Origin of the sequence: Pandoraea sp. PE-S2T-3, from assembly GCF_002179965.1 — a bacterium.
In the GTDB taxonomy this organism is placed as follows: domain Bacteria; phylum Pseudomonadota; class Gammaproteobacteria; order Burkholderiales; family Burkholderiaceae; genus Pandoraea.
The window spans coordinates 457,835-514,310 of sequence record NZ_NGUQ01000018.1 but is presented as its reverse complement, the minus strand read 5'-3'; the positions used below and the strand labels follow the sequence as shown (position 1 = coordinate 514,310).

Annotated in this window: 52 protein-coding genes (1 of these 52 only partly in view); 20 read left to right on the top strand and 32 right to left on the bottom strand. The window is 62.7% G+C overall.

The window, feature by feature from the left end; translation table 11 throughout:
* The 7 genes from CDV46_RS17740 to uvrA form a co-directional block, all read right to left on the bottom strand.
* On the bottom strand, positions 1-803 hold the 5' portion of the coding sequence (locus CDV46_RS17740) for a hypothetical protein (RefSeq protein ID WP_140413409.1). The gene continues 193 nt to the left of window position 1, outside the view; the window shows 803 of its 996 coding nt (coding positions 1-803); it begins with the start codon at positions 801-803; the stop codon falls past the left edge of the window.
* A 226-nt stretch (positions 804-1,029) separates the two neighbouring features.
* The gene (locus tag CDV46_RS17735; RefSeq protein WP_087689819.1) at positions 1,030-1,428 is read right to left on the bottom strand and encodes a RidA family protein; all 399 of its coding nucleotides are present in this window, start codon (positions 1,426-1,428) and stop codon (positions 1,030-1,032) included.
* On the bottom strand, positions 1,425-2,405 hold the full coding sequence (locus CDV46_RS17730) for a threo-3-hydroxy-L-aspartate ammonia-lyase (RefSeq protein ID WP_087689817.1): 981 nt from the start codon (positions 2,403-2,405) through the stop codon (positions 1,425-1,427). The genes CDV46_RS17735 and CDV46_RS17730 overlap by 4 nt, the downstream gene beginning before the upstream one ends.
* On the bottom strand, positions 2,402-3,076 hold the full coding sequence (locus CDV46_RS17725; RefSeq protein WP_087689815.1) for a helix-turn-helix transcriptional regulator: 675 nt from the start codon (positions 3,074-3,076) through the stop codon (positions 2,402-2,404). Before CDV46_RS17725 ends, CDV46_RS17730 begins: the two co-directional genes overlap by 4 nt.
* A 72-nt stretch (positions 3,077-3,148) precedes the next feature.
* Positions 3,149-5,155, bottom strand: a complete 2,007-nt coding sequence (locus CDV46_RS17720; protein ID WP_087723985.1) for an ATP-binding protein — start codon at positions 5,153-5,155, stop codon at positions 3,149-3,151.
* A gap of 332 nt (positions 5,156-5,487) precedes the next feature.
* Positions 5,488-6,516 carry an AI-2E family transporter gene (locus CDV46_RS17715; RefSeq protein ID WP_087689812.1) on the bottom strand — a complete coding sequence of 343 codons (1,029 nt, stop codon included), beginning with the start codon at positions 6,514-6,516 and terminating at the stop codon, positions 5,488-5,490.
* 41 nt (positions 6,517-6,557) lie between these two features.
* Entirely contained in the window at positions 6,558-9,422 is a 2,865-nt protein-coding gene (gene uvrA / locus CDV46_RS17710; protein WP_087723983.1) for an excinuclease ABC subunit UvrA, read from the bottom strand.
* A 525-nt stretch (positions 9,423-9,947) separates the two neighbouring features.
* On the opposite strand from uvrA, the gene CDV46_RS17705 reads away from it, so the two are divergent.
* Both CDV46_RS17705 and CDV46_RS17700 read left to right on the top strand, forming a co-directional pair.
* Positions 9,948-11,111 carry an MFS transporter gene (locus CDV46_RS17705; RefSeq protein ID WP_058377185.1) on the top strand — a complete coding sequence of 388 codons (1,164 nt, stop codon included), beginning with the start codon at positions 9,948-9,950 and terminating at the stop codon, positions 11,109-11,111.
* Between the two features lie 30 nt (positions 11,112-11,141).
* Positions 11,142-11,672, top strand: a complete 531-nt coding sequence (locus CDV46_RS17700) for a single-stranded DNA-binding protein (RefSeq protein ID WP_087723981.1) — start codon at positions 11,142-11,144, stop codon at positions 11,670-11,672.
* A gap of 135 nt (positions 11,673-11,807) precedes the next feature.
* On the opposite strand, the gene CDV46_RS17695 is transcribed toward CDV46_RS17700, so the two are convergent.
* Positions 11,808-12,767 carry a LysR family transcriptional regulator gene (locus CDV46_RS17695; protein ID WP_087723979.1) on the bottom strand — a complete coding sequence of 320 codons (960 nt, stop codon included), beginning with the start codon at positions 12,765-12,767 and terminating at the stop codon, positions 11,808-11,810.
* 197 nt (positions 12,768-12,964) lie between these two features.
* On the opposite strand from CDV46_RS17695, the gene CDV46_RS17690 reads away from it, so the two are divergent.
* The 3 genes from CDV46_RS17690 (at position 12,965) to CDV46_RS17680 (ending at position 16,289) form a co-directional block, all read left to right on the top strand.
* Entirely contained in the window at positions 12,965-13,702 is a 738-nt protein-coding gene (locus CDV46_RS17690; protein WP_087723976.1) for an aspartate/glutamate racemase family protein, read from the top strand.
* Positions 13,703-13,722: 20 nt separating this feature from the next.
* The gene (locus CDV46_RS17685) at positions 13,723-14,754 is read left to right on the top strand and encodes a D-cysteine desulfhydrase (protein ID WP_087723974.1); all 1,032 of its coding nucleotides are present in this window, start codon (positions 13,723-13,725) and stop codon (positions 14,752-14,754) included.
* Positions 14,755-14,942: 188 nt separating this feature from the next.
* Complete coding sequence (locus CDV46_RS17680) at positions 14,943-16,289, top strand: dicarboxylate/amino acid:cation symporter (RefSeq protein ID WP_087723972.1); 1,347 nt, start codon at positions 14,943-14,945, stop codon at positions 16,287-16,289.
* 61 nt (positions 16,290-16,350) lie between these two features.
* On the opposite strand, the gene CDV46_RS17675 is transcribed toward CDV46_RS17680, so the two are convergent.
* The 4 genes from CDV46_RS17675 to CDV46_RS17660 all read right to left on the bottom strand — a co-directional run bounded on the left by CDV46_RS17675 (position 16,351) and on the right by CDV46_RS17660 (position 19,476).
* Positions 16,351-17,028: a semialdehyde dehydrogenase gene (locus tag CDV46_RS17675; RefSeq protein WP_087723970.1), complete on the bottom strand. Its 678-nt coding sequence runs from the start codon at positions 17,026-17,028 to the stop codon at positions 16,351-16,353.
* Positions 17,029-17,032: 4 nt separating this feature from the next.
* A complete protein-coding gene (locus CDV46_RS17670; RefSeq protein WP_087723968.1) occupies positions 17,033-17,899 on the bottom strand; it encodes an SDR family NAD(P)-dependent oxidoreductase in 867 nt (288 codons plus the stop codon).
* A gap of 20 nt (positions 17,900-17,919) precedes the next feature.
* Positions 17,920-18,765 carry an SDR family NAD(P)-dependent oxidoreductase gene (locus CDV46_RS17665; RefSeq protein ID WP_087723966.1) on the bottom strand — a complete coding sequence of 282 codons (846 nt, stop codon included), beginning with the start codon at positions 18,763-18,765 and terminating at the stop codon, positions 17,920-17,922.
* 141 nt (positions 18,766-18,906) lie between these two features.
* A complete protein-coding gene (locus CDV46_RS17660; protein ID WP_087723964.1) occupies positions 18,907-19,476 on the bottom strand; it encodes a TetR/AcrR family transcriptional regulator in 570 nt (189 codons plus the stop codon).
* 285 nt (positions 19,477-19,761) lie between these two features.
* Here CDV46_RS17660 and CDV46_RS17655 point away from each other — a divergent pair, with 285 nt between their 5' ends.
* The 5 genes from CDV46_RS17655 (at position 19,762) to chrA (ending at position 26,470) form a co-directional block, all read left to right on the top strand.
* Positions 19,762-20,640, top strand: coding sequence for an endo alpha-1,4 polygalactosaminidase (locus CDV46_RS17655; protein WP_087689801.1), 879 nt, complete (start codon positions 19,762-19,764; stop codon positions 20,638-20,640).
* A gap of 155 nt (positions 20,641-20,795) precedes the next feature.
* Positions 20,796-21,932: a glycosyltransferase gene (locus tag CDV46_RS17650; RefSeq protein ID WP_087723962.1), complete on the top strand. Its 1,137-nt coding sequence runs from the start codon at positions 20,796-20,798 to the stop codon at positions 21,930-21,932.
* A 27-nt stretch (positions 21,933-21,959) separates the two neighbouring features.
* Complete coding sequence (locus CDV46_RS17645; RefSeq protein ID WP_087723961.1) at positions 21,960-22,661, top strand: polysaccharide deacetylase family protein; 702 nt, start codon at positions 21,960-21,962, stop codon at positions 22,659-22,661.
* A gap of 117 nt (positions 22,662-22,778) precedes the next feature.
* Positions 22,779-25,091, top strand: coding sequence for a patatin-like phospholipase family protein (locus tag CDV46_RS17640; RefSeq protein WP_087723959.1), 2,313 nt, complete (start codon positions 22,779-22,781; stop codon positions 25,089-25,091).
* Positions 25,092-25,234: 143 nt separating this feature from the next.
* Positions 25,235-26,470: a chromate efflux transporter gene (gene chrA / locus CDV46_RS17635; RefSeq protein ID WP_087723957.1), complete on the top strand. Its 1,236-nt coding sequence runs from the start codon at positions 25,235-25,237 to the stop codon at positions 26,468-26,470.
* Between the two features lie 14 nt (positions 26,471-26,484).
* Here chrA and CDV46_RS17630 read toward each other — a convergent pair whose 3' ends face one another.
* The 4 genes from CDV46_RS17630 to CDV46_RS17615 form a co-directional block, all read right to left on the bottom strand.
* On the bottom strand, positions 26,485-27,045 hold the full coding sequence (locus tag CDV46_RS17630; protein ID WP_087689791.1) for a sugar O-acetyltransferase: 561 nt from the start codon (positions 27,043-27,045) through the stop codon (positions 26,485-26,487).
* Between the two features lie 43 nt (positions 27,046-27,088).
* Complete coding sequence (locus CDV46_RS17625; protein ID WP_087723955.1) at positions 27,089-27,511, bottom strand: VOC family protein; 423 nt, start codon at positions 27,509-27,511, stop codon at positions 27,089-27,091.
* Positions 27,508-28,068, bottom strand: a complete 561-nt coding sequence (locus CDV46_RS17620; RefSeq protein ID WP_087723953.1) for a helix-turn-helix domain-containing protein — start codon at positions 28,066-28,068, stop codon at positions 27,508-27,510. The genes CDV46_RS17625 and CDV46_RS17620 overlap by 4 nt, the downstream gene beginning before the upstream one ends.
* Positions 28,069-28,163: 95 nt before the next feature.
* Complete coding sequence (locus CDV46_RS17615; protein WP_087723952.1) at positions 28,164-29,135, bottom strand: AraC family transcriptional regulator; 972 nt, start codon at positions 29,133-29,135, stop codon at positions 28,164-28,166.
* Between the two features lie 94 nt (positions 29,136-29,229).
* Here CDV46_RS17615 and CDV46_RS17610 point away from each other — a divergent pair, with 94 nt between their 5' ends.
* Positions 29,230-30,060 carry an oxidoreductase gene (locus CDV46_RS17610; RefSeq protein ID WP_087723950.1) on the top strand — a complete coding sequence of 277 codons (831 nt, stop codon included), beginning with the start codon at positions 29,230-29,232 and terminating at the stop codon, positions 30,058-30,060.
* Positions 30,061-30,094: 34 nt separating this feature from the next.
* On the opposite strand, the gene CDV46_RS17605 is transcribed toward CDV46_RS17610, so the two are convergent.
* The 5 genes from CDV46_RS17605 to CDV46_RS17585 form a co-directional block, all read right to left on the bottom strand.
* The gene (locus CDV46_RS17605; RefSeq protein ID WP_087723948.1) at positions 30,095-31,108 is read right to left on the bottom strand and encodes a dienelactone hydrolase family protein; all 1,014 of its coding nucleotides are present in this window, start codon (positions 31,106-31,108) and stop codon (positions 30,095-30,097) included.
* The gene (locus tag CDV46_RS17600; protein ID WP_087723946.1) at positions 31,105-31,884 is read right to left on the bottom strand and encodes a hypothetical protein; all 780 of its coding nucleotides are present in this window, start codon (positions 31,882-31,884) and stop codon (positions 31,105-31,107) included. Before CDV46_RS17600 ends, CDV46_RS17605 begins: the two co-directional genes overlap by 4 nt.
* A gap of 57 nt (positions 31,885-31,941) precedes the next feature.
* Complete coding sequence (locus CDV46_RS17595; RefSeq protein ID WP_087723944.1) at positions 31,942-32,574, bottom strand: class I SAM-dependent methyltransferase; 633 nt, start codon at positions 32,572-32,574, stop codon at positions 31,942-31,944.
* 12 nt (positions 32,575-32,586) lie between these two features.
* Positions 32,587-33,873 carry a serine hydrolase domain-containing protein gene (locus CDV46_RS17590; protein WP_087723942.1) on the bottom strand — a complete coding sequence of 429 codons (1,287 nt, stop codon included), beginning with the start codon at positions 33,871-33,873 and terminating at the stop codon, positions 32,587-32,589.
* A 149-nt stretch (positions 33,874-34,022) separates the two neighbouring features.
* Positions 34,023-34,484, bottom strand: coding sequence for a MarR family winged helix-turn-helix transcriptional regulator (locus CDV46_RS17585; RefSeq protein ID WP_087689775.1), 462 nt, complete (start codon positions 34,482-34,484; stop codon positions 34,023-34,025).
* A 126-nt stretch (positions 34,485-34,610) separates the two neighbouring features.
* On the opposite strand from CDV46_RS17585, the gene CDV46_RS17580 reads away from it, so the two are divergent.
* A complete protein-coding gene (locus CDV46_RS17580) occupies positions 34,611-35,405 on the top strand; it encodes an SDR family NAD(P)-dependent oxidoreductase (protein WP_254916101.1) in 795 nt (264 codons plus the stop codon).
* Positions 35,406-35,432: 27 nt separating this feature from the next.
* On the opposite strand, the gene CDV46_RS17575 is transcribed toward CDV46_RS17580, so the two are convergent.
* Entirely contained in the window at positions 35,433-36,548 is a 1,116-nt protein-coding gene (locus CDV46_RS17575; RefSeq protein WP_087723938.1) for an ATP-binding protein, read from the bottom strand.
* Positions 36,549-36,686: 138 nt separating this feature from the next.
* A complete protein-coding gene (locus CDV46_RS17570) occupies positions 36,687-37,391 on the bottom strand; it encodes a response regulator transcription factor (protein ID WP_087689769.1) in 705 nt (234 codons plus the stop codon).
* 230 nt (positions 37,392-37,621) lie between these two features.
* Here CDV46_RS17570 and CDV46_RS17565 point away from each other — a divergent pair, with 230 nt between their 5' ends.
* Complete coding sequence (locus tag CDV46_RS17565) at positions 37,622-38,593, top strand: bifunctional helix-turn-helix transcriptional regulator/GNAT family N-acetyltransferase (protein ID WP_087723936.1); 972 nt, start codon at positions 37,622-37,624, stop codon at positions 38,591-38,593.
* Positions 38,594-38,614: 21 nt separating this feature from the next.
* Here the strand turns inward: CDV46_RS17565 and CDV46_RS17560 are convergent, their stop codons facing one another.
* Positions 38,615-39,556 (bottom strand): PLP-dependent cysteine synthase family protein, encoded by a 942-nt coding sequence (locus tag CDV46_RS17560; protein WP_087723935.1) that lies wholly within the window; start codon positions 39,554-39,556, stop codon positions 38,615-38,617.
* Positions 39,557-39,680: 124 nt separating this feature from the next.
* Between CDV46_RS17560 and CDV46_RS17555 the strand changes: the two genes are divergently transcribed.
* Positions 39,681-40,646: a GlxA family transcriptional regulator gene (locus CDV46_RS17555; protein ID WP_087723933.1), complete on the top strand. Its 966-nt coding sequence runs from the start codon at positions 39,681-39,683 to the stop codon at positions 40,644-40,646.
* 21 nt (positions 40,647-40,667) lie between these two features.
* Here the strand turns inward: CDV46_RS17555 and CDV46_RS17550 are convergent, their stop codons facing one another.
* On the bottom strand, positions 40,668-41,141 hold the full coding sequence (locus CDV46_RS17550) for an Lrp/AsnC family transcriptional regulator (protein WP_087690749.1): 474 nt from the start codon (positions 41,139-41,141) through the stop codon (positions 40,668-40,670).
* A gap of 171 nt (positions 41,142-41,312) precedes the next feature.
* Between CDV46_RS17550 and CDV46_RS17545 the strand changes: the two genes are divergently transcribed.
* From CDV46_RS17545 to CDV46_RS17535, 3 genes are all read left to right on the top strand, one after another.
* Positions 41,313-42,620: a Zn-dependent hydrolase gene (locus tag CDV46_RS17545; RefSeq protein WP_176399102.1), complete on the top strand. Its 1,308-nt coding sequence runs from the start codon at positions 41,313-41,315 to the stop codon at positions 42,618-42,620.
* 61 nt (positions 42,621-42,681) lie between these two features.
* Positions 42,682-43,917 carry a diaminopropionate ammonia-lyase gene (locus CDV46_RS17540; RefSeq protein ID WP_087723931.1) on the top strand — a complete coding sequence of 412 codons (1,236 nt, stop codon included), beginning with the start codon at positions 42,682-42,684 and terminating at the stop codon, positions 43,915-43,917.
* Positions 43,918-43,978: 61 nt separating this feature from the next.
* Positions 43,979-45,145, top strand: coding sequence for a M20 aminoacylase family protein (locus CDV46_RS17535; protein ID WP_087723929.1), 1,167 nt, complete (start codon positions 43,979-43,981; stop codon positions 45,143-45,145).
* On the opposite strand, the gene CDV46_RS17530 is transcribed toward CDV46_RS17535, so the two are convergent.
* Entirely contained in the window at positions 45,075-45,854 is a 780-nt protein-coding gene (locus tag CDV46_RS17530; RefSeq protein WP_087723927.1) for a GntR family transcriptional regulator, read from the bottom strand. The genes CDV46_RS17535 and CDV46_RS17530 overlap by 71 nt on opposite strands.
* Positions 45,855-46,058: 204 nt before the next feature.
* Here CDV46_RS17530 and CDV46_RS17525 point away from each other — a divergent pair, with 204 nt between their 5' ends.
* The gene (locus CDV46_RS17525; protein WP_087723925.1) at positions 46,059-47,513 is read left to right on the top strand and encodes a 2-hydroxymuconic semialdehyde dehydrogenase; all 1,455 of its coding nucleotides are present in this window, start codon (positions 46,059-46,061) and stop codon (positions 47,511-47,513) included.
* A 346-nt stretch (positions 47,514-47,859) separates the two neighbouring features.
* Here CDV46_RS17525 and CDV46_RS17520 read toward each other — a convergent pair whose 3' ends face one another.
* The 3 genes from CDV46_RS17520 to CDV46_RS17510 form a co-directional block, all read right to left on the bottom strand.
* The gene (locus tag CDV46_RS17520; protein WP_087723923.1) at positions 47,860-49,065 is read right to left on the bottom strand and encodes an aminotransferase-like domain-containing protein; all 1,206 of its coding nucleotides are present in this window, start codon (positions 49,063-49,065) and stop codon (positions 47,860-47,862) included.
* Positions 49,066-49,256: 191 nt separating this feature from the next.
* The gene (amaB, locus tag CDV46_RS17515) at positions 49,257-50,756 is read right to left on the bottom strand and encodes an L-piperidine-6-carboxylate dehydrogenase (RefSeq protein ID WP_087689752.1); all 1,500 of its coding nucleotides are present in this window, start codon (positions 50,754-50,756) and stop codon (positions 49,257-49,259) included.
* A 102-nt stretch (positions 50,757-50,858) separates the two neighbouring features.
* Positions 50,859-51,884: a DUF1338 domain-containing protein gene (locus tag CDV46_RS17510; protein ID WP_087689750.1), complete on the bottom strand. Its 1,026-nt coding sequence runs from the start codon at positions 51,882-51,884 to the stop codon at positions 50,859-50,861.
* Positions 51,885-52,065: 181 nt separating this feature from the next.
* Here CDV46_RS17510 and CDV46_RS17505 point away from each other — a divergent pair, with 181 nt between their 5' ends.
* Entirely contained in the window at positions 52,066-52,965 is a 900-nt protein-coding gene (locus CDV46_RS17505) for a LysR substrate-binding domain-containing protein (protein WP_087723921.1), read from the top strand.
* On the opposite strand, the gene CDV46_RS17500 is transcribed toward CDV46_RS17505, so the two are convergent.
* Positions 52,950-53,597 carry a YitT family protein gene (locus CDV46_RS17500; protein WP_087689746.1) on the bottom strand — a complete coding sequence of 216 codons (648 nt, stop codon included), beginning with the start codon at positions 53,595-53,597 and terminating at the stop codon, positions 52,950-52,952. The genes CDV46_RS17505 and CDV46_RS17500 overlap by 16 nt on opposite strands.
* 173 nt (positions 53,598-53,770) lie before the next feature.
* Positions 53,771-54,868 (bottom strand): branched-chain amino acid aminotransferase, encoded by a 1,098-nt coding sequence (locus CDV46_RS17495; RefSeq protein ID WP_058377224.1) that lies wholly within the window; start codon positions 54,866-54,868, stop codon positions 53,771-53,773.
* A gap of 442 nt (positions 54,869-55,310) precedes the next feature.
* Between CDV46_RS17495 and CDV46_RS17490 the strand changes: the two genes are divergently transcribed.
* On the top strand, positions 55,311-55,664 hold the full coding sequence (locus CDV46_RS17490) for a hypothetical protein (RefSeq protein WP_087689744.1): 354 nt from the start codon (positions 55,311-55,313) through the stop codon (positions 55,662-55,664).
* 27 nt (positions 55,665-55,691) lie between these two features.
* Here CDV46_RS17490 and yfcF read toward each other — a convergent pair whose 3' ends face one another.
* Positions 55,692-56,369, bottom strand: a complete 678-nt coding sequence (gene yfcF / locus CDV46_RS17485; RefSeq protein ID WP_254916100.1) for a glutathione transferase — start codon at positions 56,367-56,369, stop codon at positions 55,692-55,694.
* Between the last annotated feature and the right edge of the window lie 107 nt (positions 56,370-56,476).

Genomic DNA, 56,476 nt, shown 5'->3' with positions numbered 1-56,476 from the left:
ATGAGCGCGCGCCGGTCGATCACAAGCGACACCACCGTCAGCACCAGAAACACCGCAATCGCCGCGAACGGATGCGCCGGCATCAGCGTCCAGAAGATCGGGTGCGTGACCATGCACGCGGCGACCAGATGCAGCCAGAAGGCGACATCCGAGCGAATCGTCACGCGTTGCGGGTCTTGTGCATCCCAGCGCAGCGCCCACACGAAAATCGCGAGCCCCACGAGCACGCTGGCCACCAATATCCACTCAAGGAAGTTTTCCCGGAGCACAAGGATGTGGAACCACGCGGTGATGACGACGCCAGCGACACCGAACGCAATCGCGACCGGCACCCGAAAGCGCCACCAGTAGAGCGCGGCACCGGCAGCGGTGAAAATGGCCGTGCCGCCGAGCGTGAACCAGCTCATCGATTGCCGCACGCCGCTGACATCCTGCGTTACGAGCGACGCGTTGCCGAACCCGATCAATGCCACTGCGCTGATGAAACCGAAGCTGAAACACAGTGCGGGCAGCGCCATGCGGCGGCGTCGCACGAAAATCTCGGACAAGCCCCACGTGATGGCAGCGGAGATCAGCATCTGCAACGTCGTCGGGAGCGACATCGTCAGCCACCCGGTGCCGAACGACAGCAGCCACGCAGCGATCACCACGAACACATCGTTGAAGCTTGTGACCAGTCGCAACGGTTCGTCGTCGACGCGTTGCTGCGGCAGCGCCGGGTCTATCGCGTCGCGCGAGGGCGGCACGGATGCTGACGGGGAAGGGGATGAAGCGGAGGACGGCGGAAGGTCGGGGGTCGTCATGTGCGGCCAGATCGGTGAAAGTGACAAGCAGTGTAACTGCGCTACGCATTCACTGACCGACATTAGACGCAACACTCAGGCTTCACACAGCATCATTCAGCGATCATTTAGCGATCACTCGGCCATATTGCAATGACCTATCGCGAATGTGCCGCCCGGGGCGAGGCACATTGGCGATACAGGCGCGGCGATGCTCACACCTTCGCCGCGCACGGACACACGACGATTAGCCCGCCAGTGCCGTCGCTTCGATCTCGACGGCCACACCGTGACTGAGTGCCGGCACAGGCACGACGGCGCGTGCCGGTTTCGCGTCACCGGCCCAGGCCGTATAGACCTCGTTGAACGGTCCCCAGTCGTCGACATTCGTGATGTACACGCGCACTTGCACCAGCCGTTCGATACGGGTGCCGCAGGCGGTGAGAATGGCGGCGACGTTATCGAGTGCCTGTTTCGCCTGCACGGCAAACGGTGCACCGACGAGCCGCTCGCCTTCCGGCGTGATCGGCAGTTGCCCCGAGACGAACACAAAGCCGTTGGCGCACACGCCGTGTGAATAGTGACCACGCGGCGGTTGCAGCGTGGGGACATTCACTTCTTCGATACCGCGTTCCAGCGTACTCATACAGCCTCCCCGAGGGTAAGTTTGGCGAACCGCGCCATATCGACATTGCCGCCGGACAGAATGATGCCGACGCGCTTGCCCTTCACATCCAGCTTGCCTTGCAGCACAGCAGCGGCGGCGAGGCAGCCGGTCGGCTCGACCACGATCTTCATGCGGCTCGCGAAGAACTTCATCGTCTGCACGAGTTCGTCGTCGGTCACGGTCAGAATGTCGTCGACCAGCGAACGAATCACCGGGAACGTGTAGTTCCCCAGATGCTGCGTCTGTGCGCCATCGGCAATCGTGCGCGGCGTGTCGATGTGCACGATCTTGCCGCTGCGAAAGCTCTGCTGCCCGTCGTTGCCGGCCTCCGGCTCCACGCCGTAGATGGCAATGTTCGGGTTGAGCGCGCGTGCCGCGACGGCACAACCCGACAGCAGGCCGCCACCGCCCAGACACACCACAAGAATGTCGAGCGTGCCGACGTCTTCGATCAATTCCTTGGCGGCGGTGCCTTGGCCGGCCATCACGTGCGGATGATCGTACGGCGGAATCAGGGTCATGCCGCGCTCGGTCGCCAGACGCGTGGCGAGCGCTTCGCGGTCTTCCTTGTAACGGTCGAAGAGCACGACTTCTGCGCCATAACCGCGCGTGGCGTCGATCTTCATTTGCGGGGCGTCTTGCGGCATCAGAATGACCGCTGCCACGCCCAATTCACGCGCGGCGAGGGCAATCGCCTGCGCATGGTTGCCCGACGAGAAGGCCAGCACGCCACCGCGTTTCTGTTCGGCGGTGAACTGCGAGATGGCGTTGTAGGCACCACGGAACTTGAACGCGCCCATGCGCTGGAAGTTCTCGGCCTTGAAGAACAGTTGCGCGCCGGTCATGGCGTCAGCCGTGCGCGAGGTGAGTACCGGTGTGTGGTGTGCGGCTTCGCGAATCCGATCATGGGCGGCCGCGACATCGCCGTACGTGATCGCCAGTTGGGGAGCAGTCATGATGTGCCTTTCGGGTCGGAGAGGTAGGTGTAGACGGTCGAGCGGGCCACGCCCAATGCGCGCGCGATCTCCGCGTGGGCATGACGCAGGTCGAGCAGCCCGCGCGCTTCGATCATGCGGATGGCGTCGCGGCGCTGGGCCAGCGAGAGTCCTTGCGGCGTGGTGTTGCGCTGCGCGGCAAAGTCGGTGATGAGCGGGCCGATGTCGTCGAGCCGGCGTGTGGCGAGCGTCTCGCGCACGGGCGCCGGCGACGCAGTCTGGATGTTCACCAGTTGCTGCACGCTGGCGGCGGCGGCTGCGAGCATCGAGATATCCATGTTCAGGCAGATGGCGGCTACGTACTCGCCGCCGCTGTTCTTCAAGCCGATGGAGGTGCTTTTGGCCGGACGCCCGTCGGGGAAGCGGTTCGCGTAATTGGCGATGACTTCGGGGAATGCGGGGTCGGCAATGCGCGCGAGCCCCATCTCGGTCACGGCGTCGCCGGGCTGGCGGCCTGACAGATTGTTGGCGATGGCCACGATGGCGTGATCGGGATCGGTCAGGTCGTGCAGCACCACTTCGACAAGCGGCGCGAACGTCTGGCCGAGCGCCTCGACGATCTTGCGGCCTTCACGCAACAGCAGTGCGTTCTCGTCGCGCTTGCCCGTACCGGGGGATTTGGTGGATTTCATGATTTGACATTATGTCACTCGATGACGAAATGTCAAATTCGGCAAAAACAGGACTGCCTTGGTGGTTGGCGTTCAGGGCGAGGCTGTCGCTGTGTCCGATGCGGCGTTTTCCGCGTCTTCGGCATCGATGGCCTCCTCAAAGACGCCGTCAAGATAGCTGGCGTAACGTTCCTGCAAATATTTGAGCGACGAAGCTTTGTCCACTTGCACTTCGAGTTTGTCCTGAAAGAACTTCAGCCGGGCGCGATTCTCGTCGAGCACCTGCGCCCATGTCTTGGCGTAGATCGACAGGTTGTCCTTCGTATGAATCAGTCCGGCTTCGTCTTGAACACGATGTTCAGTGTAGGCGGCCAACTCGTCACTGATGATCCAGAACAGCCAAGTGGTGCCGACTTGTTTGAACCGAGGGTCGTTCATGACCGAAAAGGCATAACTCTCGATCTGCATGACCTCGGTTGCTGCGATGGCCACTTTAGGCGCTTTTAATTCAACGACAAGATGCGTCAGTTGATTCACGCGGTGTTGCTTTGTCGCTTTCGACAGCATCAGGTCGACGATGCCGCGGGTTTGAGAGATGTGCTTGACCGGCGCATCGATGACGACATCGGGATCGAGCATCTTCCGGTGTGCGACCAACACTTGGGTGAGCGATTCGTCGTCCACGGCAAGACTGAATTCTTCGCCGAACAGCCAGCAGTTCTGCGCAATAATCCGGTGCAGTTGCGACCGTTCCTTCAAACGTTTTTTCGGTGCCGCGTCGAACAAGACGGCTTCAAGCCCTGTCAGGAATTTCAGCCGGTCTGACACGATCCGGGCCGCGCCGATGATCGATGAAAGTGACGTGTCCCGTAACAGGCGGGCCAACTCGTCACGTTGACGCTTGGGCAACTTCAGCACCTCATCGAGGATGACTTGTAGTTCGTCGGGGCTTTTCTCGATCGCTTGCCGAAGCATGCGAAGCTGGAACGCTTTGTTTCTGATTTGGGTTGTGCCGAAGTCGGGCAGGTGCCGGGCGACGTTGACTGCGACGATGTCGAAGACCTGCCGTTCGACGCGTTCGACCGGTGTAACCGCGTCGCCCGCAAACGGATAGACCTGTTCATCCTTCCATGCTTCGACCACGGTTCGGGCTTCTTCTGCTGCGCGCGTGCGGAAATAATCCTTGATGAGCTGCTGCGCTTCGTCGATTGCGGCAACGATCGGTGGTTGCATTTCCGCCAGTTCAACGGTGCCGTCCGTCTGCGCCATGCCAAGAAAAGGAGAGCACAGGTAGGCGGAGAACTGAAATGGGCCGATGTGGAATCGCCGGTCGACCTGAACTAAGGGGAAACGTTGGTCGTTACAGAGATAGAGCGCCCTGTTGGCCGCGCTCTTCCATTCGACGACATGCAAACGAACCCAGTGTTCAAGGCCACCGATGCGGATGTCTGCGAGAGTGAATGTCTTGCGGCTGGCGATTGCCGTACCGGCGTCGATGGATTTTCCATCGAGAATAATGGCCGCTCTGCCCTCGTAGTCGGCAAGGAATAGCGCGAAGATCTCCGTCAATTCCTGCCGGCCTGCCTCGGAGGTGAACGTGCGGTAATCCTTGAGCGGCTCACCGATGGTGAGTGTGACGCCGGGCTTTGCCTTGCCGGTGACATCCACTTCGTCGCTGATGTTCACATGACGAATGTCGTGCGACGTCATCCGGATGCGGTACGACCACAACCTGGCTTCGCGCTCGTAGACGACGGCCCATTCCGCAGATGCGCCCACGGCAAATGCCTTGAACCGGCCACGACCCTCCTGACCATGCAGAAAGCGTCCCGAAGCCGTCTGCGCGCCGGGTTTCTTCCATGAGCCGCCGAGGCGTCGGAAATAAGTCGGTGCCTCTGCATGAGGAATGCCGTAGCCATCATCCGAGACGACGATGGCGCGCAGTGTTTCGAGATCGTTGTACTCGAATGTGATGTCCACCCGCGACGCATCCGCGTCGAAGGCATTCCACAGGAGTTCGGAGAGTGCCTGAATAGGCCTTGCCCGAGCGATCTTCTCGAGAAAATCCGGTTGGACCTCGACCGGGTACTGATCTGCCATGCGCGTGCCCCCTTCGTAGTGATCGACCTGCGATCATTTCACCAATGGCTTCGGGGGGATTCTATGGCGGGTGCGGTGGTGATCGGCATCGACGGCCGGCGGCGGGCTCGTGGACGACGTGCGGAATTGCAGAGCGAAAGCACGGGTAAAAGCCCTATTTTCGGGGCGGTTTCGGCAAATTTCCCTGTCTCGCGAGGTGCTTGAAAGTGCGGCTGGAGTGCCGGACGTTTTCAGAACATGACTACATGACCGCATGGCCGAATGACCGCCAAACACGCCCATCCGTGTCGATCGAAAGCGCCGCGGATGGGGAAAGTATTCGGACGCCGGTGTCAGACCAACTGCTTCTCCGCCAACTCGCTCTTGAGATAGCCGTAGTAGATCGGCGCGGCGACGAGTCCGGGCAGGCCGAAGGCGGCTTCCATCACGATCATGGCGAGCAGCAGCTCCCATGCGCGCGATTGAATCTGCGTGCCGACGATGCGCGCGTTGAGGAAGTATTCGAGCTTGTGAATCACGATCAGGAACACCAGCGACGCGATGGCCACGTACAGCGACACCGACAGGCTGAGCACCACAATGAACGTGTTCGAGATCAGGTTGCCCACCACCGGCAGCAGGCCCACGACGAACGTCACCACGATCATCGACTTGCGCAGCGGTACGTGAATGTCGAACAGCGGCAGCACGCCGAGCAAGAAGATCGCCGTGAAAACCGTGTTGATCGCCGAGATCTTCAACTGTGCAAAAACGATGCGCCGGAACGCATCGCCGAAGCGCGTGACACGTCGTGAGAGCGCGGCCGCGAGCGGTTGCATGTGCTGCACCGGTTGAATCGACGAGAGCGCCACCAGCGCGCCCAGCACCAGCCCTACGATGATGTGCACCATCGCGTTGAGCGCTTCCTTGCCGACCAGCGACATCTCCTGCGTGTGATCTTTCAGAAAGCCCGTCACAGCCTGATGAATGTCGTCGCTATCGGCAGGCAGCCGGTCGGTAATCCACGACGGCAACTGCGTGCGCGCCTGCTCCACCGCCTCCATCATGCGGCCGTTGATGTGTTGCAGATGCCCGGCGTCGCTGCGGAAAAACGTCACCACACCGAAGATCAGCGCCGTCATCAGCGCCACGATGATCGCCGAGAGCAGCGCGACGGCGACCAGCCGTGCGCGCTCGCTCGAAATACGCAGTTGCAGGCGAGGCCCGAGTACGTGCACAAGTTGGAAGACGATCATGCCCGCAAGCACAGCCGAGAGCAGGTGAATGCTCAGAATCATCCACAGCGCCGCAGCGGCGAAAATGTAGCTTGTCAGTTCGACCCAGAAGGCTCGATCCGTTTTCCAGCCAGAACGCGGTTCCATGCGTTGACGTCCTTGTCAAAAACCTATCGCTGAACTTGCGCTCACGCGCTGCGTTTGAGCAGCGGCGCGAGATACTTGCCGGTGAAGCTCGCCTTGCTGGCCGCCACGTCCTCGGGCGTGCCCTGCGCGATGATCTGCCCGCCGCCCGCGCCGCCTTCCGGTCCGAGATCGATCACCCAGTCAGCCGTTTTGATCACGTCGAGATTGTGCTCGATGATGACCACGGTGTTGCCCTGATCGCGCAGCCGGTGGATGACGGTGAGCAACAGCTCGATATCGTGGAAGTGCAGACCGGTCGTCGGTTCATCAAGGATATACAACGTTCGGCCCGTATCGCGCTTGGAGAGTTCCAGCGACAGCTTCACACGCTGCGCTTCCCCGCCCGAAAGCGTGGTGGCCGACTGACCCAGACGGATGTAGCCAAGACCCACGTCCAGCAACGTCTTGAGCTTGCGCGCCACGACCGGCACGGGCTTGAAGAACTCGTGCGCCTGCTCGACCGTCATGTCGAGCACTTCCGAGATATTGCGCCCCTTGTATTGCACTTCGAGCGTTTCGCGGTTGTAGCGCTTGCCGTGGCAGACGTCGCACGGCACGTACACATCGGGCAGGAAGTGCATTTCGACTTTGATGACGCCGTCGCCCTGACAGGCTTCGCAACGTCCGCCCTTCACATTGAACGAGAAGCGCCCCGGGTCGTAGCCGCGTTCCTTGGCCGCCGGCACACCCGCGAAGAGTTCGCGAATCGGCGTGAACAGGCCCGTGTACGTCGCCGGGTTCGAGCGCGGCGTGCGGCCGATGGGCGACTGATCGACGTTGATGATCTTGTCGAAGTGTTCCAGCCCCTCGATCTGCTCATACGGCGCAGGTTCGGCCTGCGAGCCGTAGAGATGCCGCGCGACGGCGTGGTAGAGCGTGTCGTTGATCAGTGTCGACTTGCCCGAGCCGGACACCCCCGTCACGCAGGTCAGCAAACCGACCGGCAGATCGAGACTCACATGCTTCAGGTTGTTGCCGGTGGCGTCGATGATGCGCAGACGGTCTTCGCCCGGTGCGCGCCGCTCCTGAGGTACTTCGATGCGGCGTGCGCCCGACAGATATTGCCCGGTGAGCGATTCCGGCGAGTTTTCGATCTGCTGCGGGCTGCCTTGCGCAATCACCGTGCCGCCGTGCACACCGGCACCCAGCCCCATGTCGACGACGTAGTCGCTCGCGAGAATCATGTCCTCGTCGTGTTCCACCACGATCACCGAGTTGCCGAGATCGCGCAGATGCTTGAGCGTGCCGATCAGGCGATCGTTGTCGCGCTGATGCAAGCCGATCGACGGCTCGTCTAGCACGTACATCACGCCCGTGAGGCCCGAGCCGATCTGCGATGCCAGCCGGATGCGCTGTGCTTCGCCGCCCGAGAGCGTGTCTGCGCTGCGTTCCAGCGACAGGTAGTCGAGGCCGACGTTATTCAGGAACGACAGCCGTGCGACGATTTCCTTCACGATCTTGTCGGCGATCTCGCGCTTCGAGCCGTGCAGCACGAGTTCGTGGAAATAACCGAGTGTTTCGCGCAGCGGCAGGTTGCCGATCTCATAGATTGCGCGCGCCTGCGGGCCTTCGCCCACTTTGACGAAACGTGCCTCGCGGCGCAGCCGGCTGCCTTCGCAATCGGGGCAGGCGCGGTTGTTCTGGTACTTGGCGAGTTCTTCGCGCACGGCGACCGAGTCGGTCTCGCGATAGCGGCGCTCAAGGTTCGGGATGATGCCCTCGAACTCATGCTCGCGCACCGACGTGCGGCCCTTCTCGTTGACGTAGGTGAACGGAATGGTCTGCTCGCCCGAGCCGTACAGCACGATCTTCTGCGTGTCTTCCGGCAATTCCTCGAACGGCGTATCCACGTCGAAATCGTAGAACGCGGCGAGGCTTTGCAGCATCTGGAAGTAAAACTGGTTGCGGCGATCCCAGCCCTTGATCGCGCCCGAGGCGAGCGACAGGGCGGGGAAGCCGACGACGCGCTTCGGATCGAAGAACGTCATCTGTCCCAGTCCGTCGCAGGTCGGGCAGGCGCCCATCGGGTTGTTGAACGAGAACAGGCGCGGTTCGAGTTCCTGCAACGAATACGAGCACACCGGGCACGCAAACTTCGAACTGAAAACGTGCTCCTTGCCGGTGTCCATTTCCAGCGCAATAGCGCGGCCATCGGCCAGACGCAATGCTGTCTCGAACGATTCGGCAAGGCGTTGCTTGAGGTCCGGGCGCACCTTCACGCGATCGATGACCACGTCGACCGAGTGCTTCTCCGTCTTCTTGAGCTTGGGCAGCGCCTCGATGTCATAGACGCGGGCGGTGCCTTCGTTGGCCGCGCCGCCACCCGAGCGGATGCGAAAGCGCACGAAACCCTGTGCCTGCATCGACTCGAACAGATCGGCGTGTTCGCCTTTGCGATCGACGACGATCGGCGCGAGGATCATCAGCTTGGTGTCTTCGGGCAGGGCGAGCACGGCATCGACCATCTGCGCGACGTTCTGCGACTGGAGCGGCAGGCCGTGATCGGGGCAATGCGGGGTGCCTACGCGGGCGTAGAGCAGGCGCAGGTAGTCGTGAATTTCCGTGACCGTGCCGACGGTCGAGCGCGGGTTGTGCGAGGTGGCCTTCTGTTCGATGGAAATCGCGGGCGAGAGGCCTTCGATCAGATCGACGTCCGGTTTTTCCATCAATTGCAGGAACTGCCTGGCGTAAGCCGACAGGCTCTCGACGTAGCGGCGCTGACCTTCGGCATAAAGCGTGTCGAAAGCGAGCGACGACTTGCCCGAACCGGACAGGCCGGTGATCACCACAAGCTGATGACGGGGCAGGTCGAGATTGACGTTCTTGAGGTTGTGGGTACGAGCCCCACGAATACGAATGGTTTCCATTGACGGTTCCGGAGTCGTCGCCGATGAACCCGCGCGGCGAATTGTCGCGGGAGCGGGTTCCGGCCCCCAAGAGCCCTGGTTTCCCGGGTCGTCAGGCCACGCCGGCACGGCGAAGCCGGGCATCGGCACAACAGGCGGCGGGAGCGGTCGGGCGGACCGCAGGGGGGAAATCCGGGCGGCTAAACCTGCTAATATACCTAAGTTTGATTTCTGGGGCAGAACCTGCTGATCGCACAGTGCGGGCGGGTTGCCAACGTGGGGACAGATGGGGACGAACGGCCCGATTACCAGAGGCACGCCCCGCAGCAGCGCGACATACCGTGCGACATACCGCCCGACATCGGGCAGATGGCCCCCGAGAGGGCCTTGCACGGGTGGTTTCGCGGCGCCGTGATCGAGCAGTCGAGCAGGCAATCCATCAGATCAACCCGAGGCTGGACGAGCTTTTTCATCTCTCAGGACGTAATGTCTACCGATTCCGTGACTTCCGCATCCCCTGCCACGACGAGCGGCCGTGGTGGCCGCATGACTCCGCTAGAAGTGCGCGCGAGTGCCTCGCTGGCGAGCATTTTCGCGCTGCGCATGCTTGGCCTGTTCCTGATCATGCCGGTGTTCTCTGTCTTTGCGCAGACGATTCCCGGCGGCAACAACACCTTTCTCGTCGGGCTGGCCATCGGCATCTACGGCCTGACGCAGTCGCTGCTGTACATCCCATACGGCTGGGCGTCTGACCGGATCGGGCGCAAGCCGGTCATCATTTTCGGCCTGATCGTGTTTGCGATTGGCTCGCTGATTGCCGCCATGGCGCACGACCTGACGTGGATTATCGTCGGACGGGCCATTCAGGGGGCCGGGGCGATTTCGTCAGCCGTGATGGCCTGCGTGGCCGACCTGACGAGCGACGCCAACCGGACCAAGGCGATGGCGATGATCGGCGGCAGCATCGGCGTGTCGTTCGCCGTGGCCATCGTATGCGCCCCGTTCCTGTATCACTGGCTGGGCATGAGCGGCCTGTTCTCCGCCATCGGCATTCTGGCGGTGGTCGCGATCTTCGTCGTGCTGTGGGTGGTGCCCACGCCGCCGGTGCACGCCAAGGCTGGCCCCGCGCCGTTTTCCGAAGTGCTGCACAACCCGGAATTGCTGCGCCTGAACTTCGGCGTTTTCGTGTTGCACGCGACGCAGACGGCGCTGTTCGTGGCGATGCCGCGCATGCTGGTGGCGGCAGGCCTGCCGGTCGCGCAGCATTGGGAGATTTATCTGCCGGTGATGGGGCTGTCGTTCGTGGCGATGGTGCCGGCGATCATTGCGGCGGAAAAGCGCGGCAAGATGAAGATGGTGCTGCTCTCGGCGATTGCGCTGGTCGCGATTGCGCAATTGGCGCTGGGCGGATTGCCGCCGACGGTGGCCGTGATAGCGGTCGTGCTGTTCGTTTATTTCCTTGGATTCAATGTGCTGGAAGCCTCGCAGCCGTCGCTGGTGTCGAAGCTTGCGCCGGGGCAGCGCAAGGGTGCGGCGGTGGGCGTCTACAATACGACGCAGGCGCTGGGTCTGTTCTGTGGCGGCGCACTAGGGGGTTTTCTTATGACCCACTACGGTCAGAACGCAATATTCCTGACTTGTGCAGCGGGCGCTTTCGTGTGGCTTATAATCGCCGCACCGATGAGGCCTCCTGCGCCTCGTCAATCCTGAGCGGATTTCAGCAATTCCGGAGAAAGTTTCATGGCATCAGTCAACAAAGTCATCCTGGTCGGCAATCTGGGCGCCGATCCCGAAGTCCGCTACCTGCCTAGCGGCGATGCTGTAGCGAACATTCGTCTTGCGACGACCGACCGCTATAAGGACAAGCAGTCTGGCGAATTCAAGGAGATGACCGAATGGCATCGCGTGTCGTTCTTCGGCCGTCTGGCGGAAATCGTCAATGAGTACCTGAAGAAGGGCTCGTCGGTGTACATCGAGGGCAAGATCCGCACGCGCAAGTACCAAGCGCAGGACGGCACGGACCGTTACAGCACGGATATCGTGGCTGACCAGATGCAAATGCTGGGTGGCCGCGGTGGTGAGGGCGGTGGTGGCGGCGGTGGCGGTGGCTATTCGCGTGGCGGTGGCGACGAAGGCGGCGGTGGCGGCGGCGGCGGTTACTCGCGCGGCGGCGGTGCAGGTGGTGGCGGTGGCGGCGGCGGTGCTCGCCAACAAGCCCCGGCCAAGCAGTCGGGCGGCTTCGACGACATGGACGACGATATCCCGTTCTGAAGCTAACCTGAAGCTGACCTAAAGCTTACCCACGTAGTACGCTTGACCAAAACCCCGAAGGCTTTACGCTCTCGGGGTTTTTTGTTTCGTTGCTTAATTCACTGGTTTTACGAGACGGTGCCGTGATCCGCGACCTCATGCGGTGTCATCGACACCCGCGCCCGCGCCGCCCCCCATATCATCCACGCCCCCCGAACGCCGAAGCTCGCGCAGGAACGAAGGCTCATCGCCGCGGCCGTGAGGGACAAACGTGTTCGACGCGAAAAGCCAGATTTCGAGACGTGCTGCGCTATCGGGCTCGCCCACGATACCGAGGGTTCCCGCGCGTAGTTCGGTCTCGATCATGCCTTCGGGCAGCCACGCGACGCCTTCCCCGAGCAGGGCCTCCACCTTGAGGGCTTCGACGAGCGCACTTTCGTAGCGCAACGCCAGCGGGAAGCGCGTTTCCAGTTCTGCGTGCAACGCTGCCGTCACTTTTCCCAGAAACGAGTCGCTCGAATAGGCCAGCAATGGCAAGGCGTCCCCGTCTTTCGGCGGCAGGGGATAACGCGGCGCACCGTCGGCCGTCAGAGCCGACACTGGCACGAGGGTCGTTTGTCCGACCTGCATCCCCCGCAGCGACGATTTTGCCAGCAGGTTGGGAATGCGCGGGTGGCAGTAACACAGCGCGAATTGGCAAGCGCCGCTCAGCAGCAAATCCACGCACTCGTCGAGATCGGCGGCCACCACCGACGCGCGTTGGGCGGCGTCGTGTCTCTGCTCGCGCCACCAGTTGGGAAAGAAGTAGATCGCGAGCGAGTGCGGCATCGCGAACTTGAGCGTGCCACCTGCGGCCTCGCGCGATGCGATGGCTTCGCGGCGGCTCCGGTACAGGTCTGCGACGATCTGTTCGGCCAGCGGCAGGAATGCCGCGCCTGCACTCGTCAGCATGACGGGATACGACGTGCGGTCGATGAGCGGCACGCCGTACCACAACTCCAGCGCCTTGATCCGGCGGCTCAAGGCCGATTGCGTCATGTGCCGTGCCACGCAGGCCTGCGAAAAATTTCGCAGTCGCGCGACCGCGAGAAAGTCCTCGAGCAGTCTCAACTCCATTGGGGTGCCTCAGGCGTTCCATTCGAATTCCCCGAGATTTGCCGCGCGCCCCGGTGATTGTCAACTGGAAATTTTCGACTCGCTGGCGCACGCGAAAAACTATTCCGGTCTCGCATAGTTGGCGTTCGATTCGTCATTGGAATCTCATTTTTTCGCTGCTTAGAATCGTTTGCATCAACACGTATACAGAGGAAGCAATGAGCGAAACACATGCCGCACGAACGTGGGTCGTCGGCGTTATCGGGGGCATGGGTCCGATGGCGACCGCCGATCTTCTCGCGAAGATTACGTTGGCGACGCCGGTCGACACCGAGCAGGATCATCTGCGCGTGCTGGTGGATTCCAACCCGAAGATTCCCGACAGAAACCGCGCCATTCTGGGCAATGGCGAGTCTCCCGCGATGGCACTGGCCGAGACCGCACGGGGTTTGCAGCGCAGTGGCGCCGACTTTCTCGTGATGGCGTGCAACACGGCGCACGCCTTTGCCGGTGCGATCCGTGCGGCGATCTCGATTCCCTTCGTGAGCATGATCGACGAAGCGTGCGACGCCTGCGTCCGAACGCAACCGAATGCCTTGCGCGTGGGGTTGCTCGCCGCCCCCGGCTGCCTGAGCGCAGGCATCTATCAGCGCGCGCTCACACGGCGCGGCAGGCAGGCCGTGGTCCTGCCAGACCCCTTGCTGGCGGAATTCGCTGCGCTGCTTTACCGGATCAAGACAGCCGGCCCCTCGGACGACGCACGCATCGGCATGAAGACGCTCGCCGACGCGTTGGTCGCCGCGGGTGCCGACGTGCTCATCGCCGCCTGCACGGAAGTGCCGCTCGTGCTGCACGCGGGCGATACCGGCCGTCCGCTGATCGACGCCACCGAGAACCTCGCACAACGTTGCGTGCAATACGCGCGCGGCAACGAACTCTTTCCCGCCACCTACTGATTCATCACCAGAGAATCGCTATGCACCTCTCCAAATTTCCCCGCGTCCGTCTGGGCCATCTGAACACGCCGCTTGAACCGATGTCGCGCCTGAGCGAACACCTCGGCGGTCCGCGTCTGTACATCAAACGCGACGATTGCACCGGGCTGGCCACGGGCGGCAACAAGACCCGCAAGCTGGAATTCCTGATGGCCGATGCCCTCGTCAAAGGAGCCGACACGGTCATCACGCAAGGCGCCACGCAGTCGAATCACGCGCGCCAGACGGCGGCAGCGGCTGCCCGCCTCGGCATGCGCTGCATCATCCTGCTGGAAGACCGCACGGGCAATGAGGCGCACGACTATCGCAACTCCGGCAACGTATTCCTCGACCGGTTGTTCGGCGCACCCACGCGCACCTATGCCGGCGGCACCGACATGAACGCCGCGATGACCGCCGTTGCCGAAGAGGTGCGTGCGCAAGGCGGTGTGCCGTACATCATTCCGGGTGGCGGTTCGAACAGCATCGGCGCGCTCGGCTACGTCAACTGCGCGCTGGAGATCGTTGCGCAGGCCAATGAGCAGCAGATCCGTATCGATCGCGTTGTGCACGCCACCGGCAGCGCCGGCACGCAGGCCGGGCTCGTCGCCGGCTTTGAAGGCATGCGCAGTGGGATCGACGTTCTGGGTATCGGCGTGCGCGCCCCGCGCGAGGTGCAGGAAAACAATGTTCACAAGCTGGCGTGCGAAACGGCCGAATTGCTCGGCATGGGCGACGCCGTCCGGCGTGAGCGCGTGATGGCCAACTGCGACTACGTGGGCGCCGGCTATGGCTTGCCGACCCCGGGCATGGTCGAAGCCGTCTCGCTCGCCGCGCGAACCGAGGGCCTGCTGTTCGATCCGGTGTACTCCGGCAAGGGCATGGCGGGGCTGATCGACTTGATTCGCAAGGGGCACTTCGGCGCCGACGAAACGATCGTGTTCGTTCACACCGGTGGCAGTGCGGCGCTGTTCGGCTACATGGACACCTTCGACACGGTCCTCTCGCCGTCGTCCGACACACGACAGCGCTGATCCCGCTTGCCGCGCCGCCGCGCGCATCCGGGGCAGCGATTTTCCGGGGTGGCGCGCGGCGCGCGGAGAGCGCGCCGGTACTTCCCACATCACACAAAGACGAAACGCAATGCGCCGGGGCGCTGGCCCCAAGGTGCCGGGACGCGTGCGCCTGTCGCATTTGCCTGCGCCTCGTCGAGGAGACTGGAATGAAATTCAACCGACTGGGGCTGATGATTCTTACCGGCATGATCGCCGGGGTCATTGCCGGTCAATGCGTCCATCAGTTCGCATCGGGGCCGGAGGCTATCAAGAACGCGGCGAGCTACTTCTCGCTAATGACGGAGATCTTTCTTCGCCTGATCAAGATGATCATTGCACCGCTGGTCTTCAGCGGCATCGTCGTCGGTCTGGCAGGCATGGGCGACGCACGCGCCGTCGGGCGAGTGGGGCTCAAGGCACTCACGTGGTTTTTCTGCGCCTCGGTCATCTCGCTGACGCTTGGGCTGGTGCTGAGCAACGTGTTTCAGATCGGCCATTCGATGCATGTGGGCGTGCCCGCCGCGAACACCGCCACGGGGTTGAACACCTCGGCGTTCAATATTCATTCCTTCGTGGCGCATATCGTGCCCGCGAGTATTTTTCAGGCGATGGCACAGAACGAAGTGCTGCCGATTCTCGTGTTCTCAGTGTTCTTCGGCACGGCGATCGGCGCACTGCGGGGGAAGCTGGCCGGGCAGGTGGTGCAGGGCATCGAGGAGCTGTTTGCCATCATGCTCAAGATTACCGGCTACGTGATGTATGTTGCGCCGCTGGGAGTGTTCTCCGCCATCGCGGCGGTGGTCGCAGTGCAGGGGCTTGGCGTGTTGCTGATTTACGCCAAGTTCATCGGCGCGATCTATTTCGGCATGTTGCTGCTGTGGGGGCTCATTCTGACGGCGGGCTATTGCTTCATCGGCAAGTCGGTGTTCTCGCTGCTCAAACTGATACGCGAGCCGATGATCATTGCCTTCAGCACGGCCAGCGGTGAAGCGGCGTATGCCAAGACCATCGAGCAGCTCACCCGGTTCGGTGTCAGCCCGCGCATCAGTTCCTTCATCTTGCCGCTGGCGTACTCGTTCAATCTCGATGGCTCGATGATGTTTCAGGCGTTCGCATCGATCTTCATCGCGCAGGTCTACAACATCCCGTTGTCTTGGGAGCAACAGTTCTCGATGCTCTTCGTGATGATGCTCACGAGCAAGGGCATTGCCGGCGTGCCGCGCGCCGCAATGGTGGTTATTGCCGCGACGCTGCCGCTGTTCGGATTGCCTGTCGAGGGAATGGTGTTGCTGCTGGCGATCGATCAGTTTGCCGACATGGGGCGCACGATGACCAACGTGGTGGGCAATGCGGTCGCGACGGCGGTGATTGCCAAGTGGGAGGGGGCGCTGCGGCCGTGGACCGGCAAGGCGTGGTCGCTGGATGCCGCGCTGGGGCTTCACCCGCAAGACGACGGGACATCCTTCGCTGAGGCACCGGGTGAGCTTTCTATCGGTGCGGAGCGCGCGGCCTGAGGCATTCGATCCGTTCGAACCATTAGGGCGCGTCAGCGCGGTACTGCGCGCCCTGATCGACTTACGTCTGACCGAGCGACAACCGATAGATATCCACCGGCGCAAGAATGGCTGCCGGGGCACCGCGCCGAACGACATTGAGCATGGCGTCGCCCATCACGCGGGTGGTCAATACACCCGACGGCGAGACGCTGCGCACCAGCGCCAGCACCGGTTTGAGCACGAGATACAGCCATCGATAGCTGGTGGTGCGCGACTGGATGCCATCTTCGGGGACGATGGCAGCCGGGCGGAAAATCGCCACCCGACCGAAGGGCAGACGTTGCAACGCGTTTTCCGTTTGCCCGCGCACGCGTGCCCACATCGTCTTGCCGCGCTCGCTGCTGTCGGCCCCGGCGCCGGACACATACACCATCGCCATGCCCGGGCTGCGGGCGACCAATTGCTGAGCGATGTGCAGCGTCAGGTCGTACGTCACGACGCGATAGTCCGCTTCTGCCATTCGAAACGACGTGACGCCGATGCAGAAGAAGCACGCATCGACGTTGGCGAATATCGCATCGCTCGCGTCGAAGGTCTTCAGATCGGGGACCACGACGGCCTTGATGCGCGGATCGTCGTGGCCCCGCAGCGCTTGCCTGCCGACGACGATGATCTCGGTGACATCCGAGGCCTTCAGGCAGGCGAGCAATGCGCCTTGGCCGACCATGCCACTCGCGCCGAACAGGACAATTCGCATGACGTTACTCCGTAGGCCACACCGGGGCAGCCGAATCGAAATCGGCGGCCAGCGTGACGGGTTTCCAGATTTGCATCGACGCGTGACGCGCCTGCTCCTCGGCTTCAAGCACTTGCCAGGCATCTGAACCCAATACCAGACGCGCCGGCAGGCTCGCGCGCGTGGCGAGTTGCGCAATCAGTTTCGCGATGCGCTGCGGGTCACCGACTTCGTGCCCGACATAAGCATCGATCAACGCCTTGAACTCACCCATCGACGCTTGGTAATCCGCAGGCAGATCGTGCAACGTTTCGCGCGCCTCGTGGCCCCAGCCGGTGCGCATCCCACCGGGTTCCAACGTGCAGAGCTGAATGCCGAACGGGGCGACTTCTTTGCCCACGACATCGCTGAATCCACCGACGGCCCATTTGGCGGCCTGATAGGCTGCAAGCCCCGGCGTGCTGATACGACCACCCACCGACGATACTTGAAAAATGTAACCACCGCCCTGGCTTCGCATGACGGGAATCGCCGCGCGCGTGAGATTTACGACACCAAAGAAATTGGTCTCGATCTGCGCACGAAAGTCGTCATCTGCCGTGTACTCGAACGGCTCGATATGACCGTAACCCGCATTGTTCACGAGTACGTCGAGCCGACCGAAACGGCGTGCGGCTTCCGCAACAGCGTCGCTCGCCTGTGCGCCATTCGTCACGTCGAGTGAAAACGTCGCGAGTTTGTCGCCGTACGCGCTGTACTGCGTCTTCAACTCGGCAAGCTGCGCCGGATTGCGTGCCGTCGCCAACACCTTGCCACCCGCTTCGAGTGCCGCTTCGAGGATCGAACGACCCAACCCGCGCGCTGCACCGGTAATCAACCAGACTTTGGACATGATAGTGATCCCTTCCAGATTTACTGCGGATTGAAACCGGTCTTGCCGGCGAACATGACGGATTCAGCGAGTGCCTTCTGGGCTTGCAGCGCGGCGAGACTGCGCGTGTAGCTCGCTTCGAGCACTGCATAAGCGTCGCCACCCAGCACGGTACGCAACGGCGGTGTTGCCATCTGGCTGACGTCGTAAATGGCGGCCGCCATTTTTTGCGGATCGCCCGATGCCTGCTCGTCGCCGACTTCCTTGATTTGCTGGCGCAGCTTGCCGACGACGCTGTTTTGATAATCGGGCAGCGCCTCCGTCCAGCGAATGTTCGCGACGAAATCTGTTTTGATCGAGCCGGGTTCGATGATGACTGTCCTGATACCGAACTCGGCAACTTCCTGACTCACCGATTCGGCAAAGCCTTCGAGGCCGAACTTCGCGGCGTGGTACATCGAGCCGCTCGGGAACGAGGCGCGGCCGCCGACACTGGTGACGTAGATCAGCGTGCCGCGCTGCTTGGCGCGCAATGCCGGAAGGAAAGCGCGGGTCACGTGAATCGGCGCGATCAGATTCAACGTGAGCTGATGGTCGATATCCGACTGACTCATCTCTTCCATTGCACCGATGACGGCGCCGCCCGCGTTGTTCACGAGCACATCGATGTCGGTGTGACGCGCGGCGACGGCCTTCACTTGCGCAACGTCGGTGACGTCGAGCGCTTCGACGCTCAGCAGACCGGGATACTTTGCGGCCAGCGACTGCATGGCGTTGGGGCGCCGCACGGCGGCCACGACGCGGTGGCCTTTTGCGAGCACGGCTTCCGTGAGGGCGAGACCCAAGCCACCCGAGGCGCCGGTGATGAACCATTGTTGTTGAGACATGGCGTAAGACTCCTTGATATAAATGCGTGCGTACGCACTCAATTAAATGACAAAGCTGTGAAAGCACAACTGCCTGAAACGAACTGACTTAGCTGAAACGACTTGGACGAACGGCTGAATCTAACGGCTGAAACTAACGGCTTACGACGTGATGGCACGCCACAACATGCGCAATCCCAACTGCCGGTACTGCGCGCCGGCCTCGGGCTGCTGATTTACGTGCTCGATGGTCGTATCGGCAATGTGCTCGATGACCGACGAGAGAAACGAAATCGGCGCATCGACCAGCAGGCCCTCCCGCACGCCGTCTTCCATCATTTGCGCGACGGCAAGAAACGGCTCCATGCCCTGAAGCCGGGTCGCTTGCGGGATGACGCCCGATGCCGACAGACGTGCGACGGCGTACCGCCCGGCCGGATTGGCAAGCCCCCAACTGACATAGCGATCGAAAACATGCGCCATGCGCTGCTGGTAGGCCGCCGCATGGGGGTAATCCGGCATCAAAGCCCGCGCGAGATCCTGCTTGAGTTGCAGATACAGCTCCCGGAACAGGACTTCCTTGCTCTCGAAATAGGTGAACAACGTGCCTTCGGCGACACCCGCACCCTTCGCAATCGCCGACGTGGTCGCCATAACGCCGTGTTCGGCAACGGCGAGCGTTGCCGAATGAAGCAGGGCGTTACGTTTCTCGGGGCTTAACGGGCGAGCCATGGTGATTGCATTAAATAGAGTGAGTGCGCGCTCAATTATACGTAACTTGCGGTGAAATGCAAATCACCGGCTCATCACTGGCCAAACCACCCGCTGCACGCCGTGAAAGCGATGAAACGCGAGCCTCCGCGACAAAACGCGACAAAAGCCGACGGCGCGTCAATTGTCTTGCCCGGGGTGTGGGCATAACCTCTCGGCGTCGATGAAGGAAGGCACGGGCGCGGGTGATCATTCCATGGCGAAGCGCGCCAACAAGTCAGGCTTTGGATATCTGGTGGAGTAACGATGGCGACGATTGGCGCACGTGTGGGGTTCGGTCTTCTTGCCGCGATCGTTGCGGCGATCTCGTTGCAGGCAAGCGCACTGGAGCTGTCCGCCGCACGCGGCGGGCAGATTCTCGCGTCCAACGAAGCCGCCATCCGGGCGGGAGGCACGCCTGCGGCGCGATGGCAGCCGTCAGTGACCGACACGTGGCAGTGGCAACTCCGGGGGAAGGTCAACACGACCTACAACGTGGATGTCTACGACATCGACCTGTTCGATACCGACCCGGGTGTCATCGCCCAACTCAAGCGCGATGGCCGCAAGGTCGTTTGTTACTTCTCGGCGGGAAGTTCTGAAAACTGGCGCACCGATTTCAGTCAGTTCAAAGCGTGGGAGAAGGGGCGGGCGATGCGCGGCTGGGAGGGCGAAAACTGGCTCGATGTGAGATCCGACAACGTCCGGTCGATCATGAAGCAACGCCTCGACCGCGCCGTGGCAAAAGGTTGCGATGGCGTAGAGCCCGACAACGTTGACGGTTACGCCAACGACACGGGTTTTCCGCTCTCCGCGCAGGATCAGCTCGCCTTTAACGGCTTTCTCGCCCGCGAAGCGCACGCACGCAATCTGGCCATCGGCTTGAAGAACGACGTCAATCAGTTGGCGGCGCTCGAACCGCTGTTCGACTTCGCGGTGAACGAGGAGTGTCACGAACAGAACGAATGCCGTGGCTATCGCGCCTTCACGTCAAAGAACAAGCCGGTCCTGAATGCGGAGTATCGCGCGAGCTATCGCACCGAGGCGGGCCGTCGTGAGTTGTGTGCTGCGGCCCTGGCGGCGAATCTGCGCACGCTGGTGCTGCCGCGCGAGCTGGACGACAGCTTCAGATTCAGTTGCGATTGACGGGAGCATACGGCGCTGAAATGCGCCGAAAGTTAAGTCATGTCGCCGCGACGACAAACAAAAATAATTCTCATCAGGACTCCACACTATCCCGACATCGGGCTACGTAACATTTGCGATGACATTACCTCGCAGTCGCGTCAGCGCCAAACCCGATGAAGATTCTCTACACCAACTTCCACGTCGGCAGCGGCGGCGGCCAGGATACCTACATTCGCGACCTCGCCGTTGCGATGAGCCGGACCCATCAGGTGACGGTCGCGTCGCCGCCCGGCAGCCATCTGGCGACAAAATTCAAGGACACCCCCGGTGTCGAGACGGTCGAAATTCACTTCAAGCTGCGCTGGCACATGATGCTGCGCGAAACCCTGAAGCTGCGAAAACTGATCGAAACCCGGCGATTCGACATCATTCATGTGAACGGATCGGCCGATCACCGGCAAGTCATGCTGGCGCTCGTCGGCATGCGCAACCGGCCGGAAGTCGTCTTCACGAAACACAACACCTACGCCGCGACCTCGCTGGGCAACTGGTTTCGCGCGAAGTTTGCCACTCGTCTCACGATTGCCGTCAGCGACCACGTGAGCGAGATGCTGGCGCGTAAATCGCCCTACAAGAACGTTGTCGTCATCAAGCACGGCGTGCGTGCCATCGGTCATGAGGCCCTGAACTGGGACGAGATTCGTACGCGCCGATCCGCATTGCTCGGGGTGGATTCATCCGACGCCATCATCCTCGGCAGTGCGGCCGGTACTGGCGAATCGAAGGGATGGGCCGATCTGGTGGCAGCGCTCATGCTGCTGCCGGTCGATCTGCGCAGCCGCTTTCGCATCTGGCTGGCGGGCACCGATCCGAGTGCGGCGCAGCGCGCCATGGTGGCGCGTTGCGGACTGGACCAGCAGATCGTATTTACCGGCTCGCTCGATAGCGTGCAGGACCTGTTGGCCGTGACCGACGTGTCGTTCGTCCTGTCGTACTACGAGAGCCTGTCGTATGCGTGCCGCGAGGCCATGGCGATGGGCTGCCCGATGCTCGTGTCGAACGTGGGCGGCTTGCCTGAGAACGTCTCGAACGGCGTCGATGGCTGGATCGTCCCGCCGCGCAATGCCAGCGCCATCGCGCAGGTACTTCGCGACATCGTGGCCGACCCGGGGCGCGTGCGTTTGATGGGCCACATGGCCGCCATGAAGGCACGCTCGGAGTTCTGCTTCGAGAGCTTTGTCGCGGCTACGCAAGGGGTGTATGTGGATGCGATGTCCGTCCAGCTCATTGCGTCGAAGCAACTGGCCTGAGGGCGCGGCGTGTCAGTTCCGATTCTGATGTACCACCAGATCCGGCCTTTGCCGGCACCGACGGACCCGTTGCGGGGGCTCAGCGTCGACCCGGGCATGTTCCGCCGTCAGATGACGTTGCTCAAGCGACTCGGCTATCAAGGGCTGAGCATGCGCGAGTTGCAGCAACACATGAGCGGCGCGTGGGATGCGCGAGGTGAGCCCCGGCGCCGTGTATTCGGCATCACGTTCGACGACGGATTCAGCAATGTGTTGACCAACGCCATGCCGGTGCTGAACGAACTCGGCTTCACGGCAACGTGCTACTTCGTCGCCGGCCGTCTGGGCGGTGAGAACGATTGGGACGCTCACCTCGCGACCGAGCGCACGCGGCTGATGTACCGGAAAGAATTGCTCACGTGGATGCGGCACGGTCACGAAGTGGGTTCGCACACGGTGGATCACGTCTCGCTGCCGGATGTCTCCGTGCAGGAGGCCGCGCAGCAGATCGTCACGGCCAAGCGCCAGTTGGAAGACATCTGCAACGCGCGCGTGGAGTCGTTCTGCTACCCCTACGGCAATGTGAATCGTCAGGTGCGCGATCTGGTGGAACGGGCGGGTTACGGCAACGCCACCACCACGCGGCGAGGGCGGGCGGCACCGGACGACGATCCGTTCATGCTTGCCCGCATTGGCGTGGCTGGCGGCGTGGGGCCGTACCGGCTGCTCTACAAGTGCCTGACCAGCTAACACTCCAGCAGTCCCGCGAGCAGCGGAAGGGAATTCACAGGATATCTGACGTTTCATCGACCCTTCGGTGGAAGGGGAACAGGGTAACCTTGCGGTTTTCAGGAAACCTTGTCATCGATGAGCCGTCACAGCACACCTTCCCGACACGATAGCGGCAGGATCGGTCGTATCGGCGCCGGTTTGCTGGCCGCCATCGCAATTGCCGCCGTCTCGCTCGTGTTGCCCCGGACGGCCGAGGCCAAAGCCTGCCGCGCCGAAGGTGGCGACACCAGCCGCCCATCCATCGGGCTGGTCCTGTCGGGTGGCGGCGCCAGAGGCTATGCCCATCTCGGCGTGCTGGAGGTGCTTGAACAGAACCACATCCCGGTCGACTGCATCGCGGCGGCCAGCATGGGGGCGGTCGTCGGCGGCCTGTACGCGAGCGGGCTGGACACGAAGGACATGCGTCACCGGCTCGAGAACGTGAATCTGGCCGATGTGGCGTTCGACGTCGTCGACCGCAGCGATCTGCCGCAGTCCTTGCGCGAAGACGAGCGCTATTACGTCGACAGCTTCTCGCTGGGCTACGGCAGCAATGGTTTTCAGTTGCCGGCGGGGCTGGTGCATGGCAATCGCCTGCAAGCCTTGTTACAGGAATGGACGCCGACCATCACGGGCAAGGTTACGTTCGACAGCCTGCCCATTCCGTTTCGCGCCATCGCCACCGACCTGCGCACCGGCCAGATGGTGGTGCTCGATCACGGCTCGCTGCCGCAAGCCATTCGCGCCAGCATGGCGCTGCCGGGGCTCTTCTCGCCGACCGACGTCGATGGCCGGACGCTGATCGACGGGGGCATTACCAGCAATCTGCCGATCGAGACCGTACGGGAGATGGGCGCGGATATCGTGATCGCCGTCGATATCGGTTCGCCGCTGCGCCCGCTCGACGCGCTGTCGTCACCGGCCGATGTGATGCAGCAGATGATCGGCATTCTGATTCGCCAGAACGTGGCCCGGCAGCGCGACCAGTTGCACAAGGGCGACGTGCTGATTCAACCGGATCTGGGCCGACTCACCTTCACCGATTTTCAGGATGCCGCCCGCGCCATCGACGCGGGCGAAGCCGCCACGCGTGCCGCGCTTCCGCAATTGAAGCAGCTCGCGTTGTCGCCCGCTGACTATGCCGCGTGGCGGGGGCGCCATGAAACGCCTGCCCCGCAGACCGTGCGCATTGCAAAGATCGAAATCCAGTCGCGCGGGGTTGTGCCGCCGTCGAAGATCCGAGCGGCGATTCATGTCAAAGAAGGGGATATCTACGACCCGGCGCGCATCAACAAGGATCTGCAAGCGTTGACCAATGAGGACGACTTTGAAACGGTGACGCAGCAGATCGTCGACGACAACGGCGAGCACAAGCTGGTCATCACCGCGCAGGAGAAGCGCTGGGGGCCGAACTACCTGCTGTTCGGACTCGGGCTCTCGGCGACGACCAAGGAAGAGGGCAACTTCCGGATGCACGTCGGCTATCGTCGTCCGTGGCTGACCGACAGTGGCCTTGAAGCACGCGTGGACGCAACGCTCGGCAGCGATCAGGCCGATCTGCACATGGAGCTTCGCCAGCCGCTCGCCAATGCGTGGGGACCGTACATCGCGCCGTATATCGATCTGCAACGACGGCACGCGAACGTCTACGACGAATCGGGCGACATCAAGCTCACGCGATACCGCCTGACCACTGAGCGCGCTGGCGTCGATTTCGGTTTCCCGTTGTCCCATTTTGGCGACTTCCGCCTTGGTATTGCCTATGCCCATGGCAGTGCCTCACCCCAGTACAACCTGCCCATCGAGGACGACGGGTCACCGCGTCAACTGCTGTTCCCGGATATCTACGGCCGGCAGTTGAGCGCGCGTGCGCGGCTGGTGATCGATCAGTTGGACGATCCGCAATTTGTCCGTAAGGGCTACTTCGTGGAGTTGCGTGCCGAGCGCTCGTTGTTCGCTGGCGACGACAGCTACACCGAGGTGTACGGGAAGACGCTGGTGGCGGCGAGTTATGGGCGGCACAGCGTCAACGCCAGCGTGGAGGCGGGCAATAACTTCGGCGGCGTGAACCCGACCAATCCGTTCGGCTTCACGTTGGGCGGCTTCCAGCATCTGTCGGCTTATGCGGCCGACCAGTTGGCAGGGAATTCGATGTTCTACAGTCAGGTGACGTACATGAACCAGCTCGCGACATTCTCGGCGTCGCCGATCCGGCGGCTGTTCGTGGGGCTGAGTCTGGAAGCGGGCAATGTGTGGGGTGGCGACGCCAGTTTCGGCAGCGGTACGCTACGCAGGAGCATTACGGCATTCACGGCGCTGACGACGTCATTCGGCCCGATCTACCTTGGTGTCGCGTTCGCGCCGGGCGGACGCAACAACTTCTACTTCCAATTGGGACGGACGTATTGAGCGAGTCCGGTGCGATGGACACGGCGCTGTTGCAAACTCGCGTCATCATTGAGCGTTCATGACGTCAGCGTTCGCGGCGTCACAGCTTGGCAGGTTATTCGCGCGGGTGGAATGCGCGGCCGATATCGGGAAATCGACAGTTCATGGAAACGGGTACTTCATCGACGCATTCGAATCGGGTGGGCTCAGCGTTCGAGGTTCTTGGGGTGTTTCTCAAGCTGGGGCTGACGTCTTTCGGCGGCCCCATCGCGCATCTGGGGTATTTCCGCCGGGAGTTTGTCGAGCGCAGGCGCTGGCTCGACGACGGGACTTTTACCGACCTGCTCGGGCTGTGTCAGTTCCTGCCGGGGCCGGCGAGCAGTCAACTCGGCTTTTCTATTGGCTTGCTGCGCGCAGGTTGGCTTGGCGGGCTCGCGGCGTGGCTTGGCTTCACGTTGCCGTCCGTTCTGCTGCTGCTCGCCTTTGCTGCCGTCGCCCCCGACCTTGGCGGCCCGGCCGGCAGCGGGTTGATTCATGGGTTGAAGCTCGTTGCCGTTGCTGTCGTCGCGCAAGCCGTTTGGGATATGGCGAGGCGGCTATGCCCGGATCATCGCCGTGCCGCCATCGCACTCGTCACCGTGGCAGCGCTCAGCGTGCTGACGACCGTTTACGCGCAACTCATTGTTATCGTACTGGGTGCAGTGCTGGGACTCGTGTTCTGCAAGACGGCGTCATCTTCAGATTTGCATGGACCATCGGTGCGGCCCCACGTGTTTGGTGTTTCACGCGCGGCAGGCGTCGTGGCATTGATCTGCTTCTTTGCCCTGTTGTTCGGGCTCCCGGCGTTAGCGGGGTCCTATGCCGGGCAGTCAATCAAGGTGTTCGACGCCTTCTATCGATCAGGGGCGTTAGTGTTTGGCGGCGGTCACGTGGTGCTGCCTCTGTTGCAACAACAAACCGTCGCGACGGGCTGGATCTCGTCCAACGATTTTCTGGCAGGCTATGGTGCCGCTCAGGCCGTTCCCGGCCCGCTGTTCTCGTTCGCGGCGTTTCTTGGGTGGATGTTGGCGGGAACGCCGAATCACTGGGCCGGTGCATTGCTGGCCACCGTAGGTATCTTCCTGCCCGGCTTGCTGCTTGTTCTCGCAGCACTTCCCTACTGGCAAGTGCTGCGAGGCCGCTCATCGGCGACGGCGCTTCTTGCCGGCGTGAATGCGGCGGTCGTCGGGTTACTGGCGAGCGCGTTGTATTCCCCGGTCTGGACAAGTGCGGTCCATTCCACACCAGACTTTGCGGTCGCTGTTATCGGCTTTTTCCTGCTTGCGCGCCGGAAGTTTCCACCACTGGTTGTGGTTGTGTTTTGTGCGCTCGCCGGTATCGCCCAAGCGACGTTGCACTGACGCGGGCGAAGGATTTAATCGTCGTGAATCGACCGGATCACCCGCGCCGGATTGCCGCCGACGAGCGAGTTCGCGGGAACATCCTTGGTGACCACCGAGCCAGCCGCAACCACGGCGTTTTCGCCGATAGTCACGCCGCCGACGACGATGGCGCCGGTCGCAATCCATACCCCCTTGCCGATCACGATAGGCTTGCCGATGGTAGTCGAGCGGCGCTGCGCAGGATCGAGCGGATGGCTCGTCGTGATGAGGCTCACGTTCGGGCCGATCATCACATCGTCACCGATGTCGAGGCCGCCGAGATCGTGGAACGTGCAGTTTTGATTGACGAAGACATTGCGCCCGACGCGGGTTTCGTTGCCCCCCGCCGTGTAGAACGGGGGGATTAACAGAAAGCTGTCGTCGATCTCCCTGCCGATGAGTTCGCTGAACAACGCGCGCACCTGATCCGCGTCGTCGAACGTCAGGCGGTTGAGCTTGGCGGTGATCGCCATGGCGCGCCTGACGTTCGCCACCATGGCGGCGGACTCCGCCGTCTTGGCGCGGATGATTCTGGTGCGATCGTCGATGGGCATTCGTCAAATTCCTTGGGGAAACCGCTTGCGACGCGTCTTGGCTTTAGCCTTGGCGTTGCCCTTGCGGCGCCTGAATCATCTTCCAGCCATTGCCCGCCGGGTCACGAAACCCTGCATCGACGCTGCCATAGCGTTCGACCGGCTCCTGCGTGAACTCGACGCCACTGGCCTTGAGCCGGGTGTAGCTCTCGCGGCAGTCTGACACATGCAGGACGAGCGGCGGCATGGCGCCCTTGGCGACCATTGCCCGCAGCGTTTGGGCGGTCGCTTCGTCATGGATGGGCGGGCCGGGCGTGAACAAGCCCAGTTGAAACGAGGGCTGGTCCGGATGCTGGACGGTGAGCCAGCGGTAAGCGCCATTGCGCACGTCCGTGTGCACGCGAAAACCGAGTTTCCCGACGTAGAACGCCAACGCTTCCTCCTGATCGTCGACGTACAAGCCCACCACACTGATGCCTTGGTTCATGAGACCTCCTTGGTTGATGGGCCGACTTTACCGTCGGCGGTTTGGCGGCGCTTCTCCAAAACTGCGATGTTGAGATCGGGACGCTGAGCGGCTTTCAGGACGCAAGCGGGGACGCGCTCCAGCGGCTGCGTGTTGGCCTGTGCCTGCTTGCGCATGGCGCCCGGGCTCATGCCGGTGATGTCGCGAAAGATTCGGCCAAACGTGCCGAGGCTTTCCCAGCCCGTTGCATAAGCGATGTCGGTGACGCTGAGGTCGGTGTCTCGCAGCAGGGTATTGGCTTGCTCGATGCGCCGCGTCAGCAGGTAGCGATGCGGCGGAAGGCCGAAGGCAAGTTTGAAGGCGCGGGCGAAATGGGCTTTAGACGCGCCACTGACCGCCGCCAATCGCTCGACCGGCCATGCTTCGTGCGACGCGGCATCCATGCGGTCTTTGGCCCGCAGCAGGCGGCGCAGCAGCGCGGGATCTTGCAGGCCTTGCGGCACCGGCGACGAAGCACCCTCTACCGGCGTGGCGGATGCGTCAGTCGAGCCGGGGCGGTGGCTTTTTCGAGAGGTCATGAGATCCACGAGCGCAGAGAGCGTTGGCGTAGTTTAGGCGCAAGGCGAGCGCCTGTGAACGCCGTCAGTCGTTCGACGCGTTCTGCTTCGCAGCATCAGTGCGACGACACATAAGCCGCACCGGCGAAGGCGGCCGGGATGGCGAAACTTTCACGCATCCGCCGCGTCTCGGCCGCCGGTGTCAGACCGAATAGCCGCTTGAACTCGCGGCTGAATTGCGAGGCGCTGGTGTAGCCCACGGCATGGCTCGCCACCTCCGCGCTCATGCCCTGACGCACCATCAGCAATCTCGCCTGATGCAGGCGTGTCGACTTCACATACTGCATGGGCGATACCTGCGTAATCGCCTTGAAATGGCTATGAAAGCTCGGCACGCTCATCCCCGCGGCGTCGGCCAGTTGTGTCACGTCGAGTGGCTCGGCATACCCGGCGTGAATGAGCCGTAGCGATCGCCCGATCTTGCCGAACTGTCCACGCATCGCCAGCGCTTCGCGCATCGCACCGCCCTGCGCACCGGTCAGCACCCGGAAGTAGATTTCACGCAGCAGCCCCGGGCCCAGTATCGCGGCGTCAAGCGGTCGCGACATGGCTTCGAGAAAGCGCAGCACAGACGCTTGCATGGTGTCGTCCATCGGCGTGGACATCATGCTCTGCGGCGCATCGACATGATCCGTCATGCCCTCACGTTCAATCTGCGCCATCAACTCGGCCGCCAACGCAAAATCGAGATGCAGATACAGCGCGAGCAGCGGCCGCTCGGGCGTTGCGTCGGTTTCCATAGTGAAAGGCACGGGCACCGAGACGGCGAGATAGTGGTGCTCGTCGTACACGTACAACTGATCGCCGAAATACCCGCGCTTGCGCCCCTGACACACGATCACGATGCCGGGGTCGTACAGCACCGGCGTGCGCGCCAGCGCCTGATCCGAGCGCAGGATGCGAACGCTTGGCAAGGCCGTCAGGTTGTAGCCCTCCGAGGGGGCCAACGTGCGCAGCAAGGCAACCGTGCGGGCTCGCGTGGACGACGCCGTTTCCGGAGGCCGTCGGGCGGCAATGCTTTTGCTCATAGTTTTAGGCAAGAATATTAGCGAAATCTAGCTTAATCACATCGTTCGCCGAGATTAGTATGCATTCTCCATGCAACGTTTGAGAGAGGCAACCATGGCATCGAACAAGATTCTGCTTATCACCGGCGTCAGCAGCGGCTTCGGCCGCGCGCTCGCACAAGAGGCACTGTCGGTGGGGCACAAGGTAGTGGGGACGGTGAGGAGTGCGGAGGCAAAGCGTGATTTCGAATCGCTCTCGGCAGCGGCCGTCGGGCGTGTGCTGGACGTCACCGATTTCGATTCCATCGACGATGTCGTGTCGGAGATCGAGGCGAGCGTGGGGCCGATCGACGTGCTGGTGAACAACGCGGGCTATGGCCACGAAGGCATTCTGGAAGAGTCGCCGTTGTCCGAAATGCGTCGTCAATTCGACGTGAATGTTTTCGGCGCGGTGGCCATGATGAAAGCGGTGCTGCCATTCATGCGTGCGCGCCGACGGGGTCATATTCTGAACATCACGTCGATGGGCGGCTACATCACGATGCCGGGCATCGCGTACTACGGCGGCAGCAAATTTGCGCTGGAGGGGATTTCGGAAAGCCTCGGCAAAGAGGTCAAACCTTTCGGCATCGCGGTAACGGCGGTGGCCCCCGGCTCGTTCCGGACCGATTGGGCAGGGCGCTCGATGACGCGCACGCCGCGTTCGATTGCCGACTACGACGAAGTGTTCAATCCGGTGCGCGCGGCGCGCGAAGAGAAGAACGGCAAACAACTCGGCGATCCCGTGAAAGCGGCGCGCGCGATGCTGGCTGCGATCGCAGCAGAACATCCTCCTGCGCATCTGCTGCTCGGCAGCGATGCCCTCAAACTCGTGCGCGACAAATTGTCCGCCATGGGAGCAGAACTCGACGCGTGGGAGTCACTGACGGTGTCGACGGACGGTTGATGGCGACGCCGCTGCGTTTGAGCTGCGGGTCAGATCAGCGGAACGCCGTCTTCAGGAATGCCGCCACGTCAGCCGGCGACTCTGCCTGTCCTTGGGGATCGCCGCCCATCGTGACGCCGCGCGTCAGACAGCGTTTCGACTCCGCTGTGGCGGCAGCGCCCGTCAGGGACTGGCCGTCGCGAGTCATCGTGAGCGCGCGACGGTCGAGATCATAAACACCGCGGCATTCTCGCCCGCTTGTCGCCAGCGGTACCGAGCGGATCGATGTCGGCCGGTCGAACGCGTGATAGGCGTTCGGATATTCCTTGACGACCACCTGCGCGCCCTTTGCGCGCAGCGTGTCTGCGTAAGCCACGCAGGGGGCGGCTGGCGTGTAATTGTCCTTGCCGCCGACCAGCATCATGACAGGGGCGCCATCGAGCCGCGCCGATGCGTAAGAAATACCGCAGGAAGGATAGAACGCCACGTGGGCGGCAAAACGCAAATCGTTATCCGCCGCAATCTGTTGAAACGGCGCGAGCGCGGAATAGAGCGATGCGAACCCGCCCCGCGAAAATCCCATCACGGCGATTCGATGCTTATCAATGCGCGGGTCGGTGGCCAGCAAGCGCAGGGCTGCATAAGCATCGGCAATATCGGCCGCCATCGAAAGCTGCGTCTGATCCTTCTCGGTGTTTCGGATGCCGCGTCCAGTGAAGCTGTCCACGATGAAGCTGGCATACCCCAACGCATTCATTCGTGCGGCCCACACGCGCTCCCCGGGATTCACGCCGCTACTGCCATGCAGGATGATCACTGCGGGAACGACCGGCGGTGCGTTCTCCGGCAGCGTCAGCGTGCCTTCAATGATGGCTTTGCTGTTGCCGGTGTAGTTCGCGAGAAAATCACCGGTACTGCGGGGCGTCACTGACGCGAAGGTGATGACGCCGCTGCGGCCGTCAGCCAGCGATGTCGTGACGGCCGAGCCGTCGGTACCCGTCGATGCGCACGCCACCAACGCACTGGCGGCGAGCCCCGAGAGAAGGCGCCCGGCGGCGAAACGAATCATCCCTCTGCCTTCGCAAAGCGACTCTGCGCGGCGACGAGCGGGTCGTCCGTCGTCGCGACCAGCCACAAGCTGGCCTGCTCCACGATGAGTCGATTGTGGTCTTTCAACGGCCCCATCGCGGCCGCCGCTTTCCAGACCACGGGGGCTGTCTTGCTCTTGCGTCCCGATGCTGCGCCCACGAGCAGGCAGTGCGGTCCGAGCGGCAGCGACACGAACGGAAGGCCCGGGCTGATAGCGAGACGCCAGTCGATGAACGGTGCATCGCCGATGAGCAAGGAAGCGGGCAAGCCGTAAAGCACGGTGAAGTCGTATAACGCCAGTTGCTCGCGCATGCCTGAGTAGCCACGGCGAATATCCTCGACGATGGCCGCACGGATTTCATCGTCGAACATCGCCTCTTCCGAATACCGCACGAAGGCTTCGCGCGCGGTCTTCTGATAGGCGCTGAACAGTCCGAGCGAGAGGCAATCCGCCACGGCACGCTGCACTTCCGCCGCAGAGCCTGCCTCTTCCGGCTTCCCCAACTGCGCCGCCTTCAGAAACCGCGCGAGTCCCGCTTCCTGAATCGGCGGCCCTTCGACGGTGGCATCGTCGGCAACCGTCTTGTCGAGCGGCACGTAGATGTAGGCCTCGGATGCGAAGTGCGACTTCTTGCCCTCGTCGAACTTGACTTCGCCGTCGGTGCAATCGAGATAGCGGGTGCCGATTCGACCATGCTCCCAAACCCAGTTCTTCAGGAAGGGACGTAACGGATGCAGCTTGTCGTGATCAGCCATTGAATTCTCCAAGTGCCCCAGTATAGGGTCAGCCCGACGAAGGGGCAGCCGAGTGCATCACTCAACCGGCTTGCGCCACACGCTGGCCAGCCACGGCTGCTGCTCGCGCGGCAGACCCGTGGGGCGGTAATAGTGTTCGAGTTCGATAAAGCCGGCGCTCTCGACATACTGGCGCCACGTCTCCAGATCGTGGAATGCGCCGTAACGCCCGTGGTGCCAGCCTTCCTGATTGGTCCCTCGCGGATTGGAACTGAACAGCGCGCCACCGGGTTTCAGCGTCGCGTACAACTCTCGCAGTACGCGCGGCAATTCCTGACTCGGGACGTGGAACAGCACCGCATTCGCGAAGATGCCGTCAAAGTGCGACGCGGGCAAATCCAGTTGGAGAAAATCCTGCTGCCAGACTTCGCAGCCCGAGTCCTCCCGCGCCATTGCCACAAAGCGCTCGGCACCTTCGAGCCCGATCGCACGATGACCCATTGCGGTGAAGGTCTTGAGATCGCGCCCGGGGCCGCAACCGAAATCGAGAATCGTGAACGGCGGCGTGCCATTGATATGACGCAACAACGCCGACATGTTTTGCGAGACGTCGTGGTCGCGCGTGCCTTCACGGAAGTCTTCCGCGTTGGCGTTGTAGTGCTGCAACGTACCGGCACTGACGGTGTCGAGTTTGGGGGGCGTGGGTGTCATGGGGTGAGCGTGTTACGGGTGAGTCATCAAGTAGTCCGCGACCGCCTGATAAGCGGGCAGTGACGTCGGATCGTTCGCCGAATTGCTGGCGGTTGGATGTGAGCTGAAGCGTGCGATCACCATCTGCGCGGCAGGATCGACGTAGATCGCCTGTCCGTGGACGCCGCGCGCCATGAACGCGCCGTGGGCGTTGTGCGATACCCACCACATGCCGCTGTAGCTCCAGCCTTTGAGCAGGTCATAACCGGCCTTCGCAAATTTGGCCTTGTCGCCGCCCGCACGAATGTGATCGATGGCCTGCTTCGGCACCAGCCGCTTGCCATTGATCGTGCCGCCTTCCAGCATCAGTTCACCGATGCGCGCCATGTCACGTAACCCTGCGTTGAAGCCACCGCCCGCGAAGGGCGTGCCGAGCGAGTCGACGGTGTAATAAGCGTCTTGTTCCGCACCCATGTGCTGCCAGATGCGTTCGGATAACAACTGCGCAACCGGCTTGCCGGTCTTGCGGGCGATGATCCATCCCAGCGCGTCGGTGTTGACCGTCTTGTAAGCGAAGGCCGAGCCGTGCTCGCCCTGTTTGCGCACGGTTTGCAGGTATTCCCAATAGGTTCTCGGCCCGGTGTAACCGCGCGGTTTGGGTAGCGGGCTTCCCGCATCGGCATGACGCCAGACTTCCGCATTGGGATCGCTATAGTCCTCGCTGAATTGCAGTCCGGTCGTCATGTCCATGACCTGTCGAACGGTGGCGTCGCCAAAGGCGCTTTGCCGCAGTTCGGGGACGATGGTGTCGACGCGCGCGTTCTCGTCGATCACGCCTTCAGCGACGAGCATTTCGCCGAGCAATCCGGTCAGCGACTTCGTTACCGACATCGCGCCGTGTTGTCCGTTGGCATCGAGGCAGCCGGCGTAGCGCTCATACACCACGCGGCCCTTGTGCAGCACGATGACGCCATCCGTGTAGTTGGCATCGAACGCCTGCCGCCAGCTCATCTTCACGTCGCTGCCAATCGGTGTGAAAGTGACGGCATCGATGCCTGCGTCGATTTTACGAGCCAATGGCACTGCGCCGCCGGGGCCGCGCGACACGCCGACGGTCGGCATGAGTTCACGGAAGTGGCAGACGGTCCAGCGCGACTTGGGAAAGGTGAAGTAATCGCCATCGGTAAAACGAATGGCCTTGTCGTCGGGCGGCGGCGACCCGGTCATCCAGCCGAGCGTGCGTGGGTCGGACTGGGCAGCGGTCATGGGGGCGTCGGTCTTGGCCAGTGCGAGCGGCACCGCGAACGCGGCGCAAAGCATCGACGCGCCGATAACGGCCGTAATGGAACGACGGGATGGCGTTGCTGTTCTGATCGGCAAGTTGAGCTTTGGCAAGGAGTGAGCGGACACCGAATCTGTCCGTCAGTATGCCACCGAAGCCTTCGAGCCCTTGCTCCGGGGAAATGCCGTCACGCGTTATCCGGCGCGCCAACCCGATGCGTCTCCAGCGCGCGGGCATACGCGGTCAATCCCGCAGCCACGGCTTGTTGCTGGTCGTCGGTCAATTGTGTCAACGCGCTGGTGACTTGCTGCCGGCCATAGTCGTTGATCGACACCAATGTCCGCTTGCCACGCGGCGTCAATGTCAGCAACTTGGCACGCGCATCGCCACGACTGACGGCTTCCTTCAATTCCCCGGCTTCGATCAATTTGCGAACCATCCGGCTGATGCTGGATTTTTCGAGATTGAGGAATTCCGCGAGTTCCGCCGCGGTCATCGACTGACGAGCGCCGATTTCCATAATCGCGTGCACGGCCGACGGTGAATAGTCCGTGCCGGCCAATGTCGTGCGCATGAATCCCAACTCACGCACCATCTTTCGTGACGCCGCTCGAATGGCATCGATCAGCGAGGTGTCGACATCGGGCATTTTTGATTCTCGATTGATTTATGAAAACAATGTTGTACGATACAACCAATCTGTGTCTTCGGCCATCGATTTCCGCCATGGGCACCACAAGGTTCGCGTGAGAAGTTGCAACATTCAGGGGGCACCATGGAAACATCGTCGCAAGCCGGAGATTCAACGCCGCGCCGTGGCCGTATGGCGGGTCGCGTGGGGCTGGTAACCGGGGGCGGCAGCGGTATCGGTCGCGCGACGGCAGTCCTGATGGCGCGTGAAGGTGCCGAGGCTGTGGTGATTGCGGGGCGTCGTACGCACGAAGGTGAAGCCGTTGCTGCCGAATGCCGCGCGGCGGGCGCACAAGGCTTGTACGTGCCAACCGACGTGACGCGCGAGGAGGACGTGGCGAATCTGGTCCAGACCACGCTCGCCCGGTTCGGCCGCCTTGACGTCGCGTTCAACAATGCAGGCTTTCAGGAGCGCCGGGCGCCGGTCGAAGCGCAGGACACTGCGGTCTACGAGCGCGTGTTCGATGCCAATGTTCGTTCGGTTTTCTTGTGCTTGAAGCACCAAGTGCCTGTCATGGCAGAACAGGGCGGCGGTCGCATCGTCATCAACGCTTCGGTCAGCGGCATGCGAAATCCCAATCCGGGGCTGGCGCTTTACTCGGCGTCCAAGGCGGCAGTGATTTCATTGATGCGATCGGCCGCGATGGAGTGCGCCCCTCGCGGCATTCGAATCAACGCCGTCGCGCCGGGACGTGTCGTGACCGACATGATGCTGGCGTCCGGCATCGCCGATATGTCGGCCGTTGCCGCTGGTCTGCCGCTGCGACGGATGGGCCAGCCCGAGGAAGTCGCCGAGGCGGTCGTGTGGCTGGCGTCGGACGAGGCCTCGTTTGTCGTCGGACACGTCTTGGCGGCCGACGGCGGATTTAGCGCGTCTTGAGAGGTTTGTGTCTCAAGCGCTTTGGCGCTATCGCGTCACTGCCGGCCAACTCATCTCGAAGCGCGCGCCGCCCAGCGTGACCGGATCGGTCGCGACAACGCGTCCGTGGTGAGCACGCAAGACTTGTTCGGTGATGGCGAGGCCAAGACCATAGCCGCCCGTTCTGCGATCCAGACGAACAAAGGCATCGAAGATTCGCTTGCGCTCGCTCTCCGGAATGCCGGGGCCGTCGTCTTCTACATAGATTTCCACATTGCCGTGGCGCAAGTGCAGCCCCACGACAATCCGCGAGGTGGCGTAACGGCTGGCATTGCGCAGCAGATTGCGCATCGCGTAAGACATCAGGCGCTTGTCCATCACCACCAACTGCGAGGTGTCCCAATCGGTGTCGAGCGTGATCTCGCGATCGGCGTAGAGCAAGGTGGCGTCGCGCACCTGCGCCGTGAACCAGTTCGATACCGAGGTGGCTTCGACGTGTGATTGAAGCGAGCTGTATTCGAGACGCGCGAACGTCAGGCTCATGTCGATCAGTTCGTCGAGTTCAGTCACATCCTGATCGATGCTCTCCAGCGCTTGTTGACACGCATCCGTGGGGGACGATGGATCACGCAAGATTTCCAGTGCGAAGCGCAGTCGGGCCAATGGTGTGCGCAGTTCGTGAGAAATGCCGTTGGTCAGGTCGCGTTGCGTGGCTATCAGCTTCTCCATGCGCTCGGCAAGCGCGTTCAGCGTTCGCGCGAGCGGCCCGATGATGACGCTATAGGATTCGCGCGCCCGGGTGTGAAACCGTCCGCCGCTGAAGTCGATGGCACGTTCGCGCACCATCACCAGATCGACCCAGACGGGGCGCATCCAGCGATACGCGACGATGGCGGGCAACGCCAGCGTGGAGACGGCGAACGGCAGCAGGAACCGCGCCCTCAGCAAGTGCTCATGAAGCCACTCAGCGGGCAAATTGATCAGCAGAAGCGCCGCTGGCACGGCGAGCACAAGCAGGCATAACCACAGCAGGCGAGTGTAGGTGCGCACGTAGAGACGCGACCAACTGGGGCGCCGGTCGGCCCGGGTGTCGGTCCATGAGCGCCGGAAGCGCTGCCAACGGAGCCGGCAGTAGCGATAAGGCTGGAAGTGATGGCCACGCATGGTTTGTCCCGGCGAGGTGTTGCGTTATGTCTTCGAGGGTCTTCGAGGGTCTTCGAGGGTCGTTTAGCGTCATCGAGTGCGTTGCCGTGTCGTGTCGGACAACTCGACGCCAGCGCGCTTTCATACGTGCCGCGCGACTCAGTCCCAATCCGATTTGTTGAGCTGATAGCCCTTGCCGCGCACGGTCAGAATGCGCTGGGGCGGCGTGGTGTCGTCGCCCAGCTTGCGGCGCAGCTTGTAAATGCCACCGTCGACCGAGCGGTCGACCCCGTCGAATTCGACGCCGCGCAGTTGCCGCACCAGATCGTCTCGCGTGACCACCTGCCCGGCGGAGCGCGCCAACGCCCACAGCAGGTCGAACTCCGCCGAGGTCAGATCCGGGGTGGTGCCATCGGGCAGCGTCACCGTGCGGTTGCCACGGTCGATCCTGAACTTGCCGAAGGTGATCGATTCCGGCTGCGCCGCCGATGAGGGCCGCTGCACGTTGCGGCGCAGTTGCGCCTTGATCCGTGCGAGCAGCACGCGGGGCTGCACCGGCTTGTGCACGTAATCGTCGGCACCCAATTCCAGCCCGAGTACTTCGTCGAACTCCTCGTCGCGTGCGGTCACCATGATGACGATGCCGTCGTAATGCTCGCGCGCTTCTCGGCACACCTGAAACCCGTCTTTGCCGGGCAGGTTCACGTCGAGGATGACCAGATCGGGACGGCGTTTGATGATCGCCTGCACCGCGCGGGCCCCGTCGAGCACGGTATCGACCTGGTAGCCATGCTTTTGCAGATAGCCGGCGACCAGGGCTGAGAGGCGCGCGTCGTCTTCGACGAGAAGGATCCTGGTGGGCATTTTCGAGATGGCAACGGACGGGGGGAGAGAGGGCAGCTTCGGCCAGCAGTTTAGTGGCTTCTCGCGCGTTGCGACGGCGTGTCGACAAAACGCGACAATTCTCCATCAAAAGCGACGGCGCAAATGAGCGCATCGCGCTAGCGATCCGGTAAATTTCCGCCTTGCATAAGTTGCACTATGCAACTATATTGTTGCGAAGCGCAACTAATTCAGCCAATCTGCCCCGTGCCATGGATATCACCGACCTGAACGCTGGCTCGCGAGACGCCACGATTCTCGAACTGCGGGAGTTTTCGCGCAAGCTGGTGCGCGAGCTTGGCTTCATGCGCACGACGCTGGCCGACAGCGATCTGGCGCCGTCGGCCGTCCATGCGGTCATCGAGATTGGCGCAAACCCGGGCGTCAGCGCGAAGGATCTGGGCGGTCTGCTGCGGCTCGACAAGTCGAACACCAGCCGTCAACTCGCCAAGCTGGAAGCTTGCGGGCTCGTCACCCGTGTGGCGTCGAAGGACGACGCCCGGACGTACGCGCTGCAACTGACCCCGGCCGGGCAGGCGCTGCGCAAGCGGATCGACCGGTTTGCGACCGATCAGGTCTCCAACGCGCTGCGGCGTCTGGTACCGGCCGATCAGCAGGCGTTGATTCGCTCGCTGGCGCTGTATGCCGACGCACTGGCGCTCGACAACGTGGCGAAGTCGACCGGCATGAGCGCCGAGGGACCGTCAGTACAGCAGGGCTACGTGCCCGGCTGCATTGGCGATATCGCGAGCCTGCACGCGCGGTTTTACGCGGAGCACTGGGGCTTCGGCGCGTTCTTCGAGAAGAAGGTCGCCACGGAACTGGCGGAATTTGCCGGGGCGCTGCCTGCCGAGGGCAAGGCAATTTGGCTTTGCGTCGAGCAGGGGCGCACGCTGGCATCGCTCGCCATCGACGGCGATTTCGCTACCGGCGTGGCGCATTTGCGGTGGTTCATCGTGGACGATTCTTTGCGTGGGACAGGTATCGGACGGCAGTTGATGTCGCACGCCATGCAGTTCGTCGATGAGCGTTTCCGCGAGACTTATCTGTGGACGTTCAAGGGACTGGACGCTGCGCGTCATCTCTACGAATCGTTCGGCTTTGAACTGGCCGCCGAGTCGACGGGCGCGCAGTGGGGAACCGAGGTTACCGAGCAGCGGTTCACGCGCATGCGCGGCAAGTAAGACTCGCCGCGCCCCAAGTGTTTATGGCGTCAGATGTTCGGCAAACGTCTTCAGATACTTCATGCCTGTATCGCACATGATGGTGACGACGGTCGCATCGGGGCCGAGCCGCTCGGCAAGGCGTAGCGCTGCCGTCACATTCGCACCCGTGGACGTGCCACAAAACAGCCCTTCCTCGGCGGCCAGTCGAAACGCCATGGCTTTCGCCTCGTCGGTCGTGACGCGCTCGATGCCGTTCGCAATATCGTCGCGCCAGAGCGGCACCACATAGCCCGCACCGATACCGTCGATCTTGTGCGCACCGGACGGGCCGCCCGACAACACCGCCGACTCGGCTGGCTCCACGGCCACCATCCGAATGTTCGCATCGCGCTGACGCAGCGCTTCGGCGATACCGCGCAACGACGCGGCGGTGCCCACACTCTGCACGAAGCCGTCGATACGGCCGCCGGTCTGCGTCCAGATTTCGTCGGCCATTAACGTGTACGCGTGCAACTGATCGGTGTTCTCCATCTGCGACGTGAGATACGCGCCCGTCTCGTCGGCGATGCGATGGGCTTCACGGATCATGTCCTTCGTCAGCCGTGCCGTCTGCTTGCCGTTGTCACTCGGAATCAGCGTGAGCCTGGCACCGAGCAACCGCATGTGGTCGAGCTTTTCCTTCGAAAACGCGTCGGACGTCACGATATGCAGCGGGTGCTTCTTCACCGCACAGATGAGCGCTAGCGAGACGCCCGTGCTGCCACCGGTGTATTCCACGACGGCACCGCCGGGCGGCAGGCGTCCGTCAGACTCGGGGGCTTCGATCATCGCCAGCGCCATACGGTCTTTCATGCTGCCGGTCGGGTTCTGCGTTTCGAGTTTCAGCAGGATTCTTGCGCCGTTGGCGGGCAAGACATGCCGAAGCGGCAATAGCGGGGTGTTGCCGATGGTGTCGAGGATGGACGTCGGGGAAGCATTCATGGGGGGCGCTCGCGGGTCTCGTGTCTTTCAGGGGCGGCCGTCGGGGCCGCGTCACAACAAAGTCTAGACCCGGATGGCGACGCAAACTATAGTCGGGAATGACATTATTCGAGTCATTTGCGACATGAAGCTTGCCATTCTTGCGCTCGACGGCGTATTCGACACGGGGCTGACGGTGTTGATGGATACGTTCTCCACCGCCAACGAACTCGCGGCCATGCAGGGTTTTCCGACGCCGCCGTTCGACGTCCACGTCGTGGGCGTGCGCAGAAACATTCGCACGGCATTGGGGTTCTCGCTGCCGGTGGCGTCGGCGAACGCCCTGCATCAGGCGGACTGGGTCGTCGTGCCGGCGCTCAACACCAAGCAACCCGACCCGCTGGCCGAAGCGTTGGCGCGCGCCGACGTGCGGGATGCTGTCGGACATATCCGGCGCTGGCACGACGTGGGGAATAGCGGCATCGCCGCCGCGTGTATCGGCACGTTCCTGCTCGCGGAAACCGGCTTGCTGAATCAGCGCACGGCGACGACAACGTGGTCGTTGGCGCCGTTCTTCCGGCAGCGATACCCGGCGGTCGATCTCGACGATTCGAGAATGCTGGTGGCATCCGACCGGATCGTGACGGCCGGCGCGATGATGGGGCACCTCGATCTGGCGCTCTGGCTGGTGCGGCAGGCGAGCCCCGAGTTGGCCGCGCTGGTCGCGCGTCTGATGCTGATCGACACGCGCTCGTCGCAGGCCAGATATGTGATTCCCGACTTTCTGGCCAATGCCGACCCGTTGATTGCGAAGTTCGAGCGCTGGGCGCGCGAGCATCTCTCAGCGGGTTTTTCGCTTCAGGACGCGGCCCGTGCGCTGGCCGTCGGACCGCGTACGTTGCAGCGCCGTACCGAGGCGGTGCTCGGCAAATCGCCGCTGGCGTTTTTTCAGGACTTGCGTATCGAACGCGCGCAGCATCTCGTCTCTACCGGCTGCGATCTCGAGACGATTGCGACCGAAGTGGGCTACGCCGATTCGGCGACGTTGCGCACGCTGCTGCGTCGCAAGCTGGGACGTGGCGTGCGCGAGCTTCGCGCGGAAATGCGGTGATGCGGTCGACTTGAAGTGAGCTCAGCCGCTCAGTCCGTCCATCGGCACTTCCAGACCGACCTTCACGTTGCTCATGGACACGAGCGTCTTGAAGCGTTTCACGTTGTTGGTCTCGAAGAAGAGCGCACGCGTGAGTTCGGTGTACTGCGCCATGTCCCGCACGACCATGATCACCACGAAGTCGCACTCGCCAGCGACGTAGTAGCACTGCTGCACCTGCGGGCACGCGAGAAAGCTGCGCCGCATGGCATCGAGCAGGTCGAGCCGTTCGTTCTCGACTTCGATCTCGGTGATGATCGTGAGCGGATATCCCACGCGCGCCGGGTCGATCAGCGACACGGTCTTGCGCGTCACGCCCTCGTCGGCGAGCTTCTTCAATCGGCGGTTGACGGCGGCGGACGACAGGTTCACTTGTGCGCCGAGGGCATGCTGCGGTGTCGTCGAGTCTTGCTGAATCGCGGCGAGCAGGGCGATGTCGTAGCTGTCGAGGGGCATGGTGCGCAATAAAAATTCGATTGGATACGCAAAAACGCGCGAATCGTACGCGTGGTCCGGAATATTATTCAGGGCATCCGATGATACTCCGCCAGCGGTAACTCGCCACTTGCACAGGGGCGCGTTATCACGGCGCTCACGTCACACGCAGGACCACAACTCCACCGTCTCATGTCCGACAACGAACACACTTCCTCCGCCGGTTCCGCGACCTCCCTGATTTCCCCGCTCCGTCTTAACGGGCCCGTGTTGCTGCAACAACTGCGCGCACTGGGCGAGATCGGTGCGGACCCGGTCAACGGCGGCCGCACCCGTGTGGCCCTCACCGACGCCGAGAAGGCGGGCCGCGATCAGGTCGTCGCGTGGATGCGCGAGCTCGATCTCGACATTCAGGTCGACCGCATCGGCAACATCTTCGGCACGCTGCCGTCCGACGCGACGGATGCCGAGGGCAAGGCGCTGCGCCCGCTCATGATGGGCTCGCATATCGACACCGTCGTCAATGCCGGTGCCCTCGACGGTTGCTACGGTGTGCTCGGCGGACTGGCCGTCGCGCGGGCGTTCCGCGAGGCGGGCATGGTGCCGTCGCGCCCGATCACGGTGGTGGCGTTCACCAATGAGGAAGGCGCGCGTTTCCACCCCGACATGATGGGCTCGCTGGTCCATGCGGGCGGGTTCTCGCTCGACGAAGCGTTGGACGCGATCGGCACTGATGGTGCACGGCTCGGCGACGAGTTGGTGCGCATCGGCTACGCCGGTGACATGGCACCCGGCACGCTGGTGCCGCATGAATATCTCGAACTTCACATCGAGCAGGGGCCGATTCTGGAAGCGGAGGGTCTGGCCATCGGCGTGGTGGAAAACCTGCAAGGCATCTCGTGGCAGCAGATCACCATTGACGGCAACGCCAATCACGCAGGCACGACGCCCACGCATCTGCGACACGATGCGGGTTATGTGGCTGCGGCCGTGGTGACGGAATTGCGCCGCATCGCACGCGACTCGGGCACGACGCTCGCCACGGTCGGCACGTTGCAGCTGTCACCGGGCGTGATCAACGTGATCCCGCGCAAGGCCGTGTTCACGGTCGATATGCGAGACCCGGACGAGCAGCGTCTGGCTGCTGGCGAGGCGCGACTAGCCGAGTTCCTGACGCAAATCGCGCAGGAAGAAGGCGTGCGTGTCACGACGGAACGTTTCGCACGCTTCTCGCCGGTCGTGTTCGACGCCGCACTGGCGGATGTCATCGCCGCCTGCACCGAGAAGCGGGGCCTGTCGTACAAGCGGATGACCTCGGGCGCGGGTCACGACGCGCAGATGATTTCGCGTATTGCCCCCGCCGCGATGATCTTCGTGCCGAGCCGCGGCGGCATCAGCCACAACCCGCGCGAGCATACCGACGACGCACAACTGGTCAGCGGGGCCGAGGTGCTGCTCGACGTGGTCGCGCAGCGGCTGGGTGTCTTGTCGCTCGGTTGAGCGAGCGTCGCGTCAGGGCTTTGCATCGCTGCCCCCACTATTGAAATACCGGAGTCCCCCCATGCTGTACGTGAATCCTCGGGCGTCGCGCTCGTCGTATCCCGCCGAACTTCAGAACATCATGAGCATCGCCCGTGCGGGCCAAAGCCGCGAATGGCTCATGCAATGGGACGGTCTGCACGCGGGTAGCACGCCGTTGCGCGAATTGCCTGACCTGGCGGCGTCGTTGGGCGTGCAGAGCGTGCTGGTGAAGGATGAAGCGTTGCGCTCGGCGCTTGGGAGCTTTAAAGCGCTGGGTGCGCCAATTGCCCTCGTGCGATTGATTCTGCGGACCTTCGAGGGCAAGGGCTTCACGGCACCGGCCGTGTTTGCCGGTGAGCATCGCGAGGCGCTCGCGGGCTTCACGGCGATCAGCGCGACCGATGGGAATCACGGCCGCGCGCTGGCCGCTGCGGCCAAGCGTGTTGGCTGCCGTTGCGTCATCGTGCTGCATGCGCACGTGAGCGAAGAGCGCGAGCAAGCGATTGCCGCGTATGGCGCGCAGATCGTGCGCATCGCGGGCAACTACGACGCATCGGTGACCGAGGCGGCGGCGCTCGCGCAGCGCAACGGCTGGCACGTGGTTTCGGACACGTCTTACGACGGTTACGAAGAGATCCCACGCGATGTGATGCAAGGCTATGGCACCATCGCTGCTGAGGTTGTCGAGACGCTGACGAGCGAACATTCGCAGCGCGCGGATCACGCTTCGTCTATCACTCACGTGTTCCTTCAAGGCGGCGTGGGTGGGCTGGCCGCAGGGGTTGCGAGCTACTTGTGGGAGCAGTGGGGCGCAAACCGTCCGACGTTTGTGGTGGTTGAACCGGAACAAGCCGATTGTTTGTATCAGAGCGCGATGGCCGGGCGAGCGGCGCAGGCGACCGGCACCGTCGATTCGGTGATGGCGGGGTTAGCCTGTGGTGAGACGTCGCCGCTGGCGTGGCGCTTTCTGCAATCTTCGGTCGATGCATTCATGACGGTGACCGATGCGCAGGCCGTCGATGCGATGCGGCGTCTTGCGCAGGGTAGCGCGAACGATGTGCCGTTTGTTGCCGGTGAGTCGGGCGTGGCGGGTCTTGCCGGGTTGATGGCGGCAGCAGCATCACCGGCGTGGGCGTCGGCGATCGGGTTGAACGGTGCTTCGCGAGTGTTGCTGATCAACACCGAGGGCGCTACGGCACCGTCGGTCTACGCTGAACTCGTGGGCGAGACGGCGGACGAGGTGTTGTCGCGTCAACGCGCGTGGTTGTCGCGCTGAATCGCCGCTATCACCGCTAACCGCGGCCGCACCGGCACATTGACATTGTGAGAGACCGAAGATGACGCAGGACACCTATTTCGCGAAGGCACTGACCGACTGGCGGCATGCGTTCCATCGTCTCCCGGAGACGGGTTTCGAAGAACTCAGAACGTCGCAGACGGTGGCCACGATACTCGAGAGCTTCGGACTGGACGTGCATCGCGGCATCGGCGGCACGGGTGTCGTGGCGAGTCTCAACGTCGGCGATGGACCGGGGGCGATTGGCATTCGCGCGGACATGGACGCGTTGCTCATCAACGAGCAGGCGCCCGGGCGCGGTCACGCGTCGCAGGTGGCGGGCAAGATGCACGCTTGCGGACACGACGGCCATATGTCGATGGTGCTGGGTGCCGCGAAGTTGTTATGTGAGTCACGCGACTTCAACGGCACGGTGCGCTTTATTTTTCAGCCGGCGGAGGAGCATGGCCGTGGCGCGAAGGCCATGATTGCCGACGGGCTGCTGACGCGCTTTCCCATCGATGCGATTTACGGGGTGCACAACATGCCGGGCATCCCGGCGGGGCAGATTGCCACGCGCGTGGGCGGCATCATGGCGAGCGAAGACAACTTCGTGATTCGGATTCGCGGCAAGGGCACCCACGCGGCGCGGCCGCACATGGGGATCGATCCGCTGCTGATCGGTGCCGAGATCGTGGTGGCGCTGCAAACGGTGGTGTCGCGTAGCGTGGACCCGGGCGAGTCGGCAGTGGTGTCGTGTACGGAATTCATCACCGACGGTATTCGCAATGCGATTCCGACGAACGTCGTGATCAAGGGTGACACACGCAGCTACACGCCCGACGTGCAGCGCTTGTTGGAGACTCGCATGCGTGACATCTGCATGGGGATCTGTGCGATGCACGGTGCGCAGTGCGAGTTCGAGTACACGCACGAGTTTGCGCCGACGATGAACTGGGAGGCGAACACTGACGTTGCGGTGCGCGCCGCGCGGGCGGTGGCGGGCGACGCGATGGTCGAGGCGAACATCGCACCGGTGATGGCGTCGGAAGACTTCGGCGTGTTCCTGCAACATCTGCCGGGCAACTTCGCGTTTATCGGCAACGGCACGCGCGATGAACCCGGCGCGATTCCGCTGCACAACGCCTGCTACGACTTCAACGACGCGATTCTGCCGTTAGGGGCGAAGTATTTCGCGCAGATTGTGCGGGAGAGTTTGCCGCGTTGATGACGGCGTCGGGCAGTTCTCGCACGGCTTCGAGCGTCTTGCGGATGTGAGCCGCGAGGGTCTCGGACGCCTTAATCGCATCGCGCGCGAGGCACGCATCGAAGATGGCCTGATGTTCCTCATGCACATCGCGCGGCACGGGCTGGTGCGTGATGGACAGACGGCGGTAGCGCTCTGACTGCCGGTACAGAATTGCGAGAAAGTGATGCAGCCAGCGTGACGGACACGCGGCGATCAGCACTTCATGGAACGCGCGATTGCGTTCTTCCCACTGCGCGAAGGCTTCCGCACCAGAACTTCCGCCCACTGCACCACTGGCCAAACGTTCTTCTGCCAGCGTGAGCAGGTGAAACGCGCTCGTCAGATTCGCTTCCCACGTGTCGTCGCCCAGTGTGATGGACTGGCGCAACGCCTCCGTCTCCAACTGCACCCGTGTCTCGGTGATGTCGATGAAATCGGCCAGCGAGATCGGCGTTACCCGAAACCCCCGATGGCCCTGCTGCACCACGAGCGCATCGGCGACCAGCAACGCCAGTGCTTCGCGCAGGGTGCCCGCCCCCACCGCATACCGATCCTTCAGATGCTCGACCCGCAGCTTTTCGCCCGGCATCAGCACGCCGTCGACGATGTCGCTGCGCAGTCGCAGGTAAGCGCTTTGCGCGAGCGTGGCGTCGGCGGTCTGGGTGGGCGAGCTGGCGTTACTGAGCATGGGGGCTTTCGGTGATCGTGGGTTTGATCGAGTTTCGCGATTATAGGCAGTTTGATGAAAATTGTCGCAAAACGACAAAATAATCGAGATAAATAAAAATTCTCGAGAAAATGTTGACGAGGGTTCGGGGCGCGATTTATCGTGTGGCCATGTCGCATCGGCATGCCCGATGGCCGTCATTCCCAGATAAATCGAGAGCGAGACATGAAAGACTTCCAGAACTTCATCAACGGCGAGTGGGTGTCGAGCGCCCGCACGTTCGAGAACCGCAACCCGGTGGACAACAGCCTGATCGGCCGGGTGCATGAGGCCGGCCGCACGGAGGTGGACGCCGCCGTGCGTGCCGCTCGCGCCGCGCTGCAAGGCCCTTGGGGAAAGATGACGGTGGCCCAGCGGGTTGAACTGCTGCATGCCGTGGCGGACGGAATCAACCGCCGTTTCGACGACTTTCTGGCCGCTGAAATTGCGGATACGGGCAAGCCGCACGGTCTGGCGAGCCATCTGGACATTCCGCGCGGTGCCGCGAACTTCAAGGTGTTCGCGGACATGATCAAGAACGTGCCGACGGAGTCGTTCGCGATGGTGACGCCGGATGGCGGCAACGCGCTGAACTACGGCGTGCGCACGCCGCGCGGGGTGATCGCGGTGGTGTGTCCGTGGAATCTGCCGCTGCTGTTGATGACGTGGAAGGTCGGCCCGGCGCTGGCCTTCGGCAACACGGTAGTGGTGAAGCCATCGGAGGAAACGCCCGCGACGGCCACGCTGCTGGGCGAAGTGATGAACGAAGTCGGAGTGCCGGCGGGGGTCTACAACGTGGTGCACGGCTTTGGTCCCGAGTCGGCAGGCGCATTCCTGACGGAGCATCCGGGGGTGAATGGCATCACCTTCACGGGCGAAACCCGTACGGGCGAAGCGATCATGAAGGCTGCGGCGAATGGCGTGCGTCCGGTGTCGTTCGAACTGGGCGGCAAGAATCCGGGCATCGTGTTTGCCGATGCGGACTTCGATAAGGCGGTGGCGGGTATCACGCGCTCGAGCTTCGACAACAGCGGACAGGTCTGTCTGGGAACGGAACGCGTCTACGTGCAGCGGCCGATTTTCGATCGCTTCGTCGCCGCGCTGAAGGAACGTGCGGAATCGCTGAAGATCGGTGATCCGTACGCGGAAGGGACTAATTTCGGCCCGCTCGTCTCGCAGGTGCATCGCGAGAAGGTGTTGTCCTACTACGCGAAAGCCCGCGAGGAAGGCGCGACGGTGGTGACCGGCGGCGGCGTGCCCGATATGCCCGCTGCGATGAAAGACGGCGCTTGGGTGCAACCCACGATCTGGACTGGACTGCCCGAAACCGCCTCAGTGATCCGCGAAGAAATCTTCGGCCCGTGCTGCCATATCGCTCCGTTCGATACGGAAGACGAAGTCATCTTGATGGCGAACGCTACACCGTACGGGCTTGCTGCCACGGTCTGGACGACCGACGTTAGCCGGGCGCACCGCATGGGCGCTGCGCTGGAAGTCGGCGTGTGCTGGATCAATGCATGGTTCCTGCGTGACCTCCGCACCGCCTTCGGGGGCGCGAAACAATCCGGCATCGGACGCGAAGGCGGCGTGCACTCGCTTGAGTTCTACACCGAGCTTCGGAATGTCTGTGTGAAGCTTTGATTTACCGTAGTTTGTGAATGGCTCACACCGCGTCGGTCTGCTCCGGCGCGGACCCGCTATCCACTCCTGTGGTCGGCCGCCGGCACACTACCCGTTTTCGTCGCTCCACGTAATTCGCTTTGGAAAACGGGTAGCGCACCGACGGCTCGTCATCCCCCCACCTTTTCGTCGCAACCCATCCCTACATCTCACCACCCAGGCAACGCTTCCCGCCCCGCAGGCTCGCGCTCCCGGTCGGTCGTCGCCACATCCGACCCTTTGCGTCACTTCGCATCAGCAAATGCTCGGATGCGCCGCCGACTCGTTTCCACTCCCACGATTCGTCGCAACCCTTGGTGCGCTTGCCTTATTCCTGCTTCTCCCCCACGGCTTGCATCGCCCGCTGCAAACGCTTTACCCCTTCTTCGATGGCATCCACACCCGGTGCCGCGAACGACAAACGCAACGACGCCGCATCGGCGTTTTCTGCGTAGAACGCAGTGCCCGGGACGAACAACACCTTCTCTGCGATCGCATGCGGCAACAACTCGCTCGTCTTTACCGCCGCCAGTCGCGCCCATACAAACATCCCACCCTCCGGTGCATGGAACTGGATATCGTCTCCCAACAACGTCCCCAGCGCCTCGCACATCGCATCGCACTTGCGCTTGTACGCCAACTTGATGCTCGGCAAATGCCGCGCCAGCGCACCATCTGCCAAATACTCGGCCGCCACCGCTTGCGTCCACGGCACGCTGCACAAATCCACCGTCTGCTTCGCCACTACACATCGCCGCGCAATCTCCGGCGGCGCGATCGTCCAGCCCACCCGCAACCCCGGCGCTACGATTTTCGACAAGCTCGAAAAGTGCACCAGCCATTCGCGTGAACCCGGGACCTCATCCGTCAACTCCAGTAACGTGGGCAGTGCCTCGCCCGCAAACCGTAAATCGCCGTACGGATCGTCCTCGACCACGATGAAGTGATATTCCGCCGCCAGCTTCAACAACGCCACACGCCGTTCGCGCGAAAGCGTCGCGCCCGTAGGGTTGGCAAACGTGGGCACGGTGTACAGCAGTTTGGGCGTGGCAATCTTTCCGTCACGCAAAAGCGCTTCGAGATAGCCGACGTCCAGACCGCTTGCATCGACCGGCACGGTCACGACCTGCGCCTGCTGAAGTCGCAACGCCTGCAATGTCGCCGGATACGCCGGTTGCTCGGTCACCACCACGTCGCCCGGCGCTACCAGTACGCGCAGCAGTAAATCCAGCCCTTGCTGCGAACCGGTCGTGACCAACAACTCGTCGCTCGCGCAACGCGCACCACGCGTCGCCATCAACGCGATGATCTGGGTCTTGAGTTCGGCCAAGCCGTCGGTCGGCCCATATTGCAGGCAACGCGTCGGCTGCGCGAAGGCGCGCGCCTGCGCTGCCGCCAACCCTTCGACGTCGAACAGGTCGCTGGCCGGATAGCCGCCAGCGAAGGAAATCATGCCCGGCTCGGACAAGTACTTGAACAACTCGCGAATAGGCGAGCCGGCCGGATTGGCAAACGGAGAAGTGAAGGCGTACATGTGGGCCTCGCTATCGAAAGCGTGGGAGCGTGGAGCGCGTGCAGCGTGCAGAACGTGTGACGCGAGAATGCGATTCGGGAGGTGGCAAACGCTACCCGCCGACAGCGGCGGGCAGACGCTTGCAAGATTCGCGGCGCACCCGGCAGATGGCTCGTGGGAGACCATGATGCCGGGCACGCCTTAAGGCGATATCACTCGATCGAGAAGTCGATGCCTTGCGCGAGCGGCAGGGCGGAAGAGTAGTTGACGGTGTTGGTGGCACGGCGCATGTAACCCTTCCATGCATCGGAACCCGACTCGCGACCGCCGCCGGTTTCTTTCTCGCCACCGAACGCGCCGCCAATTTCTGCGCCGCTCGGGCCAATGTTGACGTTGGCAATGCCGCAATCGCTACCCGCCGACGACGTGAAACGCTCAGCCTCGCGCAGGTCGGTGGTGAACACGCACGACGACAAACCATGCGACGACGCATTGTTGCCATCGATGGCTTGGTTGAAATCGCTGTACTTGAGCACGTACAGAATCGGCGCGAAGGTTTCGGTCAACACGACGTCGGTCTGCGACGACATCTCGACGATGGCCGGCTTCACATAGAAACCCTTTTCGGCACCCGCCACGGCATGACGCTCGCCGCCGGTCACCTTGCCACCCTGCGCACGTGCCATGTCGAGCGCGCCCTGCATGCGCTGGAAGGCACCCTCGTCGATCAGCGGGCCCATCAGCGTGCCACGCTCGAGCGGGTTGCCGATCGATACTTTGCTGTACAGGCTCTTCAGGCGATCGACGGTCTTGTCGTACACGCTCTCATGCACGAACAGGCGGCGCAGCGTGGTGCAACGCTGACCTGCCGTACCGACGGCGGAGAAGACGATGCCGCGCAAGGCCAGTTCCATGTCGGCGCTGCCGGTCACGATGCCGGCGTTGTTGCCGCCCAGTTCAAGAATCGAACGGCCGAAGCGGCGCGCGACTTCTACGCCAACCTTGCGGCCCATCTCGGTGCTGCCGGTCGCGCTCACGATGGCGGAACGCGGATCGGCCACGAGTGCTTCACCCACGTCGCGACCGCCGATGATCAGTGCGGTCAGGCCTTCCGGGGCGTCGCCGAACTCGGCAATGACTTCTTCCATCAACTTGTTGACGGCCAGCGCGGTCAGCGGGGTCTTTTCCGACGGCTTCCACACGACGGCATTGCCGCACACGAGGGCCAGCGCCGCATTCCACGACCACACGGCCACAGGGAAGTTGAATGCGGAAATTACGGTGCAAACACCCAGCGGATGCCACGTTTCAGCCATGCGGTGGCCCGGACGCTCCGAGGCGATGGTCAGGCCGTACAACTGACGCGACAGGCCGACGGCGAAGTCGCAGATGTCGATCATTTCCTGCACTTCGCCCAGACCCTCTTGCAGGATCTTGCCGGCTTCGAGCGTGACCAGTGCGCCAAGCGCCTGTTTGCGTTCGCGCAGCTTTTCGCCGAGCAGACGAACCAGCTCGCCGCGGCGCGGGGCCGGCACGTTGCGCCAGGCGGTAAATGCGGTATGGGCGCGGGCAAGTGCGGCTTGCGCGTCGCTCACGCTGGCGCTGGCCACGCGACCGATGAGGGCGCCGTCGATCGGCGAATGCACGGCGATGTCGCCGGTCTCGGCCAGCTTGGCAATACCCAGTTCGTTGAGGATGGAGGTGGCGTTCACGTTGAGATCCCTATGTAATCCGGTGGTAGCAGGCAATGGACGCGGCGGGCGTCAGACGGGCTTATTGTGCGCCCGTCGCGACGCGTATGCCGCGCCGCACGGTCATTTGGCGTTGGCGGTCATCTTGAAGATGCCCTGCGCATTCCCCGCGTCAAAACGCAGGTCGATCTTCCAGCAGTGCTTGGTGTTGTCGTACTCGCGACGACGGGTAATGAATTCGTAGAACGAGCCCGGCACGTCGCGCGTGACGATCTCGCCGTTGGCCGCGCGGAATTCGCGGCGCACTACGTCGGCACGATACGCCGTCTGGAACACACGGCCCGAACGCGAACGCTCGACTTCCGGCTTCATCGGACGGCCCTTGGCCTTTTCAGCATCGGACAGCGCGAAGACGTCGTCGACACGGTCGGTCGCATGGTTGAAGGCGTTGCCCTCGGTGGCAATCCACGCCATCTCGGCCGACTCGGCCAGCAACGCATCGTAGTCGGCCTCGCTCGGCACGTCATGCTGACGCGCAAACGCGCCCACGATGACGGGCAGCAATGCCTGCGCCGTTTCGAGCGGCAGCGTGCCGTCGCGTTCCAGTTCCCACAGTTGGCCGACGGCGGCCGGCGTCAGCGGGTCTTTCGATGTGCCCACGACGTTCGAGACGGCTTGCTGGAACCCCTCGGAGAAGCGCTCGGGGTGCAGCTCGCTCACGAAGAACTGCGAAATCTCTTCGGGTGCATCTTCGTGGGCGTAGGCGCGGCCGGTCATGCCGAGCCGGTCCAGCGGATAACGGCCGTTCGGGCGGAAGCCGAGCGGGCGCAGAATCCGCGTGAACGCAGCTTCGCCCGGCGGCAACGCGCCATTGCTGGCCCAACGCACGGTACGCAACGCGCCATGGTCGAGATAGACGCTGCCGCCATTGCCGATGGCTTCTTCGGTGTAAGTGCGGCCGTTCTGGGAGCGCGCCAGCAAGCCTTCGAACAAGGCCATGTTCATGGCCTGCGCCAGTTCGGCACGGGTGACCTGACCCGGCTCGTACACCGCCAGAATCGACGGCGAGTTGAGCGTGGCAAAAAGCGCGTCGGTACGCGCTTCTCCCAGCAGGGAAACCAGCAACGACTGCACATTGGCATTGCGCATCGGAATGTCTCGCAGGGTAGGGCGCCGTCGCTTTTTTGATGTCAGGCAGCGCCGCAGGGTGTCGGGGCAGGCGCGCGGAGCGTGTCACCTCGCGCCTTCTTGCAGTGACAGCATTATTGAAAGGGATGACACGCGCGTAAAGCGAGATAAAATTGCCACTTAATGCGTTTTTGGAATCAACATGCGCAAGTTCAGAACCCCGAGCACGGGCGCGCTGCTGGCTTTCGAGGCCGCCGCGCGCCACGAAAGCTTTACCCACGCGGCCCGCGAGCTGTTTCTGACGGAAAGTGCGGTGTCCCGGCAGATCGCCACGCTGGAAACCCAACTCGGGGTGCGTCTGTTCGTCCGGGCGAAGCAACGCGTGGTGCTCACGCGCGCCGGGCGTCTGTACAGCACGCAGGTGCGCCGCACATTGGAGCAGTTGGATCGAGACACGTTGTCGATCATGGCGCACGGCAGTGGCGGGGGCTATCTGGAGCTGGCGGTGCTGCCGACGTTCGCCTCGGAGTGGTTGATTCCGCGCATGAAGGACTTCAACGAGCGCCATCCGGACGTGCGCGTGAACATGGGCGTGCACACGGACCTGTTCACGTTTGACGAGACGCACTTCGAGGCGGCCATTCACTTCGGCCAGCCGACGTGGCCGGGCACGTCGTCGGATTATCTGTTCGGGGAAGAGGTGGTGCCGGTGTGCCGCCCGTCATTGCTGCGGGGGCCGGTGCATACGGCAGCCGATCTGCTGCAATACCCGCTGCTGCACTCGACCACGCGTCCCTCGGCGTGGACACGCTGGTTTGCCGAGCAACACATTGAAGACAACCGCACGGTGCAAGGGCTGCGCTACGAGTTGCACACGATGCTGATCGCAGGTGCTGCGGCCGGATTGGGGATCGCGCTGGTGCCGAAGTTTTTTGTCGAAGCCCAGCTAGGGGCGCTGGACCTCATGATTCCGTTCGAGGTGAAAAGCGTGGCCGAATCGGCCTACTACCTCGTCTATCCGACGGAACTCACGCATGGCCAGCCACTGACGGTGTTCCGCCAATGGCTGCTGACTCAAGCGAGCGCTTACCGTCCGGTGTAGCGGCCCGGGCGATGCCACGCCACGACCATGGCGCTCATGGCAACGGCTGACAGGGCCGACCAGCCCACGCGTCCGAGCGGAATCGTGGCGGTGGATACCAGCAGGATGGTCGCGTCGATGCACACCTGCGAGATGCCGGCGTTGATGCCACGACGGCGTTGCAGCCAGAGCGTGACGATGCCGGTACCGCCCACGCCTGCACCATGACGTGCCAGCGCGAGGATGCCCATACCGCACAGCGTGCCGCCGACAAACGCGGCAAACAGCGGATTGACGAACGCGACGTGCAGGGTCTGCGGCATGGCCGCGAGGGCGAAGGTGATGCCGAAGCTCGCGATCGTCGACTTGAGCGCGAAGCCGGGCCCCATCGTGAAGTACGCGAACAGGAAGAACGGAATGTTCACCAGCGTAAAGATGGTGCCCACCGGTAGCGGAAAGATATAAGAGGCGAGCAGCGCGATGCCTGCCACGCCGCCGGTGACCAACCCGGCAGCCTTGAGCAGCACCAGACCGACCACCACAAATGCCATGCCGATGATCATCGCGTAGATGTCTTCAAGCACGGAGTGCGGCACGCCGATTGTGTCGGTGGCCGCCATGACGCCAGATACGGCGCCCGATTCGTGTTTCATGATCTTAAAGTCAGGAACAACAAGACGGCGCGTCCGACTCTCCTGGTGTCGTAACGCGCCGCCGGTACTTTCCCGCATCGCTGTCTCTGGCGACGCGCAGCTTGACTGCCTGTTATGTTTGAACGTCAGTTGAATCTATCACGCCAATAACGCGATCACCCTATAACGCGCGATCAGGCAACGTGGTGGACCCAGCCCAACGGATCAGCCACTTTGCCACGCTGAATGCCCGTGAGTTCGTCACGAATGCGCTTGGTCACCGGGCCTTCGCCACCGTCACCGATGTTGAACTCGCCCTTGGCATGCTTGATCTGGCCAATGGCCGTCACCACGGCTGCCGTACCGCACGCGAAGGTTTCCTTCACACGGCCGCTGGCGGCGTCAGCCTGCCATTGCGCGAATTCGTACGGCGCTTCGTTGACGGTCATGCCATTGCGGCGAGCCAGTTCGATGATCGAGGCGCGCGTAATGCCCGGCAGAATCGTGCCGGAGAGCGGCGGCGTTTGCAGCGATCCGTCGTCCATCACGAAGAACACGTTCATGCCGCCCAACTCTTCGATCCAGCGATGCTCGGCAGCGTCGAGGAAGACGACCTGATCGCAACCCTTGCCGCTGGCTTCGGTCTGGGCGATCAGGCTGGCGGCGTAGTTGCCACCGCACTTGGCCGCACCGGTGCCGCCGGGGGCCGCACGCGTGTACTGGTCCGACACCCACACGGTTACGGCCGACTTGCCGGGCTTGAAGTACGGGCCGACCGGGCAGGCGATCACGCAGAAGATGTACTCATGCGAGGCACGTACGCCAAGGAAGCTTTCCGAGGCAAACATGAACGGGCGGATATACAGGCTGCTGCCTTCGGTGCCCGGGATCCATGCGCGGTCGATGTCGACCAGCTTTTCCACGGCTTCCAGAAACACGGCTTCGGGCAGTTCGGCCATCGACATGCGCTGGGCCGAATCGCGGAAACGCTTGGCGTTTGCCTGCGGGCGGAACAACGAAATCTTGCCGTCTTCGCCACGGTAGGCCTTCATGCCTTCGAAGATTTCCTGCGCGTAGTGCAGCACGGCGCAAGCCGGATCGATCTCGAACGGACGGCGCGCTTCGACCTTGGCGTCATGCCAGCCCGTGCCTTCGGTCCAGCGGATCGTGACCATGTGATCGGTAAATACACGGCCGAACACCGGGTTGGCCAGCTTGGCGGCGATCTGGTCGGCGGGGGTGGGGTTGGCGTGCGGCTCCACGACAAAACGCAGTTGGTTGTCAGCGCTCATGTTTCTTCAGTGTCTCGGCAGAGTTGGCTTGGTCGTCTATGCCGTTAACGTTAACGGCAAGGTGGCGATATTTTCCCCCTTTCGGGGCCTGCCTGTCGACTGAATTCACCGTCCGACGCGTCTCGGCGGGCTTCTCGCCAGTCAGACGCTGGAAACTGTCGCAATTTGGTGCTTATTCGCAAGAAAATCGCGAAATTTAGCGGATCGTTGCCGAAGGGCCGTCTAACATGAGACGGTAACGACGTACGGTAACAGTGTGTAAAAAAACGTTTCGGTCATGAGCCGGACGACGCTCGACATTTAACATCAGGAGCGGATCATGCTTGAAGTGCCACAAGTTGCGCAGGTCATCTACGCGCGCTGGCGAGCACTTTCAGGCACTTCCGGGCAGCGAGCACCATCCAGTGCTGCTGTCTGATGTGAGCAATGGGAGAGGAGACACATGCAATCGTCAACGATTCGGATGTTGCGCGCCTATCTGCTCGTGGCTTCGCTGGGAGCCACCTGCATCGACGCCTGCGTAGTGATCGCCATGCTGGTGTTCGACGTGCCGCAAAGCATCTTTGGTACCACTGACTTCCGCCTGTCGATGGCCGGCTCGCTCGTGCTGCTGATTTTCGCGGCCCGCTCGCTCGCTGGTGTGGCATTTCAAGCGGCGCTCAACAGTCATCACGCCAGGCAGGACATCGAGCAAGGCGGCGCCAGCGTCGCCGTTCGCGACGACTGCCCGCACCGCCTGCTCGTGCTGTTCCACATCAACATCCACGGGCAGCGCCTGTCGATGGACGCGGCCTGAGCGCCGGCCACGGACCGATGGCCTGAATCAGGCCGCCTTGTCGGCCACATACCCCTCATCGCCCGGACGCGGCGGACGCGCCATGGCAATCCATTCCTGCACCGCCGGCCGGGTGAACTGAAGGCGGGCGTACTCGGCCAACTCGCTCGGCACCACATCGTCGTTGTAGACCAGCCGGTTGAGCATCAACGCGAGATCCACATCGGCAATACACCACTTGTCGAACAGCGACATCCGGCCGTCGGGCAGCAGGCTCTGCGCAATGGCGATGAGCTTGCTCGCGGCGGCATAGCCGGCGTCTGAGAGCGGCTGATCCGTCGGGCCGTAATAAATGACCTCTGTCGAGCGCTCCTGACGCAACACCGCCAGATCGCTGCGCAACCACGCCTGCACCTGACGGGCGCGGGCGAGTTCGCGCACGTCCGCCGGATACACGGGAACGGCGGGCGAGATCGTTTCCAGATACTCGGTGATGGCCGACGATTCCGACAACGTGAAGTCGCCGTGGACCAGCGTGGGCACGCGACGCGTGATCGACAGGCCGGCAAACCCGCTTTCGTGATTGGCCCCGAGCGCGAGATCGACGGTGCGCAGCTCAAACGGCAGACCCTTTTCGCGCAATGTGACGAAGACCGACAACGCGTAGGGGCTGGCGAACTGTGCGTCTGCGTAAAGGATGAAGGGGGTGATCGGGGCGGCTGACACGATGGACTCCTGACGGAAAAGATGGCCGCCGCGCAACCGCTTGCAATCGGGCGCGACGGCGAAATTCGCAGGGCAAACATTCCCTGCAAGCGTCTATGTTGCCGTAC

Excerpts from the sequence above, each read along its gene's own strand:
- CDV46_RS17735 (WP_087689819.1), bottom strand. The coding sequence starts at position 1,428 with ATGAGTACGCTGGAACGCGGTATCGAAGAAGTGAATGTCCCCACGCTG.
- CDV46_RS17730 (WP_087689817.1), bottom strand. The coding sequence starts at position 2,405 with ATGACTGCTCCCCAACTGGCGATCACGTACGGCGATGTCGCGGCCGCC.
- CDV46_RS17725 (WP_087689815.1), bottom strand. The coding sequence starts at position 3,076 with ATGAAATCCACCAAATCCCCCGGTACGGGCAAGCGCGACGAGAACGCA.
- CDV46_RS17720 (WP_087723985.1), bottom strand. The coding sequence starts at position 5,155 with ATGGCAGATCAGTACCCGGTCGAGGTCCAACCGGATTTTCTCGAGAAG.
- CDV46_RS17715 (WP_087689812.1), bottom strand. The coding sequence starts at position 6,516 with ATGGAACCGCGTTCTGGCTGGAAAACGGATCGAGCCTTCTGGGTCGAA.
- uvrA (WP_087723983.1), bottom strand. The coding sequence starts at position 9,422 with ATGGAAACCATTCGTATTCGTGGGGCTCGTACCCACAACCTCAAGAAC.
- CDV46_RS17705 (WP_058377185.1), top strand. The coding sequence starts at position 9,948 with ATGACTCCGCTAGAAGTGCGCGCGAGTGCCTCGCTGGCGAGCATTTTC.
- CDV46_RS17700 (WP_087723981.1), top strand. The coding sequence starts at position 11,142 with ATGGCATCAGTCAACAAAGTCATCCTGGTCGGCAATCTGGGCGCCGAT.
- CDV46_RS17695 (WP_087723979.1), bottom strand. The coding sequence starts at position 12,767 with ATGGAGTTGAGACTGCTCGAGGACTTTCTCGCGGTCGCGCGACTGCGA.
- CDV46_RS17690 (WP_087723976.1), top strand. The coding sequence starts at position 12,965 with ATGAGCGAAACACATGCCGCACGAACGTGGGTCGTCGGCGTTATCGGG.
- CDV46_RS17685 (WP_087723974.1), top strand. The coding sequence starts at position 13,723 with ATGCACCTCTCCAAATTTCCCCGCGTCCGTCTGGGCCATCTGAACACG.
- CDV46_RS17680 (WP_087723972.1), top strand. The coding sequence starts at position 14,943 with ATGAAATTCAACCGACTGGGGCTGATGATTCTTACCGGCATGATCGCC.
- CDV46_RS17675 (WP_087723970.1), bottom strand. The coding sequence starts at position 17,028 with ATGCGAATTGTCCTGTTCGGCGCGAGTGGCATGGTCGGCCAAGGCGCA.
- CDV46_RS17670 (WP_087723968.1), bottom strand. The coding sequence starts at position 17,899 with ATGTCCAAAGTCTGGTTGATTACCGGTGCAGCGCGCGGGTTGGGTCGT.
- CDV46_RS17665 (WP_087723966.1), bottom strand. The coding sequence starts at position 18,765 with ATGTCTCAACAACAATGGTTCATCACCGGCGCCTCGGGTGGCTTGGGT.
- CDV46_RS17660 (WP_087723964.1), bottom strand. The coding sequence starts at position 19,476 with ATGGCTCGCCCGTTAAGCCCCGAGAAACGTAACGCCCTGCTTCATTCG.
- CDV46_RS17655 (WP_087689801.1), top strand. The coding sequence starts at position 19,762 with ATGGCGACGATTGGCGCACGTGTGGGGTTCGGTCTTCTTGCCGCGATC.
- CDV46_RS17650 (WP_087723962.1), top strand. The coding sequence starts at position 20,796 with ATGAAGATTCTCTACACCAACTTCCACGTCGGCAGCGGCGGCGGCCAG.
- CDV46_RS17645 (WP_087723961.1), top strand. The coding sequence starts at position 21,960 with ATGTACCACCAGATCCGGCCTTTGCCGGCACCGACGGACCCGTTGCGG.
- CDV46_RS17640 (WP_087723959.1), top strand. The coding sequence starts at position 22,779 with ATGAGCCGTCACAGCACACCTTCCCGACACGATAGCGGCAGGATCGGT.
- chrA (WP_087723957.1), top strand. The coding sequence starts at position 25,235 with ATGGAAACGGGTACTTCATCGACGCATTCGAATCGGGTGGGCTCAGCG.
- CDV46_RS17630 (WP_087689791.1), bottom strand. The coding sequence starts at position 27,045 with ATGCCCATCGACGATCGCACCAGAATCATCCGCGCCAAGACGGCGGAG.
- CDV46_RS17625 (WP_087723955.1), bottom strand. The coding sequence starts at position 27,511 with ATGAACCAAGGCATCAGTGTGGTGGGCTTGTACGTCGACGATCAGGAG.
- CDV46_RS17620 (WP_087723953.1), bottom strand. The coding sequence starts at position 28,068 with ATGACCTCTCGAAAAAGCCACCGCCCCGGCTCGACTGACGCATCCGCC.
- CDV46_RS17615 (WP_087723952.1), bottom strand. The coding sequence starts at position 29,135 with ATGAGCAAAAGCATTGCCGCCCGACGGCCTCCGGAAACGGCGTCGTCC.
- CDV46_RS17610 (WP_087723950.1), top strand. The coding sequence starts at position 29,230 with ATGGCATCGAACAAGATTCTGCTTATCACCGGCGTCAGCAGCGGCTTC.
- CDV46_RS17605 (WP_087723948.1), bottom strand. The coding sequence starts at position 31,108 with ATGATTCGTTTCGCCGCCGGGCGCCTTCTCTCGGGGCTCGCCGCCAGT.
- CDV46_RS17600 (WP_087723946.1), bottom strand. The coding sequence starts at position 31,884 with ATGGCTGATCACGACAAGCTGCATCCGTTACGTCCCTTCCTGAAGAAC.
- CDV46_RS17595 (WP_087723944.1), bottom strand. The coding sequence starts at position 32,574 with ATGACACCCACGCCCCCCAAACTCGACACCGTCAGTGCCGGTACGTTG.
- CDV46_RS17590 (WP_087723942.1), bottom strand. The coding sequence starts at position 33,873 with ATGCTTTGCGCCGCGTTCGCGGTGCCGCTCGCACTGGCCAAGACCGAC.
- CDV46_RS17585 (WP_087689775.1), bottom strand. The coding sequence starts at position 34,484 with ATGCCCGATGTCGACACCTCGCTGATCGATGCCATTCGAGCGGCGTCA.
- CDV46_RS17580 (WP_254916101.1), top strand. The coding sequence starts at position 34,611 with ATGGAAACATCGTCGCAAGCCGGAGATTCAACGCCGCGCCGTGGCCGT.
- CDV46_RS17575 (WP_087723938.1), bottom strand. The coding sequence starts at position 36,548 with ATGCGTGGCCATCACTTCCAGCCTTATCGCTACTGCCGGCTCCGTTGG.
- CDV46_RS17570 (WP_087689769.1), bottom strand. The coding sequence starts at position 37,391 with ATGCCCACCAGGATCCTTCTCGTCGAAGACGACGCGCGCCTCTCAGCC.
- CDV46_RS17565 (WP_087723936.1), top strand. The coding sequence starts at position 37,622 with ATGGATATCACCGACCTGAACGCTGGCTCGCGAGACGCCACGATTCTC.
- CDV46_RS17560 (WP_087723935.1), bottom strand. The coding sequence starts at position 39,556 with ATGAATGCTTCCCCGACGTCCATCCTCGACACCATCGGCAACACCCCG.
- CDV46_RS17555 (WP_087723933.1), top strand. The coding sequence starts at position 39,681 with ATGAAGCTTGCCATTCTTGCGCTCGACGGCGTATTCGACACGGGGCTG.
- CDV46_RS17550 (WP_087690749.1), bottom strand. The coding sequence starts at position 41,141 with ATGCCCCTCGACAGCTACGACATCGCCCTGCTCGCCGCGATTCAGCAA.
- CDV46_RS17545 (WP_176399102.1), top strand. The coding sequence starts at position 41,313 with ATGTCCGACAACGAACACACTTCCTCCGCCGGTTCCGCGACCTCCCTG.
- CDV46_RS17540 (WP_087723931.1), top strand. The coding sequence starts at position 42,682 with ATGCTGTACGTGAATCCTCGGGCGTCGCGCTCGTCGTATCCCGCCGAA.
- CDV46_RS17535 (WP_087723929.1), top strand. The coding sequence starts at position 43,979 with ATGACGCAGGACACCTATTTCGCGAAGGCACTGACCGACTGGCGGCAT.
- CDV46_RS17530 (WP_087723927.1), bottom strand. The coding sequence starts at position 45,854 with ATGCTCAGTAACGCCAGCTCGCCCACCCAGACCGCCGACGCCACGCTC.
- CDV46_RS17525 (WP_087723925.1), top strand. The coding sequence starts at position 46,059 with ATGAAAGACTTCCAGAACTTCATCAACGGCGAGTGGGTGTCGAGCGCC.
- CDV46_RS17520 (WP_087723923.1), bottom strand. The coding sequence starts at position 49,065 with ATGTACGCCTTCACTTCTCCGTTTGCCAATCCGGCCGGCTCGCCTATT.
- CDV46_RS17510 (WP_087689750.1), bottom strand. The coding sequence starts at position 51,884 with ATGCGCAATGCCAATGTGCAGTCGTTGCTGGTTTCCCTGCTGGGAGAA.
- CDV46_RS17505 (WP_087723921.1), top strand. The coding sequence starts at position 52,066 with ATGCGCAAGTTCAGAACCCCGAGCACGGGCGCGCTGCTGGCTTTCGAG.
- CDV46_RS17500 (WP_087689746.1), bottom strand. The coding sequence starts at position 53,597 with ATGAAACACGAATCGGGCGCCGTATCTGGCGTCATGGCGGCCACCGAC.
- CDV46_RS17495 (WP_058377224.1), bottom strand. The coding sequence starts at position 54,868 with ATGAGCGCTGACAACCAACTGCGTTTTGTCGTGGAGCCGCACGCCAAC.
- CDV46_RS17490 (WP_087689744.1), top strand. The coding sequence starts at position 55,311 with ATGCAATCGTCAACGATTCGGATGTTGCGCGCCTATCTGCTCGTGGCT.